Here is a 56,692-nt window from a genome sequence, read left to right as displayed (position 1 = left end):
GCGGAACAGCGGGTCGCCACGAAGGTCATCTCGGGCGACAACGCGGTCTCGGTCGGCGCGGTCGCCGGGAAGCTGGGCCTGCCGGGCGCCGAGCACACCCTGGACGCCCGCCGGCTGCCCACCGACCCCGACGAGATGGCCACGGCCATGGAGGAGAACGCGGTCTTCGGCCGGGTCACCCCGCAACAGAAGCGGGACATGGTCGCCGCCCTCCAGTCCCGCGGCCACACCGTCGCCATGACCGGCGACGGCGTCAACGACGTGCTGGCGCTGAAGGACGCCGACATCGGCGTCTCCATGGGTTCGGGCTCCGAGGCGACCCGGGCCGTCGCCCAGATCGTGCTGCTGAACAACAGCTTCGCGACGCTGCCGTCCGTCGTCGCCGAGGGCCGCCGGGTGATCGGCAACATCACCCGGGTCGCCACCCTGTTCCTGACCAAGACCGTCTACTCGGTGCTGCTGGCGATCCTGGTGGTCTGCACCCAGGTCGACTACCCGTTCCTGCCGCGCCACCTGACCCTGCTGTCGACGCTGACGATCGGCGTCCCGGCGTTCTTCCTGGCCCTCGCCCCGAACAAGGAACGGGCGCATCCGCACTTCGTGCGCCGGGTCATGCGGTACGCGATCCCCTCGGGCGTCGTCGCGGCGGCCGCCACCTTCACGACGTACCTGATCGCCCGGAGCCACTACACCGGTGCCGGCGCCCTGGAGGCGGAGACCAGCGCGGCCACGCTCACGCTGTTCCTGGTCTCGATGTGGGTCCTGGCGATCATCGCCCGCCCGTACACCTGGTGGCGGATCTGTCTGGTGGCGGCGATGGGGCTGGCGTTCCTGATCGTGCTGGCGGTGCCGTGGCTGCAGGAGTTCTTCGCGCTGAAGCTGGTGGGGACGACGATGCCGTGGGCGGCGGTGGGGATCTCGGTGGTGGCCGCGGTCGTCCTGGAGTACACCTGGCGCCTGGTCGGCAGGCGCTTCCCGGCCTGACGCCGGTACGGGGACGAGCGGGGCGGCGCCCGGGGCGCCGCCCCCTCGTTGTCACTTCACGTCGACGAAGTCGCCCGCGGTGGTGACGGCCGGGGTGGTGGACGTACCGGCGAAGCCGTAGCGCCAGTAACCGTCGACCGAGGCCTTGACCGTGGTCTTCAGGTTGCCGGTGCTGTTCGTCCTGATCGTCTTGACGGTGCTGTACGTCGAGCTGTTCTTCTTGCGGAACTGCAGCTTCACCGCCTGGCCGGTGTAGCCGTGGTACTTGTGGTCCTCCCAGTTGGCCCGCGAGAGCTTGCCGGTGACCGTGATCGTCCTGCCCTTCTTCACCGGCTCCGGCGCGGCGTCGACCGTCAGCTTCGACAGCCGCTGCACCCTCGCCGTGGTGAAGAAGTCACTGGAGGTCAGGGAGCCGTCCTTCGCCCGCGCGCCCGCGAGGACGTGCCAGGTGCCCGCCAGCGAGTTCTTCGGCAGGTCGACCCGGGGGTCGACCGTGATCGTGAGGGAGCAGGTGCTGGTGGTGGCGCTCGCGGCCCGGCAGGTCGCCGCGTCCTCGTTCGGCAGCAGTACGGCCTCCAGCCCCTCCTCCTGGTCCTTGCCGTGCCACAGCATCAGCCAGCCGGTCCCGATGCCGGAGGGGTGCGAGGCGGTGACCGAGACGGTGACGGTCCTCGGCGCCGTCGTCCCCAGGACGATGTCCTTGCCGCCGTTGACGACGACCTCGGAGACGACCGGACCGGGCCCGCCCGGATCGGCGGCTTCGGGACCGGCCGTCGCCGCCCACGCAGCCGGAACGGCGAGGGCGGACAGGATCAGGGCGCCGGAGACCGCGACGGCGGTGGTAGTGGCGATGACAGGTATGCGCATGGGCTTCTCCGTGAAGAAGGCCCCGGGGAGGGGCCGGACGGGAACGCACGGGGCCGGACGGGGACACGTGGGGACTCACGGGAACGCAGGGGAACGCAGGGGAACGCAGGGGAACGCAGGGGCTGAGGCGCGAACAGCGGGGCCCCGGCAGGGACCCCGCTGTTCACATGTGGCCACGGAGGCGGCCGGTCGGCCCCGCTCCGGAGCGTGGGACTACTTCACGTCGACGAAGTCGCCCGCGGTGGTGACGGCCGGGGTGGTGGACGTACCGGCGAAGCTGTAGCGCCAGTAACCGTCGACCGAGGCCTTGACCGTGGTCTTCAGGTTGCCGGTGCTGTTCGTCTTGATCGTCTTGACGGTGCTGTACGTCGAGCTGTTCTTCTTGCGGAACTGCAGCTTCACCGCCTGGCCGGTGTAGCCGTGGTACTTGTGGTCCTCCCAGTTGGCCCGCGAGAGCTTGCCGGTGACCGTGATCGTCTTGCCCTTCTTCACCGGCTCCGGCGCGGCGTTGACCGTCAGCTTCGACAGCCGCTGCACCCTCGCCTTGCCGTAGTAGTCGGTGAAGGCGACGTCGCTCTGGTTACCGGCGAGCGCGCCCGCGGCGACGCGCCAGGTGCCGGCCAGCGAGTTCTTGTACAGGTCGTAGCGCGGGTCGATCGTGAACGTCATCTTGCAGGTCGAGGTGGTCGCGTTGACCTTGGTGCACTTCGCCACCTCCTCGTTCGGCAGGATGGCGCCGTCGATGGTGTCCACGGAGCTCAGGTCCGTGCCGTGCCACAGGACGGCGTAGGTGTCGATGACACCGGTCGCGTGCGAGGCCGTGACCGAGACGGAGACCGTCTTCGTGGCGGTGGTGCCCAGGACGATGTCCTTGCCGCCGTTGACGACGACCTTGGAGATGACGGGTTCCGCGGTGGCGGCGGCGGTGGCCGCGGCGGCCTTCGCGGCGCCCCGGGCGGTGATGCCGAAGGCCTCGGCACCCGAGGTCGGCTTGTTCGAGATCGACGTGGAGTGGTCGCCCGCCTGGGCAACCGGAACAGCCAGAGCAGACAGGGCCAGCGCGCCGGAAACGGCAGCGACAGTGGCGCGAATACGCATGTATTTCCCCAGTGGAGAAAGAGCTCCGCGGGCACGTGAAGTGCTCCGGGCGGAGCTGGTTCGGTCTGTGAGTCTGCTGACTCGACAGACCAGACCAGCAACACATGTGAAGGGTTGTACACCGAGTTGAATTTCTTGCGAAGATCAGACCATCGGTGCTCCGGCCTCCGTGACCGGCCGTCAACAGAAGCTGCCCGGACGTCAGTCGAACCAGCGGTCCCGGGCCAGTTCCTCCGTGCGGGACGGGTCCTCCAGCAGCGCCGCCACCTCGAAGCGGCGCGGCCACTGTCCCGCCGCCCAGGCCAGCCCCGCCGCGACGCCCTCCAGCGTGGCGGCGTGCACGACCCCGTCGGGGGTGCGGTGCCAGTCCAGTTCGACCCCGCCCGCGCGCAGCTCGCCGTGCTCGACGTACACGTCCGGCGTGCCCGCCCCGAGCAGGACCCGCACCGATTCCGGTACGCGGTGCTCCTCGCCCTCCGTCGTCACCTCCGCCTCGACGCTGTCGCCGAGCCGCCGCACCTGGAACAGCTCGGCGAGTTCGGCCGCGCGCGTCGGGGCGACCGGCAGGAGCGGGAGCCCGGCGGCGAGCGGCAGCAGGTCGGGGGCGTCCGCGATCACGGCGTCCGCCGCGTCCACGACCCGCACATCGCCGTCCACCACGGCCCGCAACTCGTCGGGCAGCGTGACCTGTTCGGGGTCGAGATCGGCCAGGGCCGTGTACAGGGAGTGCAGTTGCCCGGGGTCGACCGGGCGCTCCTCGTCCGCGAGCCGGCCCAGGAGTTCGGCGGCGCCGCCCGGCTCGTCGAGCAGCGCGGCCACGGACGTCCGCACCCCGAGGGCGCGCAGCACCTGGGCGTCGTCGAAGCCGGTCGCGTCGGCGGAGTCGTACAGCCCGGCCAGCCGCGGGTCGCCGCCCGCGGCGCGCAGCCCGGCGGGGCGCCGGCCGTCGAGCACCGGGTGGTCGCGCAGCCACCAGGCGGTGTACGGGCGCACGGACCGGGTGGTGCCGTCGGGGAGCAGCACCCGCACCGGCTGGGTCAGGGCGTCCCGCAGCGGCGGCTGCGCGAGCAGGGCGAGCGCCTGCGGCCAGGCGTCGTCGTCGACGAGATCGAGGTCGCGGACGGCGACGATTTCGGTGGCGACCGGCGGTACGGGCGTGTCGGGCAGCTGGTCGAGGACGTCCTCGCACCACACGTCGACGGCGTCGAGCAGACCGGCGTCGTCGGGTTCGGCGAAGTCGCCGTCGCGCGGCTCCAGTTCGTCCGGGTCCAGGACGACGTCGGTGGCCCGCACGAGGGCGAACGTGGCCAGCACGCCGCAGGCGGTGAGCGGCTGCTCGCCCCAGCGGTCGGCCAACTCCCGGTCGACCAAGGCCAGTTCGCCCTCCCGCATGACGGACGCGAAGGGGCTGTCCGGCAGCACGAGTTCCCCGGCCGGGGCCGGTTCGCCGTCCTCGTCGGGCAGGGCGAGCGCGCCGAGCCAGGGCTCGTCGCCGGGGGCCAGTTCGGCGGCCCGTACGAGGGTGAGGACGGTCTCGGCGAGTTCGTCGGCGTCCAGCGCGTCCTCGTCCCAGATCTCGCCCGCGTCCAGTGATCCGGCGACGGCGGCCCGCACCTGCGGGGTCGTCAGCACGGCGCGCGGGGTGGCGGGCAGGGCGCCCAGCTTCTCCAGCAGCGGGTGGGCGGCGTCCGGGTGGGCGACCTTCAGCCCGAGCCGGGCGAGGCGTTCCAGGACCGGGCCCGTGAGCGCGTCCGGGAGCGGGAGGAGGACCTGGCGGGGGCCGATCGTGGTGCGGGGCACGGGCACGGGACCGGCCTCCGCCGCCCCGCCCGTCCCGGTCTCCGCCGCCTCGTCCGTCTCCGGCGCCTCGGCTTCCGCCTCCCCGGGGGTTCCGGCCAGCGGTACGGGCAGGCCGGAGAGGCGGTCCGGGTCGATGCCGGACAGGCTGTCGTAGAGCCGCCGCCACCAGCGGGGCCGGCGCTCCAGACCGGCCAGCCGGTCGATCGCCTCGGTCAGCGGGACCCGGGCGATGGAGAGCGTGCGCAGTTCGCTGCGGCGTTCCAGCCCGGCGGGCAGCAGACACGGCAGGACCTCGGCGAGCACCCGTACGGTCTCGGCACCGGCCCCTTCCAGGACCTCGGCCTCGATGGGGCGCAGCGCGGCGGTGGCCGCGGGGTCCTCCACGGCGTCCCCCCGCTCCTCCCAGCCGTCCCAGCGGCCCGCGTCGGCGGTGGGGTCGCGCGGGACGGCGGGGGCCAGGAACGCGACGCGCGGCAGCCGTTCCAGGATCGCGCCGCGCAGGGCGCCGTCCAGTTCGCCCTTGCCGAGCGGTCCCGGTACGAGGTCGATGGTGTCGACGGACACCGGCTGCCAGCCCGCGAGCAGTTCGGCGTACGCGTCGGCGGCGCGCTGCACCAGGAAGTCTGTGAGCGGTCCCGGCGCGAAGTGGCGGCGGCTGGTGTCGAGCGGCAGCGACGCGATGAACAAAGCGGGGATGCCGAGGGGCTCGTCGGTGGGGGTCGGCGCGTGGACGACGGGGGCGGTGCGGGGGCGTGCCGGGGCGCCCTCCGTGTCCACCGGGACCGCCCAGGTCACCGACCAGTGCGGGCGCAGTCGTTCCTCGCGGGGCCGGTCGGCGAGGAGTTCCGGTGCGACGGCGCCGTGGTGGGTGACGGTGCGCCAGCGGGTCGTGCCGTGCGCGGAGTCCTCGACGTGGATGTACGGGCCGTGCTGCGAGCGGCGCAGCGTCCGTACGGTGTCCGGGGTCTCGATCACGATCTCGTCGAGGCCGCGCAGGGTGAGGAGCAGCGCGTCGTCGGCCGCGTCGAGCAGTCTGACGACGAGGTCCTCGGCGCCGCCGTCGCGCAGCGGGAGGACCACGACGGTGTCGTAGCCCTCGGGTGCGGTGCCCTCGGCGGGCAGCGGGAGCCGCAGCAGGGGTACGTGGCCGTCGCGGCGGCGGAGTTCGTCGCCGAGGCCGGGGCTGGCGGCGGCCGCGCGCGCGGCGAGGTCGCGGGCCTCGGCGAGGGACCAGCGGACGCCGCCGTGCCGACCGATCACGGCGGGCTCGTCGCTCACCGCGAGCACGGCGGCGAACCCGACGCCGAACCTGCCGACGGCCCCCTCGTGGCCCTCGCGCTTGGCGGAGGCGCGCAGGGTGGAGAGGGACTCCACGCCGGTGGCGTCGAGGGGCGCGCCGGTGTTGGCGGCGGCGAGGATCGCGGGGGTGTCGGCGGTCGCCGGGTGCAGGGTGAGGCGGAGCCGGCCGGGGACCCGGGCGCGGGCGGCGGCGTCGGCGGCGTTCTGGGCCAGCTCGACGACGAGGCGGTCGCGGTAACCGCCGAGCGCGAGGTCCTCCTCGGCGTTGGCGTCCTCGCGGAACCTGGCGGGGCCGGCGCCCCAGGCGTCGAGCACCCCGCGGCGCAGCCGTGCGGTCCCGAACGGATCGGCCCCTTCGGTCGCATTCATGCTCACGCTCTGACTCCGCTCTTTCCGGTTACGCGTTGCCCGTGCCGCCAAGTGTGCGCCCGAAGGTACCGGGTCCTCTCGTCGGGCGGGTGCCGTCGAACAGCGCATCGGCCGGTTCGGGCCCATGACGGCGAACCGCCGGGCAGGCGGCGGGAACGAACCCGTCCGGCGATCGAGGACGGCAGCCGGTCCACCGGAGCACCCCGCAGCCGCAGGAAACCGCACCGTGGCGAACCGCACCGCAGGAAACCACGCCCTGACAAACCGCGCCGCAGGAAACCGCAGCACGGAAACCACACCATGACAAACCGCGCCGCAGGAAACCGCAGCACGGAAACCACACCATGACGAACCGCACCGCGAGAAACCGCAGCACGGAAAACCGCGCCGTGGCGAACCGTCCCGTGCCGAACCGCGCCGTGGGAAACCCAGTGGGAAGCCCCGCGGGAAGCCGCCCCGCCCCCGGCCACCGCCTACGAGTGGCCGAGGTCCTCCGTCGGCGCGTCCGCCTCGGCCGGGACCGAGCCGGAGTCGCGGGCCGGCCGCAGCGGGTACTCGTCCACCTGCATCGTGTCCAGGGCGTGCGGCGCCGGCTTCGGCGGCTTCGGCATCACCGCCGCCTCCGAGTGCCCGCCGCAGCCGTACGACAGCGACACCACGTGCCCGTCCGCCGGGCCGAACTCGTTCGCGCACACCCCGAACGCCTGCTTCAGCGAACCGGCGAGCGGCACCAGGAACGCGCAGGTCACGCACGAGGCGGGGGCCGCCTGCGCCATCGGCGTCTTCGCCCCGAACGCCTCGTCCCAGCGGTCGGCCGCCGTGTGCAGCCCGTACCGGGACAGCACCCGCGCCCGCCGCATGCCGAGCTCCTCCGCGACCGCGGCGATCGAACCCCGGCTCGGCGTCGCGGGGCGCGTCGTCAGTTCCGCGTCCTCCGCGTCGACGAGGTCCGCCATCTCGTGCGACACCTCGGAGACCACGGAGTTCGGCGGCGGCTCCTCCTCGCCGGTGTAGCCGGGCTCCAGGCGGATGTCGTCCGCCTCGGTGGGCAGCAGGTCCCCGGGCCCCATGTCACCGGGGCGCAGCCGCTCGCTCCACGGCACCCACTCCGGGGCGAGCAGCGCGTCGCCGCCCGGCAGCAGCACCGTTTCGTCGAGGGTGACCTTCTTCGCACGGGAGGCACGGGCGACGGTCACCGCCCAGCGCCAGCCCCGGTAGCCGGGCTCCTTGCACTCGAAGAAGTGCGTGACGACCCGGTCCCCCTCGGAGATCACGCCCACATGCTCGCCGACTACCCCCGGCGCGGCCGCTTCCTCGGCCGCCGCGCGGGCGAGGTCGACCGCCTCGACGCACAGCCGGTCGAGGGCGGGGGTACGGGCCGTACGGCTTCGCGTCGTCGCAGCACTCACAGGTCTCGCTTCTCTCCTACGCCAGTCTCACGAGCGCGCCTGCACATCCATCGGTCCCGGCCATGACGGATGCGGGCGGAGCGGACCTGGGGGCCGCGTCGACGTCCACACCCGTTGCTGCCTGCCCCGGGCGCACCTTCTGCCATCCATTCTGCGGGATCGCCGAGAGGCGCGCGGCCGAGGTCAACCGCCGGTGGCGCGCTACGCACGCTACCCCCTCTCTCGCCCCCCGCCCACCTGCCGTCCCAAACAAGGTCGTATCCGGTGCCGTGTCCGATGCCGCGCTCCGTGCCACGTCCTGCGCCGTGCTCCGGGTCACGACCCGTGCCGCGCCCCGGGGCGCACCCCGTGCGCGGGCCGTTCCGGGGAGGCCCGGAGGCGGCTCCGGGCGGCCCGGGGCAACTTTGGGGATTCGTGATCCGCCGGTGGATCCGGGTCGCGCCGGGCGCGCCCGACCGGCACGGGCCGCTGGCCCGACAGGGCGGAGTGCGCCGCGCCCCGCGCCGATGCCGGTTCGCCGCCACCGGGGCTGGGGCACTATGACGGGGTGGCTGCCGCCAGGTCGCACGAGGGGCCGGGCCCGCTCCGCAGGACGGGCCGGGTGATCGGTCATGCCCTCCACGCGCCGTTCACCGGCACCGCGCGGGGCATCCGGAAGGCGACGCACGCCCACGGCGCGGGCGAGTCCGGGCTCGGCAAACTCATCGAACTGCACGCGGTGAACGGCGCGGGCGACGTGATGATCACGGTCGCGCTCGCCTCCACGGTGTTCTTCGCGGTACCGACGGACGAGGCCCGCGGCCGGGTCGCCCTCTACCTCGCCATCACCATGGCGCCCTTCGTGCTCCTCGCCCCCGTGATCGGCCCGCTCCTGGACCGGCTGCCGCACGGCCGCCGCGCCGCGATGGCGGCCTCGATGCTGACCCGCGCGGTGCTCGCGCTGACCATGTCGGGCGCGGTCGCCACCGGCGGCCTGGAGCTGTATCCGGCCGCGCTGGGCGTACTGGTCTGCTCGAAGGCGTACGGGGTGGTGCGCAGCGCCGTCGTGCCGCGCCTGCTGCCGCCGCGCTTCTCCCTCGTGAAGGCCAACTCCCGGGTCACCCTGGCCGGGCTCCTGGCCACCGGTGTCGCCGCCCCGATCGGGGCGGGGCTCCAGATGGCCGGGCCCGCCTGGCCGCTGTACGGGGCGTGCGCGGTCTTCGTCGGCGGGACCGTCCTCGCCTTCACGCTGCCGCACGAGGTCGACTCCGCGAAGGGCGAGCGGAAGGCCCGGCTGGTGCCGCCGCACGGGGTGGCGGTCTCCCTGAGCACCCCGGGCCTCCCGGGACGGAACGGCGGGAAGGGGGCCGGTGGGAAACGTTCCCGGTGGGCGCGGCGCGGTGAGCGGGGGGAGCGGAACGGGGAGCGGCGGCCGGGGCTGCGGTCCGTGGGGCCGTCCGTGCTGCACGGCCTCCAGGCCAACGCCGCGCACCGCGCGCTCTCCGGCTTCCTGATCTTCTTCCTGGCGTTCCTGCTGCGCGAGCACCCGCTCGCCGGGCAGAGCGCCGCCGTCTCGCTCGGCATCGCGGGCGTGGCGGCCGGGGCCGGGAACGCCCTGGGCACCGTGGTCGGCTCCTGGCTGCGCAGCCGCGGCCCCGAGGTGATCGTCGTGGCGATGCTGTCCCTGGCCCTGGGCATGGCGGTGCTCGCCGCGCTGTTCTTCGGCACGGTCATGGTCGCCGCGCTCAGCGCCACCGCGGGCTTCACCTTGGCCCTGTCGAAGCTGTCGCTGGACGCGATGATCCAGCGCGACGTCCCCGAGGAGGTGCGCGCCTCCGCGTTCGCCCGGTCCGAGACCGCGCTCCAGATGGCCTGGGTGGTCGGCGGCGGCATCGGCATCTCCCTCCCCCTCAACGGCGTACTGGGCATGTCGGTCGCCGCGGGCATCCTCGCCCTCGGCGCCGCCACCTCCGTACGGGGCCTGCTGAGCACCGCACGACGCGGCTCGCCGCACCCCCGCGTGGCGTGAGCCGGGGCGACCGATAGCCTTCGGCTCATGACCGTTGCGTTCTTCTCCGGTAAGGGCCGTCGAATCGGCGTCGCTCTTGGTGCCGTTTCCGCGGGACTCCTCGTCCTCTCCGCATGCGACAAGCCGACGCCGCTCGCGACCGTGACGGTCGGCAGCAACTCGGTGAGTGCCGAGGCCGCCTGCTACAACGACGGCGAGGCCCTCAAGCCCGACGACGTCAAGGGCTGCCTCAACAAGAAGGCGGAGAAGTCCGTCGAGGTCGCGATGGACGACAAGGTCCGCTTCGGCGTCGACCCCGAGATCGCCGAGAACGGCTGGACCCTGTTCATCAACGGCCAGCAGGCCGAGCAGGAGCCGTACAAGAAGACCTACCGGTCGATCCCGGGCAGCGCCTTCTTCTCCAGCCAGACCGGCGAGACCGCGAACAAGACGCAGATCAGCATCGTGGAGACCAAGGGCAAGAAGCTCACGGGCATCTGGCACTTCGAGCTGAAGAAGACCTCCTGACCCCGGGCCGTGCCCGGCACGGCCCACCCCGCCCGCCCTCCCGCCGCTCGCCCCATAAACCCCTCCTGACCTCGGAGGACTCCTTCGTGCACGTGCTCGTCGTGACCGCTGTCCCGGCAGAACGGGACGCGGTCACGCGCGCGTTCGGGGACCGGTCCGGGGCATCGGTGTGCCACGTCCGGGGCGCGGAGATCCATCGCGCGGGCCCCTTCGACGTCCTCGCGGGCGGCGCCGGACCGGCCGCCGCGGCGGCCTCGGCCGCCTTCGGGCTGGCCCCGGGCCGCTACGACCTGGTGATCTCGGCCGGCATCGGCGGCGGGTTCGCCGGGGCCGCACCGGTCGGCTCCCTCGTCGTGGCCGACCGCATCGGCGCGGCCGACCTGGGCGCCGAGACCCCGGAGGGCTTCGTGCCCGTCACCGGGCTCGGCTTCGGCCGGGTCCTGCACTTCCCGCCCCGGTCGCTGGTACGGGCCGTGGCCGCCGCCACCGGTGCGGTCACCGGCGAGATCCTCACCGTCTCCACCGTGACCGGCAGCGCCGAACGCGCCGCCGCCCTGCTCGCCGCGCATCCGGGGGCCGCCGCCGAGGCCATGGAGGGCTTCGGGGTCGCGGAGGCCGCCGAAATGGCCGGCGTGCCCGTCCTGGAGATCAGGGCCGTCTCGAACGCCGTCGGCCCGCGCGACCGGGACGCCTGGCGCATCGGCGACGCGCTGACCGCGCTCACCGACGCGTTCGGGAAGATCGCACCCGTACTGGAAGGTTGGATCCACCATGACCGAAACGATTCCTGACCCGCTGCGGATCGCCTTCTCGCCCTGCCCCAACGACACCTTCGTCTTCGACGCCTGGGCCCACGGCAGGGTCCCCGGCGCGCCCGCCCTCGACGTCACCTTCGCGGACATCGACCTCACCAACGGGATGGCCGAGCGCGGCGAGCTCGACGTCCTCAAGGTCTCGTACGCGGTGCTGCCCTGGGTGCTCGACGAGTACGCGCTGCTGCCGTGCGGCGGGGCGCTCGGCCGGGGCTGCGGGCCGCTCGTCCTCACCCGGGAGGGCGCGGACGGCGACCTGACGGGGAAGACCGTCGCCGTGCCGAGCGAGCGCTCCACCGCGTACCTGCTGTTCCGGCTGTGGGCCGCGGAGAAGGTGCCGGGCGGGGTCGGCGAGATCGTCGTGATGCCGTTCGACGAGATCATGCCCGCCGTGCGCGACGGGAAGGTGGACGCCGGTCTCGTCATCCACGAGGCCCGCTTCACGTACCGGAACTACGGGCTGCACAGCCTCGCGGACATGGGCCGGCACTGGGAGGACACGACCGGTCTGCCGATCCCGCTCGGCGCGATCATCGCCAAGCGGTCGCTGGGCGCCGCCACCCTGAAGCTGCTCGCCGACTCGGTGCGCGCCTCGGTACGGGCGGCCTGGGACGACCCGGAGGCGTCCCGGCCCTACGTGCTGGAGCACGCCCAGGAGATGGACCCGGCCGTGGCGGACCAGCACATCGGGCTGTACGTCAACGAGTTCACGGCCGACCTCGGCGAGGACGGCTACGCGGCGATCCGCGGCCTGCTGACCCGCGCGGCGGCCGAGGGGCTGGTACCGCCCCTCGGCCCGGACGCGCTGTCGTTCGTCTGACACCCGGCCGTCCGACATCCGGCCGCCGGGCGGCCGTCGCCGACCGCCGCTCAGACGTCGAGCCGGTCGGACGCCGAACTGGTCAGACGTCGAGCTGGTCGGCGACCGCACGCAGCAGGCCGCCGATCTTCTTGCCCGCCGCCTTGTCGGGGTAGCGGCCGCGCTCCAGCATCGGCGTGATGTTCTCCAGCAGGGTGGTCAGGTCCTGCACGATGGACGCGAGCTCGTCCGGCTTGCGGCGCTGCGCGGCCGCGACGGACGGGGTCGGGTCCAGGACCGCCACCGAGAGCGCCTGGTCCCCGCGCTGGCCCGCGACGACGCCGAATTCGACGCGCTGGCCCGGCTTGAGGGCATCGACACCGTCGGGCAGCACGGAGGAGTGCACGAAGACGTCGCCGCCGTCGTCGCGGGAGAGGAAGCCGAAGCCCTTCTCGCTGTTGAACCACTTGACCTTGCCAGTCGGCAAAGCACGCACCCCATCTCAACCCGTGTGCCGGAACAAGCCTCAGCAGGTCAGGCTATCCAGTGGTGGTGCTCCCCTGCTGGCAGCAGCCTCCACAGGAGGAGCACCCCTCGTCAAGCCTGGTCATCCGGACTGCTGTCCGGAAACGGCGCCTGCTTCGCGCGCCGGTGGCCCCGGGGTGGTTCGCCGCCCTCGGGAACTACCCTGGCGGGGTGAGTACTACACCTTCTGGCGCGGGCGACCGGCTGGTCCGGATCGGCGCGATCGTCTTCTTCATCGGCGCACTGTCCACACTGGTCACGGTGGCCCCTCTGTTCCTCGGCACCCGCCCGCTGCCGTCCATCGCCTGGTCGCTGTGCATGCTGATGGGCGTCGGCTTCCTGATCGCCGCCGCGGGCGTGATCCGGTCGGCCCGGGCGGGCTCGGCGAAGCGATAGCGCACAGCGCGACATCTCTTTCCCGACCGCAAACACCACCGGCCACCCGCCCCCACAAAGCTCACCCCACCACCCCGGCCAAATGACACCGCGCATCCACCGCAACACACATTCGGCTTGAAATGCGTTGCAACTGCGACGATCCCCTTGATACGGATGAAGATCCTGTCGCCGGTGGCGTGCGTGCTGCCGGGCGCAGTTGACGAAACGTATCGGCCGGGGGACGCAGGGGGTTGGCGTGACGGGGTGGGACATCAGGCCCAGCGGGGTGGAATCCATTCTGTCGTTGGTGGGACTGGCCGCCGAGGACCTGAGCAAGGGCGTCAAGGGTTACGGCGAGAGCGTGGAGGACGCCGCACTGTGGGCGGGGACGATCAGCGGCCCGTACTGCGGCGAGGCACCGGCGGGGCCGGTGGGCGCCGCGGTGGTGAACTTCATCGCCGACACCCAGAAGCAGATCAGGTTCATGACCGCCCGTACGAAGAAGTCGATGGACGGCACGGTCGAGGCCACCACCGAGTACATCGAGGGCGACCTGGCCATGGCCGCCCGGGCCCAGCGCGAGGCGGCGAAGGCCCCGACCCCTGCCGAGATCAGAGCCGTCGGGGAGAAACCCGGCCGCCGGGGCGGGGAGCAGCGGCCGTGATCAAGCCGGGCGGGATACCCCAGTACACGGGCGACTTCGGCCAGTTGGAGAAGGCCGTGTCCGGTCTGCGCACGCCACGGGCATCCGGAGCGGCGGGAAGGACGTCCATGCCCGCTTCCAGGCGACGGCCGCGTACTACAAGGCCCCGGAGGCGGAGCAGCTGTTCTCGTCGACCCGGCCGGTCATGGACACGGCCGAGGAGTTCGCCGGGGACATCGAAGCGCTGGCCGACGCCCTGGACACGTTCATCGTCGAGGCCAAGCCGCACGCCGACCGGCTCAAACAACTGAAGCTGGACGCGATCGATTTCGTCGCCACTGTCCGGGGCGATGACGACTGGACCGAGGACGAGAAGAAGACCGACGCGCACCAGGCGTTGATGGACGGTGTGGAGGCGGCGCGCGCGGGCTTCCAGGAAGCCGAACGCAACGCGGCCAACAAGATCAACGCACTCAGCCCGGGTGTCTGCCGCCCAGCGTGGATCGTGGACGACGGCACCCACGGGCTCGGCATGTACGGCCAGAAGGCAGGCGCGCTCAAGGGGATGAAGGACCTGCCGTGGGGCAGCCCGGAGGGGCGCACCTACGAACGCTGGAGCCTGGAGTGGTGGGCGCACGGGGCCAAGAGCTGGGCGTGGGACGGCTTGGTCAAGGACAGCATCTGGGGCGGCATCGACGGCCTGGGCACCCTGATCGGCTTCCACGGCGGCAAGGCCCGCGACCAGGCCTGGGACGGTCTGCGCCGCACCGCCGTCGGCGGCTACGCCTACGGCATGGACCTGTTCGGGCAGGGCGAGCACCTCTCCGACTGGCAGCGTGACAGCAAGGCGTACGCGAAGGAGTTCGGCAAGCAGTTCATCGCGTACGACATGCAGGAGGAGGACCCGGCCCGCGCCCACGCCACGGTCTCCTTCAACCTGCTCACCCTCGCCGCCGGCCCCCTCGCCGTCGCGTCCAGGCTCGGCAAGGGCGGCACGCTCGCGAAGGCGGCCGGCAGCATGGCGAAGATCGGCGACGCCCTCGACCCGCTCTCCGGCACGTTCAGGGCCGCCAAGGCGCTTTCGGACCTGCCCAAGGTCTCCCAGGTCCTGGCCAACGTCAGCGACCACCTCCAACTGCCGAAGTCCCGGTTCCCCGACAGCACCCTCGACCTCGACCGCCGCTACCGGATCGACAGGGACGGCAACTTCATCCCGCTCAACCGGGACGGCACACCCACCACCGCCCCGGTGCCGCGTGAGCCCGCAGCAGGCGAACGGACAGTTGGCGCCGAACTCAACGACCGCGAGCTGGTTGGTGCGGGTGCCCGGACAGGCGAAGGCGGCGCCCGCACGGCGGAGAACAGCTCGGCAGGAGCCAGCGGCGACACGCGTGGTGGGGGCGAGCGTGATGTCCCGGACGGCGGAACCGCAGCCACGCACGGTGCGGGCGGGGCTGCCTCACCCGACAGGGGACCGACTCAGAGTCACGAGGCTCACTCCGGGGACACGCACGCAGAAGGCCGGGCCGGGCGCGGCTCGGACAGCACTGACGGATCAGGCGAAGCTGATGCGAGCAGCCGTCACGAGTCGGCGCACGAGCATGACAATGCTCGCGAAGACACGCATGAACCGGATGAGCAAGACGGAGAACCGGCTGTCGCCGATTCAGCGCGAGCGTCCCACGATGTGGGGCAACACGGTGGCGGCGAAGCAGTCGGCGAGCCCGACTTCACGCGCCCGGCCCTGCCTCCCGGGGAGGCTCAGCTGTCTCTGCGCCAGCTGCGTGCCCTGCGCGGATGGCGCCACCGCTTCACCATGGCGGAAGAGATAGGCCGAGAGATGTTCGGTGGCGGTCCCGAGCGGCACTACCCCGTTCCGACCCATGATCACCCCTACTATCCTGTAGAGGCCCCGCGTGGCCGTAAAGTAGACGTGCCCGTGGATTTGCCGGATGGCCGCACTTTGGCCGTTGAAATCAAGCACTATCTGGAGTTCCGAACCGTTAGACTCTCTGATGGAACGAGCCAGAGAGTAAAGGGCGCAGTGCCTCTGAAGGGCATGATAGAGCAAATCAATAAAGATCTCACACTGCGACGGATGAACCCGGGTTATGACCCGCGGTGGGTATTCATGGATGCACCTCCATCCGAGGCTCTCCGGAATTATCTCATCCAGGCGCGCATCATTTTTGTCGAATACGGCCCTGCCCCCAAATAGGTGCCAGTTACAGCGGAAGGTGTCAGAAATGGTAAGGGCGGGTACTCCGGAACCTGATCTCGAGCGATGGTCCGAAGAGGGACGCCAGACGGTCATCGATGTCGCTGACATGCTAGGAGTTCCTCCAACCACGTACACCAGGGATCCACTGAGTCTGATTCCAGCCCTGCAGAATTACGTGTCACGCCTCCCTCTCGACCAGTTCGACCAATCGGACTGGGCAACACTGCACAGTGACCTGATGTCATATGTGTCAGATTTCCTGATCCAAAAACACGGCGCCCGCTGGACAGTAGTCGATGACTCAACTACAGCTCGCGGTTATCGCTATGTCATCGAAGCGGAAGATCGCGATGGGGAGAATCGCAAACTCGACCCTGCAGATGTCGTGATGGCCGAGTTCAAAAATCTTCCCATCGAGGTCACGAGGATGCTCGCCAGTGCAGAACTCACGCTGCGTTTGGCATCTCAAGCCAGCGAAGAGGGATGACGCATTCCGGCACTTCAGGAGCAGCACATGACCCAGGACGTCATAGCCCTCACCCCGCAGATGCCGGACACCAGGACGCTGTTGGCCGGGCTGCACGCCGGCGGACCGGATCTGCGGGTGGGGGAGGCGGGCGGTGGGTCCGTCGTTCAGTTGTGCACAGCCGGCGGGCAGGCGTTGGTGTCGGTCGAGGCGCCCCGGTACGTCCAGGTGCCGGGCGAGGTGGCGCGGTTGCTCGGGCCCGACGTGCGCGCGGAGTCGCCCGTGTGGTGGACCGAGGCACGGGCGACCAGCACGGTGGAGGGGGCCGCACGGCTGGCCGGTTCCGTCGCCGGGCGGCTGAACGCCGTGCACGGGGGCACCGTCTGGCCGCCCGAGGCCGGGCACACCGATGTCGTGACCGGTCTCGCCGACGCCGTCGTGGAGGCGACCCCCATGGGCGTCGACCTGCTCACCGACGAGGCCGCCGTCGTCATCCAGGGCCGCCCCGTGATCGCCGCCACGACCTGGCTGACCGACATCGTAAGCAACGCGGCCCGCACCGGGCGCGAGCTGCAGATCGTCACCCCGCCCGGCACCCGGCTCACCTTCCCCGCCCGCACACTGCTGGACGGGCTGCCCTCCCGCTGGGTCGTACACGATCCCGAGTGCGGCTACTACGACGGCCTCTCCGGAGCCGTATTGCACTGGAACGGCGAGCGATTCGCGCCTGCCGTCGGGGACAGCCCCCAGATCGCGGACACCTTCCGGCCCCGACCCGGCACCGAAGGCGAACAGCAGTTGCTGCTCTCCATCCGTACGGTCCACCCCGCCGACGAACACCTCCTCCTGGGCGGCGCCCTGGAGCAGGCCTGGCGCACACTCACCGGAGCCCCGCCCGCCGGATGGTCCACCGCCGAACCCGTCAACGTGCCGTGGTCACCCCGCCAGCTCACCGACCTGTCCCGCACCCGCGCTCAACGGTCCCTGCCCACCTGGACCGTAGCCGTCGGCGCCCCCGACCGCCCCGCGATCGCCACCACGCGCACGGTCCACACCGAGGCCGGTGTCGAGGAGCACATCACGCTGCTCATCGGCCACGACGCCGATGCCGCAGCGGACACCCTCGCCGAGCTGGCCGAGGCACTGTCCGCCCGGCACAACCTCGCCACCATGATCGGCCAACTGCGCACCGCACGCGCCGACCTGGCCGTCCCCGCCCACCACGAGCCGCCCCCGGTCCCCCTCACCTTCACCCTCGGCCCCGACGCCGTCACCGAACTCGGGCTCGACCACGCCCGCAGGGCCCTCTGCGACGCCGCGCCCTCTCGACTCGGTCCGGCCACCCGGCCTGCCCTGCACTACACGCTCGGCGACGGCACCGACCCCGCCACCGCCTGGCAACGCCTGCGGCAGATCAACGACTACGTGAATGGCGCCCGGTAGACGGAACAGGCAGGTGAGTCCGTGGCGCGCACAGGAGCCGCGACGGTTGCCGACTCGACGCCTCTACGTCGAAGGGGCTGACAGTGGGCTTCTGGATGGGAATCACCCGCCACGACAACGCGGAAATCCTGCAACTGCTCGACCACCCGGAAGGGCCGGACGCAGGGAGGGAGCGGGTTCGCGACGAGTGGAATTCCGACGACGACTATCACCGGCCCGGATCCATACTGCGCACGCTCGAGAAGCCCTGGCGAAGGCGTGGACCCGGCACCCGGGCTGGTTCCGCGACTTCGCCCAAATGGAGTCGGGCGCGGTGGCGCTGCACTACTACAGCAACCAGGCGAGCCCCGGCCTGCTCCAGACCGAGGGCTACGCACGCGCCCTGTTCGCCCAGCGGCGCCACTGGTTCAAGAGCAGCTACAGCGACGGCGAGGGCGGCGAGTACATCGAGGTCGCGACCTGCCCCACCGCCGTCCACGTCCGTGACTCCAAGAACGTCCCGGGACCGCACCTCGATGTCGCGCCCGACGCCTGGGCGGCCTTCGTCTCGTACGCACGGCAGGGCTGATCCGGCCCCTGCCCGTGCCCGCCCCGGGTCGCGGTGATCGTCCCGGGGCGGGCACGGGCGGCAATCCGGATGTGTCCCGGCAGCGGATGCGGGGAAACTGCGGGCATGCCGATTGTTGAAGTCTCGCCCGAGGTGTCCATCGCATACGAGACCTTCGGTGACCCCGCCGATCCGCCCGTCCTGCTCGTGGCGGGTTCCGGCGCCCAAATGATCGCCTGGCACAAGGACTTCTGCTGCGCGCTCGCCGGGCGTGGCCGCTACGTGATCCGGTACGACAACCGCGCCTGCGGGCTCTCCACCAAGTTCGACGGTCATCCCGTCGAGACGGGCCAACTCATCGCCGCCGTGAGCTCGGGAGACGTTCCGGCCGCCCTCGCGATGGTTCCCTACACGCTCCAGGACATGGCCGACGACGGTCTCGGCCTGCTCACGGCGCTCGGGATCGAGCGGGCCCATGTGGTCGGGTCCTCGATGGGCGGCATGCTCGCGCAGCTGATGGCCATCGCCCGGCCGGACCAGGTGCTGACCCTGACGTCGATGATGTCCACGACCGGCGAACCCGAGTACGGCCGGTCCAGCCCCGAGGCCCGGGCGGTGATCTCCGGTCCGAAGCCGACGGACCGCGAGGGGTACGTCGCGGCGGCGGAGCAGGACCTGGTCTGGGCCTCCAGGCGCTACGGCGATCCTGCGGCCCTTCGTGAGCTGGCCGCCCAGAGCTACGACCGCGCGTACTGCCCGGCCGGAGCCGGGCGTCAGCTCGGGGCGATGATCCTCAGCGGTTCACGCGCATCCGCGCTCCGGGAGCTCCGGGTTCCGACCCTGGTGATCCACGGCCTGGACGACACGCTGATCGATCCCAGCGGCGGGGAACGCACTGCGGCTCTCGTACCCGGGGCGGAGCTCCTGCTGATCCCCGACATGGGCCACGACCGCCCCCGCGAACTCTGGCCCGTGCTCCACGACGCCATCGAGGCCCACACCGGCCGCGCATGAGCGCCTTCCGGCCGCCCCGCGCCACTGCCAGGACTGGACTGAGCGGGACGGCCGGACGCGGTGAACTCCGCACGAGTCGCACCGTCTGCTGTGCAGGCCCTGAGACGGTGCGGTCACCCGGGACGACGTGCCGCGCCGCCATCCGCGCGTCGGCGCCGTCCCGGGTGGCCCCGCCCCCGTTTCAGCACTTCCAGGTGTGAGAACGCAGGTAGGTGCCCGCACCGGCGAGGTTCTTCTTCTGCCCCTTCCCCAGACAGAACACCTTCGTGCCCCCGAGGCCGGTCTTGGTGTACGCCGAGACCGACTTCCCGGAGTTGCCCGCGTTGAACACGGACTTCACCCTGGTCCCCTTGGCCCACTTGCACACGCTCGAACCGTTCAGCCAGTCGGGATCCTCGTACGTCCACCCGCAGACGCTGCCCGTTCCGTTGGCACCGCTGTAGGCGCAGAACGTCCCGGGCGTGCACTGCCAGGCATCAGGGGCGGCGGATGCCGAGGTGGGCGCGATGAGTGCGGCGGCGAACGCCGTCGCTGTCGCCGCGCCCGCGAGGAGCCTTACCCGCTTGCCGAATTTCCCCATGATTCCTCCTGCTTGATTTCGCGAGCACCGTGGAGGTGTCCGCTCGGCGATCGGCGGAACCTCGAAGGTAGTAACTGACGATCAGTCACGGGAGGGGCGTGTAGGGGCAGTGGGTACGCGCCCGGGGTGGGCCAAGTGAGTCTTCTCGACCTGAACGAGTGAGCCTTCTCCAGCCTCGCGTCGAGGTGCGGTGAAGTGCGGTGCGGTGCGGTGCGGTGCGGTGAAGGACGATGGCAGCCTTCGCGATGCCGGTAATCCGACTCGGGCCGGTGGCCCGGCTTGGCACCGCCGGCGAAACCCGCGACGAGACGCACCCTGCCGGCGGGTCTGCGTCGGCGGGGCTACGCCGCGTACCCCTCCAGCCAGGCCGGGAACTCCGTCAGGGACGACAGGACGACGTCCGCCCCCGCCTCCCGGAGCTCGTCCGCGCCGCACGGGCCCGTGGTGACCGCGACCGACAGGGCGCCGGCCGTGCGGGCGCCGCGTACGTCGCCGGTGTGGTCGCCCACGTAGATGTCGGCCGCGTGCTCGCGCAGCGCGTGGCCCTTGGCCTCGGCCCACAGGCCGCCGATGACCGCGTCGGGTTCGATGCCGAGGTGCTTCATGTGGAGTTCCGCGTTCGGCCGGTGCTTGGCCGTGACAACGATCGCCCGGCCGCCCCGGGCGCGTATCGCCGCAACCGACTCCCGGGCTCCCGGCAGGGCGTGGCTCGGGGTGATGGCGTGTGCGGGGTAGATCTCCCGGTAGCGGTCGGCGGTGGCGGCCACCACGTCGGCCGGGAACCAGTTCCGCAGTTCCTCGTCGACCGGCGGGCCGAGCCTGCTCACCACCAGGTCCGCGTCGATCGGCGTCCCCGTCTCGGCGGAGAGCGCCAGGTAGGCGGCCTTGATTCCGGGCCGGGTGTCGATGAGCGTCATGTCGAGGTCGAAGCCGACCGTCAAGGGGTGCGAAGGCATGGCATCCATTGTCGCGGGGCGGGGGCGGGGACAACGACAGGACGGGGTGGCGTCCGGTTCGGGACGGGGTCGGTGACCGGTTCGGGACGGGGCGGCGTCCGGGCCGGGGTCGGAACGTCGCGTGTATCCCGGGTAGGGGGCTATGGCTCGAAATCGACGGTGCTTAGACTTAGCCAAGCCTAACTTTGCTTCGCTCTCGATTGGGTCCGATGTCAGCCGCCGCACCACGCCGCTCCAGACGCGCACTCGCGACGGCGGCGGCCGTCGCGGCGCTGCTGGTGGCGATACTCCTCAGCCTCGCCGTGGGGGCCCGTTCCATACCCCCGTCCGAGGTGTTCGACGCCCTGCTGAACGGCGGGCACTCCGACAATGCCGAAGTCGTCCGGAACCTACGGGTGCCGCGCACCCTGATCGGGCTGATGGTCGGCGCCGCACTGGCCCTCGCGGGCACGGTGCTCCAGGGCATCACCCGCAACCCCATCGCCGACCCCGGCATCCTCGGCATCAGCCAGGGCGCATCGGTGGGTGTGGTGCTGGCCATCGCGTACGCCGGTGTCCACACCCTGACCGGATACGTGTGGTTCGGGTTCGTGGGGGCGGCGGTCGCCTCCGTCGCCGTGTACGCCATCGCGTCGAGCGGGCGCGGGGGCGCCACCCCCGTGAAGCTCGCCCTGGGCGGCGCCGCGATCAACGCACTGCTGGTCTCGGTGATCTCGGCGGTGCTGACGACCAACGCGTCCGCGCTGGACGAGTTCCGCTTCTGGCAGGTCGGCTCGCTCGGCGGGCGGGAGGCCGACGTCGCCCAGCAGATCTGGCCGTTCATGCTGCTCGGGACGGTCCTCGTACTGTCCGTGGCACGCGGGCTCGACGCGCTGGCGCTCGGCGAGGACCTGGCGAAGGGCCTGGGGCAGAAGGTCGCCACGGTACGGATCGTCGGCGGCATCGGGGCCACGGTGCTGACCGGTGCCGGTGTCGCGGCGGCCGGGCCGATCGCGTTCATCGGGCTCGCCGTCCCGCACATCGCCCGCGCGGTCGTCGGCTCCGACCACCGCTGGGTGCTGCCGATGGCCACGCTGATCGGGCCCGTGATGCTGCTCGTCTCCGATGTCGTCGGCCGCGTCCTGTTCCCGCCGAGCGAGGTGCCGGCGGGCGTGATGACGGCCCTGATCGGCGTTCCGTTCCTGGTCGCCCTGGTACGCCGGAAGGCGGTGCCCGCATGAGTACCGGGACGAAAACGGCCGTAACCTCCGGGGCACAGGCCGTGAAGGCGGCGGTGCGGGTGCGGCCCGCCGGGTACGGGGTCGTACGGATCGGGGCGCGGGGCCGGTTCCTGCTGCACCGCCGGGCGGCCCTGGTCGCCGCCGCCCTGGCCGTCCTGCTGGCCGCGGTCGGTGTCGCGTACCTCTGCGTCGGCGAGAGCTTCGTGGCACCCGGCGAGGTCGTGAAGGTGATCCTGGGGCAGCCGTCCCCGGACGAGCTGGTCGTCGGCACGCTGCGGCTGCCGCGGATGGTCACGGGGCTGCTGGTCGGCATGGCGTTCGGGATCGCCGGTGCGCTGATCCAGACCGTCGCCCGCAACCCCCTCGCGAGCCCCGACATCATCGGCATCAGCCAGGGCGCCGGCGCGCTCACGGTCGGCGCGATGACCTTCGGCATCACCTCGTACACCGTCCTGCCGTACCTGTCCGTCATCGGCGGGGTGGCCGCGGCGGCGCTCGTGTACGTCTTCGCCTGGCGCGGCGGCCTGCACGCGGCCCGCTTCGTCCTCATCGGCATCGGCTTCGCGATCGCGCTGCGGTCGGTCACCACCCTGTTCCTGACGAAGGGCGACTACCTGGTCGCCCAGCAGGCCAAGATCTGGATGACCGGCTCGCTCAACGGCCGGGGCTGGGACCAGGCCGTGCCGCTCGCCTGGACGCTGCTGCTCCTGCTGCCCGCCGTGCTGTGGGCCGCCCGCGCGCAGCGCACCGTCTCGCTGGACGACGACACCGCGACCGCGCTCGGGGTGCGGCTCGGGCAGGTGCGGCTCGGGCTCGTCGCCATCGGTGTGGTCCTGGCGTCCGTGGCGACCGGCACGGCCGGGCCGGTCGACTTCGTGGCGCTGCTCGCCCCGCAGATCGCCCGCCGGATGACCCGCACCGCGCAGATCCCGCTGCTGTGCTCGGCACTGCTCGGCGCGGTGATCGTGGTGCTCGCGGACCTGCTCGCGCGCAAGCTCTTCTCGCCCACCGAACTGCCGGTGGGCGTCCTGACGGCGGCGGTCGGCGCCCCGTACCTGATCTGGCTGATCGTCCGCGGACGGGGCGGCGGTCGCGGCAATGGAGGCACCGCATGAGTTCGACCCGTACGTCCGGCACCACGTCCGATGGCGTGTCCGGCAGCACGTCCGATGACACGTCCAATGGCACGTCCAGCGGCCCGACCGGCCGGCTCGCCGCGCGGGGGCTGACGCTCTCGTACGAGGACCGCACCGTCGTCCACGAGCTGGACCTCACCGTGCCGGACGGGCGGGTCACCGTCATCGTCGGCCCGAACGCCTGCGGCAAGTCGACCACCCTGCGCGCGCTGGGCCGGCTGCTCAAGCCGCGCGGCGGGTCGGTGCTCCTCGACGGCACCGAGCTGTCGAAGATCCCCACGCGGAAGATCGCCCAGTCGATCGGGCTGCTGCCGCAGACCCCGGTGGCGCCGGAGGCGATCACCGTCTCCGACCTCGTCGCCCGCGGCCGGCAGCCGCACCAGCACTGGTGGCAGCAGTGGTCGGACGAGGACGAGCGGGCGGTGACGGAGGCGATGGAGCGCACGAACGTCTCCGCGCTCGGCGACCGGTCGGTGGACGAGCTGTCCGGCGGGCAGCGCCAACGGGTCTGGATCGCGATGGCGCTCGCCCAGGAGACCGATCTGCTGCTGCTCGACGAGCCGACCACGTACCTCGACATCGCGCACCAGGTGGAGGTCCTGGACCTGGTGCGCCGGCTCACCGCCCCGGCGGCGGACGGCACCCGCGGCCGGACCGTCGTCACCGTGCTCCACGACCTCAACCAGGCCGCCCGTTACGCGGACCACCTGGTCGCCATGAAGGCGGGCCGGATCGTCGCCGAGGGCCGTCCGGAGGACATCGTCACGGCCGACCTCGTGCACGAGGTCTTCGGCCTGGACGCGGTGATCGTCCCGGACCCGGTGACGGGGTCGCCGCTGGTGGTGCCGGGGGCTCCCTGGCAGGCCGAACCGGCGCCGGAACCAGCACCGACGCCGACCCCGACGTCATGAGCCCGCGCACCCGCGGCCGGCATCCCCACGCACCAACATCCTGAGCCCGCGCATCCGCGACCGGCATTCCGTCCCCGACGAAAGGCACCCCATGCCCACCTCCATCCGCCGCCGCGGCCTCGTCCTCGGCGCCCTCACCCTGACCGGCGCGCTCACGCTCGGCGCCTGCGGTTCCTCGGACTCCGACAGCGGCGACGGCGCCGGCTCCGGGGCGGCCAAGAAGCACACCATCAAGACGGTCATGGGCGACATCGAGGTCCCCGTGGCCCCGAAGCGCGTCGTGGTCCTCGACACCGGCGAGCTGGACTCCGCGCTCAGCCTCGGCGTGCAGCCCGTCGGCGGGACGCACTCGGCGACGGAGGAGAGCTTCCCGTCCTACCTGCCCGAGAGCCGGACGAAGGACATCAAGGAGGTCGGCGAGATCGCCAACCCCAACCTGGAGACCGTCGCCTCGCTGAAGCCGGACCTGATCCTCACCAGCAAGGTCCGTGACGGCGACCGCTACGAGCAGCTCAGCAAGATCGCCCCCACCGTGATGACGGAGTCCACCGGAACGGCCTGGAAGGACAACTTCCAGCTGCACGCGGAGGCGCTCGGCAAGCAGGCCGAGGCGAAGAAGGTCCTCGCCGAGTACGACGCCCACGTCGCGAAGGTGACCGAGGCGATCGGCGGGAAGGAGAAGGCCGCCAAGACGGAGGTCAACTTCGTCCGCTTCGTCGAGGGCGCCGACATCCGCATCTACGGCAAGCAGAACTACATCGGCTCGATCCTCGCCGACCTGGGCCTGGGCCGCCCCGCGATCACCGACAAGGCCAAGGACGGCTTCTCGTACGACGTGTCCCCCGAGAAGATCGACCTCGCGGACGCGGACGTCGTCTTCACCTCCACCTACGGCGACCCGGGCAAGGCGGGCACGACCAAGACGATGAACAGCGGCCTGTGGAAGGGGCTGAAGGCCTCCAAGAACGACAAGGTCTTCAAGGTCGACGACCGGCTGTGGATCGCGGGCATCGGCTACACGGCCGCGGACAAGATCCTCGACGAGCTCCAGGGCTACCTGACGAAGTAGAGGTAGAAGTAGAAGCAGGAGAAGCAGGAGAAGCAGGAGAAGCAGGAGCAGCAGGAGCAGGCAGGGGGTGAGGGGCGGCCGGGTCCGGTTCGCCCCCACCCCTTCCTCCTCTACTCCACGCGCCGCCGCGCCCGCCACACCAGGAACGCCGCCGAGGCCAGCGCGGCCGTGCGGACCACCACCGGCCACACCCCGCCCAGCGCGTCCCCCAGTCCACCTTGCGGGACGGGTTCGCCCCAGCGGCCCTCGGTGCGGCCCCAGAGCCAGATGACGGCGCCCGCCACGACCACGCCCGGCAGCCCCATCGCGGCCCACTTCGCCTCCGCGCGGGACAGGGTGCGCGAGCTGTACGCGATCAGCCAGCCGCCCGCCAGGGCGAGCCAGTTGCCCAGGGCCGCGCCGACGACCAGCAGCACGGCGGCGAGCAGCAGCAGGGGGTGGGAGAAGCCGCGACCGCTCGTCCCTTCCTCGCGGGGGGCGTCACGGGTCCGACGGCGGAGCCCGGGGAGGCGGCGGCGCTTCGGGGGTGCCTCACCCACGTCGGGCGCCTCGTCCCCGTCCGGCGCCCCCTCGTCGTCCGGCGCGTCGTCCGCGCCCGCGCGCGGGTCCGGCACCGCCTCCTTCGGCGAGGGCGGCCTCAGCATGGCCGGGATCTCGACCCCGCCGACGAACCCCGGCACGTCGACGCCGTCGCCGAACGGGCTCGACTCGATCCGCCACCAGTCGGGTTCGCTCCCGGACGGCCCCAGCTCGTCCGTACCGGCCCGGTGCGGCGGCGAGTGCACCGGCCCGGTCGCCGAGCCGATGGCGGATTCGGCGTCGGGCCCCGGCCCGGGGTCGGGCTCCTTCGCCCGGGACCGCGGCACGGCCCTCCCCGAACCGGCCTTCCGGAGCGCTTCCTTGAACGACGCGCGCGGGTTGAACGACGTGCGCGGGCTGAGTGACGTGCGTGAGGTGGGGGATGTGCGGGGGTTGAGGGACGCAGGTGAGTTGAGGGACGTACGCGGGCGGGGCACGGCGGGACCTGTCCCCGTCTCCCCCGCCTCTCTCATCTCCCCCGTCTCTCCCGTCTCTCGCGTCTCCTCCGTCGGTTCCTCGTCCCGTCCCGGGCCCGCCGCGCCCGCCGTGTCCGCCGTGCCCGTCGCATCCGTCGCGCTCACCGGGTCCGACGCGCCCGCCGGACTCGCCGGGCCTGCCATGTCCGCCATATCCGCCGTGTCCGTGCCGTCCGCCGACGCGGCCGCCGCGGCGACCAGTTCGTCCGGCGTGCCGAGCTTCCCGATGATGCGGCGGACCGCCGCCGGGGAGTCCGCGGACTGCTTTCCGCGCTGCCGGTCGATCTCGCCCCGGAGCTCGGAGACGAGCCTCATCCGGGCGCCCGAGGACAGCTGTTGCTGCTGGGCCAGGTCCCCGACCCGGCTCAGGTAGTCGTAGACCAGCTGGTCGCTCTCGATCCCCACGCGTCGATTCCCCTCTGCCGCCCTGCACCGAAGGTAGCGTCCCGACCCCGTCCCGAACGACTGCCGTGGCGTCGGCCCTGGCGTCCGTCAGGGCATCCGCCGGGGCACGGGCGGTGCCGGACAGCCGTCCGTCCCGGAGCGGATGGCGACCTTCCCGGGGCGGATGGGGGCTACCGTGGGACGGATGGGGATGACCACACCACCGCGGACGCTCGCCGAAGCCCTCCGCGCCCGGGACGACGAGTCGTTGGCCGGGCTGCTGCGTGCCCGTCCCGACCTCCTCAACCCCGTGCCGGGCGACATCACCCAGCTCGCGACGAGAGCCGGCACCCGCGCCTCCGTCGTACGCGCGCTGGAACACCTCGACAAGTTCGCCCTGCAGACCGCCGAGGCCCTGGCGGTGGCGCCCGACCCCGCCCCGTACGAAACGCTGCTCGGCCTGTTCACCGGCGACGGGGACGGCGGCGACGGCCGGAGCGACGAGAGCCGGAGCGGGGACGGCGCTGCCCCGGACGCGGTGCTCACGGACGCGCTGCCCGGCGCCCTGGCCACCCTGCGCGAGCAGGCCCTCGTCTGGGGGGAGGACGACCGGCTGCGCCTGGTGCGCACCGCGCGCGAACTCCTCGCCCCGTCCCCGCAGCACCCCTCCCCCACCGGCCTCGGGCCGACCGTCGCCGAGGCGACCTCGGGGATGTCCCCCGGCCGCCTCCAGGAGATCCTGGCCGCCGCCGGGCTGCCCGCCACCCACGACCCGGTCTCCGCCGTGGCGTCCCTGGCCGGGCTGTTCACCGACCGGGGCCGGATGGCCGAGCTGCTGGACACCGCCCCCGCCGAGGCCCTGTCCGTACTGGACCGGCTGGTGTGGGGGCCGCCGTACGGGGAGATCACCCCGAACCCCACGCCGCCCGTGCGGTGGCTGCGCGACCGGGGGCTGCTGCTGCCCGTGTCGACCCGCACCGTGGTGCTGCCCCGCGAGGCCGCCCTGCACCTGCGGGCCGGCCGCGCCCACCGCGTACCGGAGCCGCGGCCCCCGGCCGTGGAGGCGGTCGCCCGGCGCGATCCACAGGCTGTGGACAGTGCCGCGGCCGGCCAGGCGTTCCTGGCCGTGAGCACCGTCGAGGAGCTGCTGAAGAACTGGAACGGCGGCGGCCCCCCGATACTGCGCGCCGGCGGGCTCAGCGTCCGGGACCTGAAGCGGACGGCCACCGCCCTCGAAGTCCCCGAGCCGGTCGCCGCGTTCTGGGTCGAGACCGCCTACGCGGCCGGGCTGCTGGCCTCCGACGGGGAGGCCGACGAGCGGTACGCCCCGACGCCCGCGTACGACGACTGGGCCGAACTCCCCGCCCAGGAACGGTGGGTGGCCCTCGCCGCCGCCTGGCTCGCCGCCACCCGCACCCCCGGGCTGGTCGGCGGCCAGGACGCCAAGGGCCGGGCCCTGTCCGCACTCGGACCCGAACTCGACCGCTCCGCCGCCCCCGAGGTGCGCCACCGGGTCCTCGCGCTCCTCGCCGCCCTCGAACCGGGCACCGCCCCCGACCCGGAGACCGTGCTCGCCCGGCTCCGCTGGGAGCGCCCCCTGCGCGGCGCCGCGCCCACCCCCTCGGGAGGGCCGTCGGAAGGGGGCTCGGACCTGCGGTCGCGCATCGCGCTGTGGACGCTCAACGAGTCCGAACTCCTCGGCATCACCGGTCGCGGGGCGCTCGCCTCGCACACCCGCGCCCTGCTCGGCTCCGGGCCCGCCGAGGCCGCCGCGCTGCTCGCGCCCCTGATCCCGGAGCCGCTGGACCACGTCCTGCTCCAGGCCGACCTCACGGCCGTCGCCCCCGGCCCGCTGGAACGCCCCCTGGCCGACATGCTCTCCGCCCTCGCGGACATCGAGTCGAAGGGCGGCGCGACGGTCTACCGGTTCACCCCGGCGTCCGTGCGCCGTGCCCTGGACGCCGGGCAGTCGGCGGCCGACCTGCACGCGTTCCTCGCCGCCCACAGCCGCACACCCGTCCCGCAGCCGCTCAGCTACCTCATCGACGACGTCGCCCGCCGCCACGGCCACCTGCGGATCGGCGCCGCCTCCTCGTACGTGCGCTGCGACGACGAGGCCGTGCTGAACGAGATCCTCGCCGACCGGCGTTCGGCCACCCTGCGCCTGCGCCGTCTCGCGCCGACGGTGCTGGCCGCCCAGGTCGACCCCGCGTCCCTGCTCGACGGGCTGCGCGAGATGGGGTACGCCCCGGCCGCCGAGTCCGCCGACGGCGACGTCCTGATCACCCGCGCGGGGGCCCGCCGCACCCCGCCCCGCACACCCCCCGTCCCCGTCCCCGAGGGCCCGCCGGTGCCGGACGGCACGCTGCTCGGCGCGGCGGTCCGGGCGATCCGCGCCGGGGACACCGCCGCCACGGTGGCCCGCAAGGACACCGCCACAACCTCCGACGCCCCCGCTGCCCCGCCCGGCTCGCTGCCCCGCACGACCTCCGCCGAGACCCTCGCCACCGTCCAGGCCGCGGCCATGACCGGCTCGGCGCTCTGGATCGGCTACGTCAACGCGGACGGCGCGGCCAGCCAGCGCGTCATCGCCCCGGTCCGGGTCGAGGGCGGCTTCGTCACGGCGTACGACCACACGGCGGACGAGATCCGCACGTACCCCCTGCACCGGATCACCGGCGTCGCCGAACTCGCCGACGACACCACGGCCTGAGCGACGGTCCCGGGCCCCGGCCCGGCCCCCGGGACCGGCCGGCGGCTGTCGAGGGCGCCGAGGGGCGCGACGGCCGCCGGCCGGTCCCGTGCGCGACGACACACGCGCCATGTCCCCTTCATGCGGCACACTGGACGTTTGGCCGTTGCCGGTCGTCCCGGCTGTTCCCGGCCGCCCCCGCAGCAGAAAGGGCCACGCGTGACCGGACCTCTCATCGTCCAGAGCGACAAGACACTGCTTCTCGAAGTCGATCACGACCAGGCCGACGCCTGCCGCCGTGCCATCGCGCCCTTCGCCGAACTGGAGCGCGCGCCCGAGCACATCCACACCTACCGGCTGACCCCGCTCGGCCTGTGGAACGCACGGGCCGCCGGGCACGACGCCGAGCAGGTGGTCGACGCGCTCGTGCAGTACTCGCGGTACCCCGTTCCGCACGCGCTGCTCGTCGACATCGCCGAGACGATGGCCAGGTACGGCCGCCTCACGCTCTCCAAGCATCCCGTACACGGCCTGGTGCTGACCTCCACCGACCGGCCCGTGCTGGAGGAGGTCCTGCGCTCGAAGAAGGTGCAGCCGCTGGTCGGGGCGCGCATCGACCCGGACACCGTGGCCGTGCACCCGTCCGAGCGCGGGCAGATCAAGCAGACCCTGCTGAAGCTGGGCTGGCCCGCCGAGGACCTCGCCGGTTACGTGGACGGCGAGGCGCACCGCATCGACCTCGTCGAGGACGGCTGGGCGCTGCGCCCGTACCAGAAGCAGGCCGTCGAGGGGTTCTGGCACGGCGGTTCGGGTGTGGTCGTGCTGCCCTGCGGGGCGGGCAAGACGCTGGTCGGGGCCGGTGCGATGGACCGGGCCAAGGCGACCACGCTGATCCTGGTGACCAACACCGTCTCGGCCCGGCAGTGGAAGCACGAGCTGGTGAAGCGGACCTCGCTGACCGAGGACGAGATCGGCGAGTACAGCGGCACCCGCAAGGAGATCCGGCCGGTCACCATCGCCACGTACCAGGTGCTGACGACCCGCCGGAAGGGCGTCTACCCGCACCTGGAGCTGTTCGACTCGCGGGACTGGGGGCTGGTGATCTACGACGAGGTGCACCTGCTGCCCGCGCCCGTCTTCAAGTTCACCGCCGACCTCCAGGCCCGGCGGCGGCTCGGCCTCACCGCGACGCTGGTGCGCGAGGACGGCCGGGAGTCGGACGTCTTCTCCCTGATCGGGCCCAAGCGGTTCGACGCCCCGTGGAAGGAGATCGAGGCGCAGGGCTACATCGCGCCGGCCGACTGCGTCGAGGTGCGGGTCAATCTGACGGACTCGGAACGTCTCGCGTACGCGACCGCCGAGGCCGAGGAGAAGTACCGGTTCTGTGCGACGACCGCGACGAAGCGGAAGGTGACGGAGGCCCTGGTGCGCAGGCACCGCGGCGAACAGACCCTGGTCATCGGGCAGTACATCGACCAGCTCGACGAGCTGGGCGAGCACCTGGACGCCCCGGTGATCAAGGGGGAGACCAGCAACGCCCAGCGCGAGAAGCTCTTCGACGCCTTCCGGCGGGGCGAGCTCGACGTCCTGGTGGTGTCGAAGGTCGCGAACTTCTCCATCGACCTGCCGGAGGCGACCGTCGCCATCCAGGTCTCGGGGACGTTCGGCTCGCGCCAGGAGGAGGCGCAGCGGCTCGGCCGGGTGCTGCGGCCGAAGGCCGACGGGCACGAGGCGCGGTTCTACTCGGTGGTCGCCCGCGACACGATCGACCAGGACTTCGCGGCGCACCGCCAGCGGTTCCTGGCCGAGCAGGGGTACGCGTACCGGATTGTCGACGCGGACGAGCTGCTGTCGGGGAGCTGAGCCGGGGACCGGCGTACGGAGGGCGGGGCGGTGACCGGCGCACGGAGGCGGGCCGGGGCGGGCGCGGTGGCGTGGAGCGTCCGTCCCAGTCCGGGGAAACGGGACGCGTGCGGAAAGTACGGGAAACGGTCGGCGTGCGGGAAACGGGCCGCGTGCGGCAGCAGTGCAGCAGTGCGAAGGCCGCGGCAGCACCCGGGCGTCGGGACGGTACTCAGCGGGACCGGCGCCGTATGCCCGCCTCCTCGGCGTACTCGCCGAGCACGACCACACCGAACGCGGCGCGGACGAAGACCTTGACGGCACGCACCGCGTCGCCGAAGTGGTGCGTGCGGGGGTGACCGGTGGCCGCGCTCATGTCGTGCGCGGGGCCGGTGCTGCTGGGGTTCAGGGTGACGGTGCTCATGTGTTCCATGGTCCTGCGCCGGACCCCCGCGGGCATCGGCCCCCGGGTTGAACCGGCGCACAGCACGAGTAGACCTCCGGTTGCATGCCGTCCCCTACGGGATGGACCCACAGGTGGGCAGGGGGGTGCCCGGCGGACCATGCAGAATGCCGACCCGCGGGGGCGGCCGAGCCCGTAGGGGACGGCCTGGGGCAGTCGGGGAGGCCGGAAGGGCCGAGTCCCGTTCGACCGGCGCGGGGACGGTGGATACAATCGCCGGTCTGCCCGCCTCCCGCACCGTGGTACCGGCGGCCCGTGAGGGGCCGTGCCGGCAGCCGGGGGAGCGCCGCCGACCGGACGGAAACCGGTCGGCAGCGTGCGCACACCCGCTGTGCGCACCCGTGATCGATTCCCGAGCGGACCGCATCACACCGTTCCCGAGCGACGCCCGGGGCCGGGGTGCGGTCCGCCGTCCTGCGTCGAAAAGCCGGAGGCAACACCGTGCCCGCGCACGAACACGAACACGACACCACCGAGCCCCTGGCTCGCGAACGCGCCCATCTCGCCGCGTCCCGCTCCGCGCTGCGCGCCATGCGCGAGGACGCCCAGGCCCTCGACATCCGCGACGTCACCGCGAACTGGGTCAACGCGGCCGTCCTGCAGGCCCAGATCGACGAGCGCATCAAGTCGCTCGCCGACCTCTCCCACACGCCGCTCTTCTTCGGGCGCCTGGACTATCTGCACCGGGTCGGGGGCGAGCTGGCCGAAGGTGCGGAGGGGGAGCAGTTCTACATCGGGCGGCGCCACGTCCACGACGCCGACGGCGACCCGATGGTCATCGACTGGCGCGCGCCGGTCTCGCAGCCGTTCTACCGGGCCTCCCGGAAGGACCCGCAGGACGTCGGGCAGCGCCGCCGCTTCGGCTACACCGGCGGTGAGCTGACCGCGTACGAGGACGAGCACCTCAGCGACCCCGCGGAGGCCGAGCAGACCAGCAAGCTCCTCCAGGCCGAGATCGAACGTCCGCGCGTCGGCCCGATGCGGGACATCGTCGCGACGATCCAGCCCGAGCAGGACGAGATCGTCCGCAGCGGGCTCGGCGGGACGGTGTGCGTGCAGGGCGGTCCCGGTACCGGGAAGACGGCCGTCGGCCTGCACCGGGTCGCGTACCTGCTGTACGCGCACCGCGAGCGGCTGGCCCGCACCGGCACGCTGGTCATCGGGCCGAACCGGTCGTTCCTGCACTACATCGAGCAGGTGCTGCCCGCGCTCGGCGAGCTGGAGGTGAAGCAGGCGACCGTCGACGACCTGGTGACGAGGGCGGGCGTCGAGGTGCGCGGCACGGACCCGGCGGACGCCGCCGTCGTCAAGGGCGACGCCAGGATGGCCGAGGTGCTGCGGCGGGCGGTCCGTTCGCACGTGACGCCGCCGACGGAGCCGGTCGTGGTCGTGCGCGGCTCGCGGCGCTGGCGGATTCCGGCGTACGAGCTGGCGGAGATCGTGACCGAGCTCCTGGCCCGCGACATGCGCTACGGGGCCGCCCACGAGGCGCTTCCGCAGCGCATCGCGCACGCCGTCCTGGTCCGGATGGAGGAGGCCGGCGAGGCCCCCGACGACCGGGTGCAGAACGCGGTGGCCCGCAACCCCGCGGTGAAGGCGGCCGTGAAGGCGATCTGGCCGGTCGTCGACCCCGCCAAGCTGGTGCTGCGGCTGCTGTCGGACGCGGAGTTCCTGGCCGCCCACGCGGAGGGGCTGCTCGACGAGGACGAGCAGAAGGCGATCCTGTGGACGAAGCCCGCCCGGAGCGTGAAGTCCGCGAAGTGGTCGGCGGCGGACGCGGTGCTGATCGACGAGGCGAGCGACCTGGTGGCGCGCACGCACTCGCTCGGGCACGTCGTGCTCGACGAGGCGCAGGACCTGTCCCCCATGCAGTACCGGGCGGTGGGCCGGCGCTGCACGACCGGTTCGGCGACGGTGCTCGGCGACCTCGCGCAGGGCACCACGCCGTGGTCGACGGAGAGCTGGGCGCAGGCGCTGCACCACCTCGGCAAGCCGGACGCGGTGGTGGAGGAGCTGACGGCGGGCTTCCGCGTGCCGCGCGAGGTGATCGCGTACGCGTCGCGGCTGCTGCCGGTGATCTCGCCGGGCCTGGCGGCGGTGGAGTCGGTGCGTGAGTCGCCGGGTTCGCTGGAGGTGCGGCGGGTGGCCGGTCCGGCGGAGCTGGACGCGGCGGTGCTCGCGGAGTGCGAGGCGTCGCTGACCCGGGAGGGGTCGATCGGCCTGATCGCGGCCGACGCCCGGATTCCGGTGCTGGCCGAAGCCCTGACCGCGGCGGGGCACGCGTATCTCTCCCCGGGCGAGGAGACGAGCGCCGAGTCCCGGCTGACGCTGGTGCCGGCCTCGCTCGCGAAGGGCCTGGAGTACGACTACGTGGTGCTGGACGAGCCGGCCGCGGTGGTGGACGGGGAGCCGGACGAACGCACGGGGCTGCGCCGGCTGTACGTGGCACTGACGCGTGCGGTGTCGGGGCTGACCGTGGTGCATGCGGCGGAGCTGCCGGACCGGCTGGCGGCACCGGGGGCCTGAGAGGGACCGGGCCGAAAATCCCAGGGCCTCGGGGCCGGGGCGCGGGAGCCGGGGAGCTGAGAGGTACGGGGCCGGGGCTGCTGCTCTCGGCCCCGGCCCCACCGGGGCCACGCCCCCGGCCCGGCCCGTCACGCGTCCGGCACCGTTACTCGTCTGCTCGTCCGGCGCCGTTACGCACCCGGCCCCGTCACGCGTCCAGCACCGTGCGCCACTCCCGTACCGCCGCCGCGTCCACCGGGCCGGACCAGCCGTGCGGGCGGGCCGCGCCGCCGATGTGCACGGCGTCGATGCCCGCGGCCAGCAGCTCCGGCAGGTGCTCCAGACGCAGGCCGCCGCCCACCAGGATCTGCGGCTCGTACCCGGCCTCGCCCTGGCGTGCCGCCTCGGCCAGCAGGGTCGGGATGCCGTCGTCGACGCCCTTCGCCGAACCGGCGGTGAGGTAGGTGTCCAGGCCGGGCAGGTCGGCCAGCTGCTTGCGCAGGGCGTCCCGGTCGGCGGCCCGGTCGATCGCCCGGTGGAAGGTCCACCGGCAGCCGTCCAGTTCGGCGACCAGGCGCTCGACGGCGACCAGGTCCGGGTTCCCCTCCTCGTCGAGGAAGCCGAACACGAACTCCTCGGCGCCCGCCTCCCGCAGCTCGCGGGCCCTGGCCACCAGCTCCTCGATGTCACCGGCCGCGAAGCCGTCCGCCAGTCTGAGCATCACCCGCAGCGGGATGTCCACCGCCGCCCGGATCTCCGCGAAGGTCGCACGGGACGGGGTCAGGCCGTCCGCCGCCATGTCGGTGACCAGCTCCAGCCGGTCCGCACCACCCGACTGGGCCGCGACCGCGTCCTCCGCGTCGAGAGCGATCACCTCCAGGACTGCACGGTTGCTCATGGGATCCCAATCCTCCAGGAAGCGACAATAGGTCTAGTCCAATGACCAGCCTACGGGCCGGTACGCCGGCTGTGCAGCCCAACGCCACGCGAAGATACGTGAGGTCAGCCGCACACCGGGCGGCCAGACGCGCACACTCCGGGCCCCGGCGGCATTTCCACCCTTGCAATTCATAGGGGTGGGGGGTATACATGAGTCAGCAATGCATACCCCCTAGGGGTATCAAGTCTCCGCCAGGGAGGACATCGTGTCCGCGCACACCGCCACACCCGGCCCCGGTACCGGCACCGGGACAGCCACCGGCACCACCGCAGAGGTCGAGCTCGCGATCGGCGGCATGACGTGCGCCTCCTGCGCGGCTCGCATCGAGAAGAAGCTCAACCGGATGGACGGTGTCGAGGCCACCGTCAATTACGCCACGGAGAAGGCGAAGGTCAGCTACCGGGGCGAGGACATCTCCGTACAGGACCTGATCGCCACCGTCGAGAAGACCGGTTACACCGCGCACGAGCCCGCGCCGCCGGCCCGCGCCGGGGACGACGCCCCGGGGACCGCCGCCGCCGGGGACGACGGGGCCGAGGAGCTGCGCCCGCTGCGGCAGCGGCTGCTCACCGCCGTCGCGCTCGCCGTGCCGGTGATCGCGATGTCGATGATCCCGGCGCTCCAGTTCGACTACTGGCAGTGGCTCTCGCTGACCCTGACGGCCCCGGTCGTCACGTACGCCGCGTGGCCGTTCCACAAGGCCGCGTTCACCAACGCCCGGCACGGCGCGGCGACGATGGACACGCTGATCTCGGTCGGCACCACGGCCGCGTTCCTCTGGTCGCTGTGGGCGCTGTTCTTCGGCACCGCGGGCATGGTCGGCATGACGCACCCCTTCGAGCTGACCATCGGCCGGAGCGACGGCGCGGGCAACATCTACCTGGAGGCCGCCGCCGGCGTCACCGCCTTCATCCTGGCCGGCCGTTACTTCGAGGCCCGTTCCAAGCGGAAGGCGGGCGCGGCCCTGAAGGCGCTGCTCGAACTCGGCGCCAAGGAGGTCACCGTGCTGCGCGGGGGCCGCGAGGTGACCGTGCCGACGGCCGAACTCCAGGTCGGCGACCGGTTCCTGGTCCGTCCCGGCGAGAAGATCGCCACCGACGGCACCGTCGTCGAGGGCGCCTCGGCCGTGGACGCGTCGATGCTGACCGGTGAGTCCGTGCCCGTGGAGGTCGGCGTCGGGGACTCCGTCACCGGGGCGACCCTCAACGCGGGCGGCCGGCTCGTCGTGGAGGCCACCCGGGTCGGTGCCGACACCCAGCTGGCCCGGATGGCGAAGCTGGTCGAGGACGCCCAGAACGGCAAGGCCGCCGCCCAGCGCCTCGCCGACCGGATCTCCGCCGTCTTCGTCCCCGTGGTCATCGCGCTCGCACTCGGCACGCTCGGCTTCTGGCTCGGCAACGGTTCGGGTCTGACCGCGGCGTTCACGGCGGCCGTGGCCGTACTGATCATCGCCTGCCCCTGCGCCCTGGGCCTGGCCACCCCCACCGCCCTCATGGTCGGCACCGGACGCGGCGCCCAGCTCGGCATCCTCATCAAGGGCCCCGAGGTCCTGGAGACCACCCGCCGCGTCGACACCATCGTCCTCGACAAGACCGGCACCGTCACCACCGGCCGCATGACCCTCCTCACCGTCCACACCACCGACACCACCACCGAGAACGACGTCCTGCGCCTCGCCGGCGCCCTCGAGCACGCCTCCGAGCACCCCATCGCCCAGGCCGTCGCCGCCGGAGCCGCCGAACGCACCGGCACCGCCCTCCCCACCCCCGAGGACTTCGCCAACATCGCCGGACTCGGCGTCCAGGGCGTCGTCGAGGGCCACGCCGTCCTCGTCGGCCGCGAACAGCTCCTCGCCGAGTGGGAGATCCGCCTCCCGGCGGAGCTGGCCCGCCGGAAGGCCGAGGCGGAGGCCGCGGGCCGGACGGCCATCGCGGTCGCCTGGGACGGCGAGGCACGCGCGGTCCTGGAGGTGGCCGACGCGGTGAAGGACACCAGCGCGGAGGCCATCACCCGGCTGCGGGCCCTCGGGCTCACCCCGATCCTGCTCACCGGTGACAACCGGGCGGTGGCCGAGGCGGTCGCGGCCGAGGTCGGCATCGACGAGGTGTACGCGGAGGTCATGCCGGAGGACAAGGTCGACGTCGTCAAGCGCCTCCAGGCCGAGGGCCGTTCGGTCGCCATGGTCGGCGACGGGGTCAACGACGCGGCCGCGCTCGCCCAGGCCGACCTGGGCCTGGCGATGGGCACCGGCACGGACGCCGCGATCGAGGCCGGCGACCTGACGCTGGTGCGGGGGGACCTGCGGGCCGCCGCGGACGCCATCCGGCTGTCGCGGAAGACCCTGGGCACCATCCGTACGAACCTGTTCTGGGCCTTCGCCTACAACGTGGCCGCCCTGCCGCTCGCCGCGGCCGGACTGCTCAACCCGATGATCGCGGGGGCCGCGATGGCCTTCTCCTCGGTCTTCGTGGTCGGCAACTCGCTGCGGCTGAGGGGGTTCCGGGCCGCGTCGTAACCCCAGCCGCCACACCGAAGGAACCACATCGACCACACCGACCACACCGACAACGCGAGTTGCCGGGAGGCCCGTTGGCCTCCCGGCAACTCGCGTTGTCGGTGGCGGCGGTCGTTGTCAGTGGGGGTGCCTAAAGTCTTCGGCATGACGAGCTGGATGCACGGTTCCTTTCCCGGCCACGAGGTGAACATCGTCTTCTCCCGCGGCCTGTCGCTCGACGCGCTCACCACCGGCCTGCGCGAGCTGCGGCGCGAACCGCTCGCCCACGGCGAGGCGGACGGGTGGGCCTGGGCGGTGCACGACATGCTCAACGGCGAGATCGAGGACTACGACGGCGTCGACTACCGGCGGATATGCACGCAGGGCACGGAGCTCGTGGTCTTCGTGACCGAGCCGTGCAGCGCGAAGGCGCACGGGCCCGCGTTCGACTACTACCGCGACGGCCGGCTGACCCTCGGCTTCAGCTTCGAGGACGTCGGGCAGCGGGTCGGCGAGAATCCCGACCACCTGTCCGCCGAACTGCTCACCGCCGGGCTCATCGGCCCCGAGGCGTACTGCGAGTCCGCGGACACGGACGACGACCACGACTGCTTCGACCACCACCACGACGACGAGGACCGGCTCGTGCGGACGATCGCCGACGCCTTCGGTCTCCCCTCGCCCCCGCTCGCCCGGGAGGTGGTGCGGGAGGCGGGCGCACCGATCGCCCCCGGCACCTTCGTCACCTACGCCAAGGGCCTGGACCTGCCCACACTGGCCACCGTCCTCGCCGAGGCGGGGTACCCCGCCCGCACCCAGGGCGAATCGGCCGGCTGGTCCTGGGCGACGCACGACGCGGCCGCCCTGCCGGGGCGGGGAACGGCCGTGGCGGACCTGGCGCGCGACATCACCGGGTTCCGCTACGAGGAACGCTTCGGCGGACCCGGCCGGGTGGAGACGGTGTTCCTGGCCACCACGCCCGCGTGCGAGTGCCCGCACGGGCAGCACTACATGGTCCCGCACTGCCCCGAGCACCCCTTCCAGTTCCTGCACTGCCGGGGCGGGTTCGAGGAGTCGTACTTCAACGTCGGCCGGCGTCGCGAGTCACGGCGCAGCGGCGACCTGCTGCTGCGGGAACTGCTGAACGCGGGGATAGTCGGCCGGAACACCCCGGCGTACGACGCCGACCCCGGCTTCAACGCCGACGGCGCCGTGACGAGGCGGATCATCATGGACCACTTCGGGCTGCCCGCCCCCTCGTGACGGCTGTGGCCTTCCCGGCCGCGCACCGCACGAACGCACCGGGCACGAACCGCACCCGGGTCCCGGGCACGGCCTGTGCCGCGCCCGCGAGCGCGGCTTCGTCCACGACGCCGACGACCGGGTAACCGCCGGTCGTCGGATGGTCGTTGAGGAACACCACCGGGCGCCCGTCCGGCGGCACCTGGACGGCGCCGAGCACCATCCCCTCGCTGGGCAGTTCGCCCGGGCGGGCCCGCTCCAGGGCCGGGCCCTCCGTGCGCAGCCCGATCCGGTTGCTGTGCGGCGAGACCCGGTACACGGCCGTGGTGAGCGTGCGCAGCGCGTCGTCGGTGAACCAGGTGTGGCGGGGGCCGAGGGACAGTGGCAGGACGAGTTCGGCGGGCGCGGCCGGCCAGGGCACGGCGTCGGCGGCCCGGGGACCCGCCGGGGCCCGGCCCAGGGGGAGCACGTCGCCGTCGCGCAGGGGGGCCGGGCCCAGCCCGGAGAGCAGGTCCGCCGACCTGCTGCCCAGCACGGGTTCCGGCAACAGGCCGCCGCCGAACGCCAGATAGCCGCGCAGGCCCTGCGTCGCGGGGCCCGCTTCGAGCACCGCGCCCGCCGGTACGCGCACGGGCGCGCCCCAGGCCGCGGGCCGCCCGTCGACCGTGACCCGGCAGGGCGCCCCGCCGACGACGACGAGCACGGGCCGGTCCGGGCGGACCGCGCAGCCGTCGGCGGTCGTCTCCAGCAGGGCCGCGTCCGGCCCGTTCCCGGCGAGCCGGTTGGCGAGGCGGGCGGCGGGGGCGTCCAGGGCGCCGGAACGCGGCACCCCGAGATGTGCCCGGCCGACGCGGCCGGTGTCCTGAACGGTGGTCAGGGCCCCGGCCCGGACCACCCGGACGGTGCCGACGGGACCGCCCCGGTCCGGTCCTGCGACGCCCGCCCGTCCCGGTCCCACGGGCCCGCCCGGGTCCGGTCCTGCGGCCCCGGTCACGGCCGTGCCTCCGTCGCGACGAACCGCACCCGGGCCCCGGGACTCAGCAGCGCGGCCGGTTCCCTGGCCGGGTCCCACAGCGCGCCCGGCCCGTGCATCCGCCCGACGATCTGCCAGCCGCCGGGCGAGGGGCGCGGGTACACGCCGGTGTACGCCCCCGCGAGGGCCAGCGCACCGGCCGGGACCCGGGTGCGCGGGGTGGCGCGACGCGGCACGTGCAACCGCTCGGGGAGCCCCGTGAGGTAGCCGAAGCCGGGGGCGAACCCGCAGAAGGCCACCCGGAATTCGGTCCCCGCGTGGATCCGGGGCACGTCGGCGACGGCGACGCCCCAGGCCGCCGCGACGTCCGCGAGGTCCGGGCCGTCGTAGACGACGGGTATCTCGACGAGCGCGCCGGTGTCGCGGCGCGGCGGGGGCGTCCGCCAGGAGAGGAGTTCCCGGACGAGCCGCGCGCGGCCGGCCGGGGTGCGGTCGGCGATGCCGTCGAGGAGAACGGTGCGGGCGCCGGGCACGATCTCGCGCACGGCGGGCAGTTCACCGAGCGCCCGGCGCCGCAGCAGTTCGGCGTGGAACGCCTCGGCGTGCTCGCCGGACGACAGCTCGACGAGCAGCGCCCCGGGCCCGGCGGGAAGGACCTCGACGCCCGGGACGACGTCCGTACCCGTGCCGACGTCCGTACCCGTACCAATGTCTGTACCCGTACCAATGTCTGTACCCGTACCGACGTCCCTAGCCGTACCGACATCTGCGGGCGTGCCGGTGTCCGCGGTCATGTGAACGCCCGTACGGCCACGCCCGCCGCCTCCAGCGCCGCCCTGACCCGGCGCGCCAGCGCCGCCGCGCCGGGGGTGTCGCCGTGCACGCACAGCGAGCGCGCCGCGACCGGTACCCGGCTGCCGTCCGCCCCGATGACGCCCCCGTCCACCGCCATGCCGACGCTGCGCCGTACGACCTCGTCCTCGTCGTGCACCACCGCGCCGGGCTCGCCGCGCGGGACCAGCGTTCCCCGGGGCGTGTACGCGCGGTCGGCGAAGGCCTCCTCGACGGCGGTGAGACCCGCGTCCCGGGCACGGTCGAGCAGGCGCGACCCCGGGAGCCCGAGGACCGCCAGGCCGCCGCCGGCCAGCCGGACGCCCTCGATCACGGCCGCGGCCTGGTCGTCGTCCCACACGGCGCGGTTGTAGAGGGCGCCGTGCGGTTTGACGTACGAGACCGTGGACCCGGCCGCTTCGGCGAAGACCCGCAGGGCGCCGATCTGGTAGGCGACCTCCGCGGCCAGTTCGGCGGGCGGCACGTCCATCGAGCGGCGCCCGAACCCCGCCAGGTCCCGGTACGCGACCTGGGCGCCGATCCGCACTCCCCCGGCCGCCGCCCGGTCGCAGACCCGCCGCATCACGGAGGCGTCGCCCGCGTGGAACCCGCAGGCCACATTGGCGCTGGTGACGCAGTCGAGCAACGCGTCGTCGTCGGTGAGAGTCCAGTGCCCGAACCCTTCGCCGAGATCCGCGTTGAGATCCATCGGAGCCCCCGCCGGAGCCGCCGCCGGGGCCGGGGCCACCATCGGCGCCCGGGCCGAGGCCGGGATCGGGGCCGAGGCCGGGATCGGGGCCGGAGCCGTCCGGTTCGCCGGGTTCGTCAGATCCGTCACGGGCGCACGCTAGCGACTGCCCCACGGTCCGACAAGACCCGGCCCGGGGAGTGGGACGCCGGTACGCCCCGGGGGTCGGATCACCGCCGGGCGGCCCGGCGTTCGCCGATAGGGTCGACCGCATGAGCGACAGTGCGCGTGCAGGCGATGCCCACGGGACCGACCGTGTCCACGGCTCCCTCCGGGAGCGCTGGCGGGAGGTGCTCGTCCGTACTCGGAGCGGGGCCGCCGCGCCCGATCCCGCGCCGTACGCCGACAACCTGCTGGCGCGCTGGGCCGAGCCGCAGCGGCGGTACCACACCACCGCGCACCTGGTCGCGGTGCTCGACCACGTCGACACCCTCGCCGAGTACGCGGCCGACCCGGACGCCGTACGCCTCGCCGCCTGGTTCCACGACGCGGTGTACCGGCCCGACCGGTCCGAGAACGAGGAACGCAGCGCGGCCCTCGCCGAACGCGCGCTCCCGGAGGCCGGGGTGCCCGACGCCGTCACGGCCGAGGTGGCCCGCCTCGTACGCCTCACCGTCACCCACGACCCGGCGGCCGGTGACACCGACGGCGAGGTGCTGTGCGACGCTGACCTGGCAATCCTGGCGGCGGACCCGCGGCACTACGCGGCCTACACGGCACAGGTCCGCGAGGAGTACGGCTTCGTGCCCGACGACGCGTTCCGGGAGGGCCGGGCGACGGTGCTGCGCCAGCTGCTCGGACTGCCCCGGCTGTTCCGCACCCCGTACGGGGCGGACCGGTGGGAGCAGCGGGCCCGGCGGAACCTGCTGACCGAGCTGGAGCTGCTCAGCCACTGACGGACGCGCGTCAGCAGCGAAAGGCTCCAGCGGAAACGCCAGCGGGAACGCCGACGGAAACGTGAGCCGAAACGTCAGCGGGAAACAGCGGCGCAACGTTGCCGATACGTCATGGATACGTCGGGAATGCGGCGGCATACGATCGCTGTTGGCAGCTGTCATGCCCGACTCCGCCGTCATCCGCTCCCGCCGCATGCCTCTCGCCGTGTACGTCCTGGGACTCTCGGTCTTCGCCCTGGGGACCAGTGAATTCATGCTCTCCGGACTGCTGCCGCCCATCGCCGACGACATGGACGTGTCGATACCCCGCGCCGGGCTCCTCATATCCGCCTTCGCGATCGGCATGGTGATCGGCGCCCCGCTGCTCGCCGTGGCCACGCTCCGACTGCCGCGCCGCACCACGCTGATCGCCCTGATCTCCGTCTTCGGCCTCGGCCAGATCGCGGGCGCGCTCGCCCCGACGTACGAGGTGCTCTTCGTGTCCCGGGTGGTGAGCGCGTTCGCCTGTGCCGGGTTCTGGGCGGTGGGGGCGGCGGTCGCCATCGCGATGGTGCCGGTGAACGCGCGGGCCCGCGCCATGGCCGTGATGATCGGCGGACTGTCGATCGCCAACGTGCTGGGGGTACCTCTGGGGGCGTTCCTCGGCGAGAACTTCGGCTGGCGGTCGGCGTTCTGGGCCGTGGGCGCGGCGTCCGCCGTGGCCCTGGTCGGGGTGACGACCCTGATCCCGCGCATTCCGCTGCCGGAGCGGCGCCCCCGGATCAGGCAGGAGCTGGGCATCTACCGCGACCGGCAGGTGTGGCTGTCGATCGTGGTCACGGCACTCGCCGCGGGCGGTGTCTTCTGCGCGTTCAGCTACCTGGCCCCGCTGCTGACCGATGTCGCCGGGCTGGACTCGGGCTGGGTGCCGACGGTGCTCGCGCTGTTCGGGATCGGGGCGCTGATCGGTACGACGATCGGCGGCCGGGTCGCGGACGCGCACCTCTTCGGGGTGCTGATGAGCGGCATCGCGGCCTCGACGGTCCTCCTGGTCGCGCTGGCGCTGTTCGCCTCGTACCAGGTCGCCGCGGTCGGGCTCTCGTTCCTGCTGGGCCTGTCGTCGTTCTACACCGCCCCGGCGCTGAACGCCCGGATGTTCAACGTCGCGGGTGCCGCGCCGACGCTGGCCGGTGCGACGACCACCGCCGCGTTCAACCTGGGCAACACGGGCGGCCCCTGGCTGGGCGGCGCGGTGATCGACGCGGACTTCGGTTTCGCGGCGACCGCGTGGGCCGGTGCGGCGATGACGGTGGTGGCGCTGGCGGCCGTGGTGCTCTCGCTGCGGTTGCAGGGCGGCGGCAGGTCGCGCCGGGTGGCGGGGGCGGGGGCGCCCACCGCGGCGTCGTCGGACGCGCCGGACGCGCCGGTGAGGGCGTGCGCGGACGCGAAGCCCTCGACCGCCTGACCGGTCCGCCCGACCGAGTGCCCCTCTCTCCCTCTCCCGCCCCCGGACCGCCGTCAGGCGCCGGGGGCGGGGCGTCCCTTGGGGCGGCGCAGCCCCGCCTCCGTGAGCCGGCGGACGAGTTCCTTCGGGCCGATCTCCTTCGCCCCGCCCCGCACCGCGTCCATGTACCGCTCTTCCGGTATGTCGTAGTGGTCCCGCTCGAACGCGCGCGGCGGGCAGCCGATGGACGCCGCGAAGACGTGCAGCTCGTCGAAGGACACGTCGCTGACCAGGTGCGACCACAGCCGCCCGTGTCCCGGCCACTGAGGCGGGTCGATATAGATCGTCACCGACGCAGTATGCCGTCGAGCGAACCGACCGGCGCCACGGCCACGGCCGCCTTGGTGCACACCCAGTGCGGGTCCGGGCCCAGTTCCGGTTCGACGTCGAGGGCGTGCGGGTCGCCCGCGTCGCAGACCGGGCAGAGCGGCCACCGCCCGTACCGTTCGAGCAGCGCGTCCTGTACGTCCTGGGCGACGAGCCCGACCACGAACGAGGCCCCGTCGGGCCACTGTTCGACCCACCAGCGGCGGTGGGTCACCGCGTCCTCGACCAACGAGACGATCCCGGCCTCGGCGACGTCACCTGCGGCGAGATCGGCCATGACCAGTGCACGGGCCGTGTGCAACGCCTGTTCCAAGGGGTTCATCTCCATGGCCCCATTGTCACTCCGCCCGCGAAAGGCCCCACGCGCCCGCCCCCGCCGTTTCCGCGCTGTCCGAAGCGGGAGCCCCTCCCGGGACCACCTTCGAAGCACCCCTGAAGCGCCCCCGAAGCGCCCTTGGGGCGCGCCCCTGTGACCCCGCCGGATCGCCGCCGACGGGGCACAGGCTCAAAAGGGGGGTTGACGGGCAACCCGCATGAAAATATCTTTCAAATGTGACCAACGACTTGAAGGAAAGTTTCAGCTCCGACTCCCCGCCCGCCCCGGCGGCCCTCGCGGCCAAGGTGCGCACCCTCGCGCCGTCCATGACCCGCTCCATGCAGCGCGTCGCCGAGGCCGTCGCCGGTGACCCCGCGGGCTGCGCCGCCCTCACGGTCACCGGTCTCGCCGAACTCACCGGCACCAGCGAGGCGACCGTGGTCCGCACGGCCCGCCTCCTCGGCTATCCCGGCTACCGCGATCTGCGGCTGGCCCTCGCCGGGCTCGCCGCGCACCAGCAGTCGGGGCGCGCCCCCTCCGTCACCGCGGACATAGCGGTCGACGACCCGATCGCCGACGTGGTCGCCAAGCTGGCCTACGACGAGCAGCAGACCCTCGCCGACACGGCCGCCGGGCTCGACACCGTCCAGCTCGGTGCCGCCGTGGCCGCCGCCGCCACCGCCCGGCGGATCGACATCTACGGTGTGGGCGCCTCCTCCCTCGTCGGCCAGGACCTCGCGCAGAAGCTGGCCCGCATCGGACTGATCGCGCACGCCCACACGGACCCGCACCTGGCGGTGACCAACGCCGTGCAGCTCCGCTCCGGCGACGTGGCCATCGCGATCACCCACTCCGGCTCCACCGTCGACGTCATCGAGCCGCTGCGGGTCGCCTTCGACCGCGGTGCGACGACGGTCGCGATCACCGGTCGCCCCGACGGCCCGGTCACGCAGTACGCCGACCACGTACTGACCACGTCCACCGCCCGGGAGAGCGAGCTGCGCCCCGCCGCCATGTCGAGCCGCACGAGCCAACTCCTCGTCGTCGACTGCCTGTTCATAGGCGTGGCACAGCGTACGTACGAGACGGCCGCCCCGGCCCTCTCCGCCTCCTACGAGGCACTGGCCCACCGCCACACGCCCCGCCCCCGCTGACCCGTCCCCCGCTCCCCCTGCTCCCCGTCCCCAGCTCCCTGTATCACGCACCCCCGTCCCCGACCTCCCCGAACCCCGCACTCGCACCCCCGAACGCGGACCCGTTCACCCCGAACCCCCCATCCGCAGAACCGTACGAGCCCGAGACCGAAAAGGCAGAGTCACCCTCCATGACCTCCATCGCCGACCTCACCCCCGCCGGCCCCGACGACCACGGGGATCTGCGCGCCCAGCTCGAAACGCTCACCACCGAGGCGTTCCGGCCCGAGCTCGCCGAGATCGACCGGCTGAGCACCCTTGAGACAGCCCGCATCATGAACGGCGAGGACCGGTCCGTCCCGGACGCCGTCGGCGCCCGACTGCCCGAGATAGCGGCCGCGATCGACGGCATCGCGGAGCGCATGGCGCGCGGCGGGCGCCTGATCTACGCGGGCGCGGGCACGGCGGGCCGGCTCGGCGTGCTGGACGCCAGCGAGTGCCCGCCCACCTTCAACACCGACCCGTCCCAGGTCGTCGGACTGATTGCGGGCGGCCCCACCGCCATGGTCCAGGCCGTCGAGGGCGCCGAGGACAGCAAGGAGCTGGCCGCCGCCGACCTCGACGCCCTGGACCTCACCGCCGACGACACCGTGGTCGGCATCTCCGCCTCCGGCCGCACGCCGTACGCGATCGGCGCCGTCGAACACGCCCGCCGCAAGGGCGCCCTGACGCTCGGGCTGTCCTGCAACGCGAACTCCGCGCTGGGGGCGGCGGCCGAGCACGGCATCGAGGTCGTCGTCGGCCCGGAGCTGCTCACCGGCTCCACCCGGCTCAAGGCGGGCACGGCCCAGAAGCTCGTCCTCAACATGATCTCGACGATCACGATGATCCGGCTCGGCAAGACGTACGGGAACCTGATGGTCGACGTCCGCGCCTCCAACGAGAAGCTGCGCGCCCGGTCCCGCCGGATCGTCTCGCTGGCCACCGGGGCGTCCGACGAGGAGATCGAGGCCGCGCTCGCCGCGACCGACGGCGAGGTGAAGAACGCCATCCTCACCATCCTCGGCCAGGTCGACGGCCCCACCGCCGCCGCCCTGCTGGCCTCCTCCGACGGCCACCTCCGTACCGCCCTGGCCGCCGCTCCCCGCACCACCTGACCCACCGGCTCCACCCCGCGCCTCCCCCCACAGCAAGGCCCGTGCACCATGGCAACACAGGACAAGAACCGCGCCACCGCCGCCGCGATCCTCCCCCTCGTCGGTGGCGCCGCGAATGTCGGCTCCATCGCCCACTGCATGACCCGGCTCCGGCTGGGCCTGCACGACCGCTCGCTCGTCGACGACGAGGCCCTGAAGGCGTTACCCGCCGTCATGGGGGTGGTCGAGGACGACACGTACCAGATCGTCCTCGGCCCGGGCACGGTCGCCCGGGTCACGCCGGAGTTCGAGCGGCTGGTGGCGGAGGCCGGGGCGTCCGGACCCGGCCCCGCCGCCCCGCCCGACGCCCCACCGGCCACCGAGATCCCACCGGCCACCGGCGCCCCACCGGCCGAGGCCCCTCCGACCGCCGCCCCACCAACCGGAACCCCTTCCCCCGCCGCTCCCTCCGCCTCGGCGGAGGAGCCGGCCGCCCGGGGCGCCGCGATGAAGGCGGCGCGGAAGGCGAAGAACGCCACCCCGTTCAAGCTGCTCCTGCGCAGGATCGCGAATATCTTCGTCCCGCTGATCCCGGCGCTCATCGGCTGCGGCATCATCGCCGGCCTCAACGGCCTGCTGGTGAACCTGGGTTGGCTGACCTCCGTCACGCCCGCCCTGGCCGCGATGGCGTCCGGCTTCATGGCGCTGATCGCCGTGTTCGTCGGTTTCAACACGGCGAAGGAGTTCGGCGGGACACCGGTCCTGGGCGGTGCGGTCGCCGCGATCATCGTGTTCCCGGGCGTCTCCGACATCGAGGCGTTCGGCCGGAAGCTCTCCCCCGGCCAGGGCGGTGTGCTCGGCGCACTCGGCGCGGCGGTGCTCGCGGTGTACGTGGAGAAGTGGTGCCGCCGCCGGGTTCCCGAGGCACTGGACGTACTGGTCACCCCGACGCTCACGGTCCTGGTTCCCGGCCTGGTGACGGTCTTCGGCCTGATGTACGTGGCCGGTGGGATCTCCACCGCCATCGGCACGTTCGCCGACCGGCTGCTCTCCAACGGCGGGGCGGGCGCGGGCTTCGTGCTCGGCGGGCTCTTCCTGCCCCTGGTGATGCTGGGCCTGCACCAGGCGCTCATCCCGATCCACACCACCCTGATCGAGCAGCAGGGCCACACCGTCCTGCTCCCGATCCTCGCCATGGCGGGCGCCGGCCAGGTCGGCGCGGCGGTCGCGATCCACTTCCGCCTCCCCCACAACGAGTCGATCCGCCGCACCATCAGGTCCGCCCTGCCCGCAGGTCTGCTGGGTGTGGGCGAGCCCCTGATCTACGGCGTCAGCCTCCCGCTCGGCCGCCCGTTCGTCACGGCGTGCGTGGGCGGCGCGTTCGGCGGCGGCTTCGTCGGACTGTTCAACCAGCTCGGCGACAAGATCGGTTCCACCGCCATCGGCCCGTCCGGCTGGGCCCTGTTCCCCCTCCTCGACGGCAACCACGGCCTCGGCACCACGGTCGCGATCTACGCGGGCGGCCTGCTGGTCGGCTACCTCACCGGGTTCCTCGCCACGTACTTCTTCGGCTTCGGCAAGGACCTGCGGGCTGAGTTCGACGTCTCCCGGGAACCGGCGGCCTCCCCCGTCACGGCGACGGGCTCCCCGGCGTCTCCGGCATCCCCGACCACCGGCCCCGACAACCCGCCGAAGGAACCGGCCGGGATCTGACCTCCGGCACCCGGCCACCCACGGATGAGGGGTGGTACCGGGCCAACCGGGCACCACCCCTCATCCACGCACGCCCACGCCCACCCGTTCAGACCGGGAACTCCTCCGTGAGGATCGTCGTGCCGAACGGCTCCGGCAGGGTGAGCGGCTTCCCGAACGGCACCCGGTCGGAGCGCTTGTACGTCCCGTCCTCGTTCGGCTCCGTGAACAGCGTGGCCATCGCACCGTGCGTGTCGAACCGGTCGATCAGCAGGTACATCGGCACACCCGCACGCGTGTAGGCCCGGTACTTCTTCGTCCGGTCGTCCCGGGCGTTGCCCTTCGAGGTGATCTCGACGACGAGCAGCGCTTCCGACGCATCCATCGGATCGCTGGCCTCAGGGTCGGCACCGTCGACGAACTCCGAAGGCATGACCACCAGATCCGGCACATAGAGCTTGTCGAGCGGGGCCACGTGGACGCCGAGGGCCTGGTAGACCTCCAATTCCTCGGGCAAGTCCCGGTAGAGCCTGCGCTGCACTTTGGCGGCAATGCTGTTGTGGTGCGCATGCGGCGGCGGTACCAAGGCGATCTGCCCTTCGTCGATCTCGGCGCGCCATCCCTCGGGCACGTCCAGTTCACGCCACGTCTGGAGCAGGTAGTCCCACGGGCGGCCTTCAGAGGCATGGTCGTTCTCGACCATCGCGGCAGTCATCGCGGGTCCCTTCTTCTGCGGCCTGTCAGAGGAGTGTGGGTCGACGGTTGCGCGGCGGTACGCCGTTCCCACCAGCGTCCCACGATCATGTGGTCCACGCAGTGACCCCACCGCCGTCATGGCAATCGCCCCTCCCGGTTGACCTCCCTCACCCGGGCCCGCAGCACCTCGCCCAGCGGCGCGGCGCGCACCGAGTCCGGCGGGCAGTCCCACTCGGGCCCGCCGCCCGGCGCCCGCAGCTGCACGTACGGACCGACGCGTCCCATCACGCGCCCCACCCGGCCGTCCCGGGTGTCCACCGCGAACGACCCCGGCTCCGGCGCGCACCCCTCGCCCCCCTCACCGCTCATGGCCGGCCATTCCCCGCGCCTCCAGCACCGCGCTCAGCCGCAGCGCCGTGTCGAGATTGCACCGCCCGAGGTCCACCAAGGGCGCCTCCGGCTCGGTCCCCGCGCACGTCACCGGGTCGATCCGCAGCGAGGGCAAGGTGATCCCGACCCCCGAGAAACTCTCCTTCAGCCGCGCCACCGCGTCCTCCGCCGCCCGCACTCTGCTCTCCGTCGCCTTGCGGCGTTCGATCATCACCATGATCCATTCCTTTCCACGCTGAGTAATGGGAATGCATACCCAGCGTGTCCAACGCGGCGATGGCCTGGAAGAGGCGCAGTCCCAACAACCGCACATGCGTCACAGGGAGTTGTCATGCCGGGGCCCAAAAACTCGGTCCCTCCTCCTCGCCGCGTGCCCTGCTCGGCGCCGAACTCCGTCACCGCAGGGAAAAGGCGGGCCTCTCGCAGGACCAGCTGGGTCTCGAACTGTTCGTGAGCGGCTCTTTCATCGGCCAGCTGGAGTCCGGCACCCGCCGCATGCAGGAGGACCAGGCCCGGCGGCTCGACGAAGTCCTGAAAACGGACACGTTCTTCGTACGCAACTGCGCCGCCCTGAAGAAGTCGAAGTACCCGGACCACTTCGCCGAAGCGGCGGAGACTGCCTCGAAGTCGCGACCTGGCGGAAGTCCACGTACAGCGGGGGCAGGGGCGGGGACTGCCTCGAAGTTTCCGACGACCACCCCGGCATCGTCCCGGTGCGCGACTCCAAGGTGGGCGAGGGGCCGACACTGGTGTTCCGGGCCGCCGCCTGGACCTCGTTCGTCGCCGACCTCAAGAACGCCTAGCACGGCGGTCCCCGTCGGCCGAGGCGGCGGGGGCGGAGCCGGCCCATCAGACCCGTGCGTCGGCACCGGGGCACCCACCGGCCACAAGTCGCGGTCGGACGGGTCCGGGTCGCTTCATTAGCAGTCATCGGGCAGCCGATTGCTCCGCATGACCGTTGCCCACCCGATCGAGTGGACGTTCCGGCCCGTATATGTGGTCCGGGCACCAAACTCCTTCGCCGAACGCAATCATTCGGCCGTGATTCCAACACTCCGGACAACACACCGTCCCAAGTCACTGCTCCCGGCCGGGCTCGCCGCACTCGCCACGCTGTCCCTGCTCCCGGCACTCCCGGCCGCCGCCGCCCCGGCGGGGGATCCCGCGCCGCGGCCCGTCGCGCAGGCCGCGCACCGACCGGTGACCCCGGCCGAACGCAGGACCTCCGCTCACCTGGACTCGCTCCGGAACAGGCCGGAGCGGCTGAAGGAGTTCTTCACCGCCCTGCCCAAGGGGGGTGACCTGCACAATCACCTCTCGGGTGCCGTCACGACGGAGTACCTGATCGAGCTCGCGGCCGAGCAGGGGCTGTGCATCGACGCGTCGATGAAGGCCGTCGCGCCGCCGTGCGGACCCGGCAAACGGCCCGCCTCGGAAGCCAGGACCGATGCCGCGTTCCGGCAGCAGATCATCCGGGCCTGGTCCATGCAGGACTTCCCGCCGGGCGAGTCCGGGCACGACCACTTCTTCGACACCTTCGACAAGTTCGGCATGGCGACCTGGTACACCCGCGGCAAGATGCTCGCGAACGTGGCCGACACCGTCGTCAAGAACAACCAGTTCTACTTGGAAACGCTGGTCACACCCGCGTCGGAGAGCGCGAACGCGCTGGCCGCACAGGTGGGTTACGACGCCGACCTGGCGGCCTTCCACCGCAAGCTCGTGGCCGACGGGAAGCTCGACCGGGTGGTGGACGAGGCCATCCAGGAGGCCGACGACACGGACGTGCAGTTCCGGGAGGCCGCACACTGCGACACCTCCCGCCCCGCCCCGGGCTGCCGGCTGCCCGTCAAGTGGATCTCCCAGGTGTCCCGGGGCAGCACCCCGGCCCGGGTGTTCACGCAGATGGCGGTCGGCATGCGGCTGGCCGAGCGCGACCCGCGTTTCGTCGCGGTCAACCTCGTCCAGCCCGAGGACTGGCAGAGCTCGCTGGACAACTACAGCCTCCAGATGCGGATGCTGAAGTACCTGCGCGGCCAGTACCCGGAATCCCACCTCACCCTGCACGCCGGTGAGCTGGCGCCCGGGCTGGTCAAGCCGGAGGACCTGACCTTCCACATCCGGGAGGCCGTCCTCGTCGCCGGGGCCGAACGCATCGGGCACGGCGTGGATCTGGTCCACGAGGACAACTGGCAGCAGCTCGCGCGGACGATGGCGCGGCGCAACGTCGCGGTCGAGGTGCCGTTCAGCAGCAACAAGCAGATCCTCGGCATCGCGGGCGACGACCACCCGTTCAACGCCTACCGCAGCTACGGCGTCCCGGTGGTCCTGGCCACCGACGATCCGGGGGTCTCGCGGATCGACATCAGCCACGAGTACCAGTACGCGGCCCGGACGTACGACCTGGCCTACACCGAGCTGAAGGACCTGGCCCGCGCCTCCTTGGAGTACGCGTTCAACGACGGCCGCAGCCTGTGGACCGCCGAGCGCGCCCGGTCCGAGTACCGCCCGGTCCCCGTGTGCCGAGGCAGCCGCCCCGGCGACGCCCGCCCGAGCCCGCGGTGCGCCCATTACCTCGCGGAGAACCCCAAGGCGGCGGCCCAATGGCGCCAGGAGGCGGCCTTCGCCGCCTTCGAGCGCGAGCACCGCTGAGCGGGGCCGACAACCCACCGGAGTCACGGGGCGGCACGGCACGGAGCCGGGCCGCCCCTTCCTGTTGTACCGTCCCCGCCCGGCCGTCCCTCACGCCGTGCCGTCCCCGGCTCCGTCCCCGTGCTCGGGTGCAGGCGCGGACCAGAGGTGGTCGAGCGTGCCGAGCACGAGCCGGCAGACGTCGTCCGGATCGGCGCCGGCGAGCGGCTCGCGGGCAACGACCGTCCGCATCAGGCCGATGCCGAGCAGCCAGGCCACGGCGAGATCCGCGCGCAGGGCGCCGTCCTCGGTGCCGGACAGCCCGGCCAGGGCGCTCTGGTACTCCTCGCCCAGCTCCCGCAGGGTTCCGGCCGCCTCGTTGCCCCGGCCCACGGAACGCAGGTAGACCTCCAGGGAGCGGTCCTCCGTACCGCCCGCGCTGCGGGTCAGCATCGAGCGCAGGGCCGTCTCGAAGAGCTCCTCGGGCGGGGTCGCGCGCAACCGTTCGAGGTCCCCCTGCGCGACGACTTCCGTGAGCAAACCCTGTTTCGAGCCGAAGTAGCGGAAGAGCAGGGCCTGGTTCACCCCGGCGCGCTCGGCGATGCTCCGTACCGTCGTCGCTTCGTAGCCCCGCTCCGCGAACAGGTCGCGAGCGGCTTCCAGCAGCCGCCGGCGGGTGGCCGCGGAGTCCCGGCGACGCTCTCCGGAGGGCGGTGCGGGGACGGGCGTCATGGTGGATTTCCTCTCGAACGGTCCGTCAGGATAACGGCCGTAAAGCATCGTTGACTGCCCGGAAGGATCGCTCCTACGTTTGTAAGCAGCTGCTTACATAGCCGTTCGCGCGGCCGTCCGCACAGCCATTTGCACGGCTGCTTGTACGGCTGCTTGCACGGCTGTCCACGCAGCCGCCTGCACGACTGTTCACCCCTGGGAGACCCGCAGTGACCACAGCAGATGCCGCACCCCTCGCCTACCCCTTCAACACCGCCGAGGGACTCCTGCTCGCCGAGGAGTACGAGCGCGTACGCGACCGGCCGGGACTGTTACGGGTCCAGATGCCGTACGGCGAACCGGCCTGGCTCGTCACCCGTTACGCCGACGCCCGGCTCGTCCTCGGCGACCAGCGCTTCAGCCGGGCCCTCGCCGCCTCGCACGACGAGCCCCGGCAGTCCGAGGGCCGGCTCGAGGGCGGGATCCTCGGCATGGACCCGCCGGACCACACCCGGCTGCGCTCCCTGGTCGCGAAGGCGTTCACGGTCCGGCAGGTCGAGAAGCTGCGCCCCCAGGTGCGGGAGCTGACCGCGAGCCTCCTCGACGACATGGAGGCGGCCGGGCAGCCGGCGGACCTGGTGGACCTGTTCGCGCTGCCGCTGCCGGTGGCGGTGATCTGCCGGATGCTGGGCGTGCCCACCGAGGACCGGCCGCGCTTCCGGGTGTGGAGCGACGACGCGCTGTCGACCAGTTCCCTCACGGCGGAGGAGTTCGAGGCCAGCCGCGCCGAACTGCGCGCCTACATGGCCGGGTTGATCGAGCGGCACCGCCGCGAGCCGCAGGACGACCTGATGACGGCCCTGATCGAGGCCCGCGACGGCGGCGACCGGCTCTCCGAGCTCGAACTCGTCGACCTGTGCACCGGCATCCTCGTGGCGGGACACGAGACCACCGCCTCCCAGATCCCCAACTTCGTCCTCACCCTGCTCGACCACCCGGAGCAGCTGGCCCGGCTCAGGGCCGAACCCGAACTCGTCCCGAACGCGGTGGAGGAGCTGCTGCGCTTCGTGCCGCTGGGCAGCGGGGCCGGCCAGCCCCGTTACGCCGTCGAGGACGTCGAGGTGGGCGGAACCCTCGTCCGGGCGGGCAGCCCGGTCCTGGTCGCCGTTGGCGCGGCCAACCGCGACGCGCTGCGGTTCACGGCCCCGGGCGTGCTCGACATCACCCGCGAGGGCAACCAGCACCTCGGCTTCGGCCACGGCGTCCATCACTGCCTGGGCGCCCCGCTGGCCCGGCTGGAACTCCAGGAGGCGCTGTCCGCGCTCATCACCCGCTTCCCCGGCCTGCACCTGGCCGCCGACGTGACGTGGAAGTCCGAGATGCTGGTGCGCGGGCCGCGCGTCATGCCGATCGGGTGGTGAGACGACGATGAGCTGGAACGTACGCGTCGACCGGGGGCTGTGCCAGGGATCGGGCATGTGCGCGGGAACCGTCCCCGAGGTGTTCGCCCTGGACGACGAGCGCGCCCGGGCCCGGACCGACGGGATCGAGCCGGACGAACGGGTTCTGGACGCCGCCGACATCTGTCCGGCCCTGGCGATCACCGTGCACGAGGGCGACACCGTCATCGGCCCCCGCCGCGACTGAGTCCCCACCGCACCCGAGTCCCCGCCCCGGCTGAACACCCACCACAGCTGAACACCCGCCACAGCTGAACACCCGCCGCGACCGAGCCACCGTCGCAACCGAGCCGCCGATCACCCCCCACCCCCACCGCCGGGCGTGCCGGAAAAGGGCCGGGTCTCCCGTCCCCTCCGGCACGCCCGGCGACAACTCCCCAGCCCCTCTCCGCTCCCTTCCCCCTCTCCCCTCCCCCTCCTCGGCATCCCTCCCCATGGCTCAAACCGGCTCCCACCTGGGGGTGGTTTGAACCGCTTCCCCGACCGGATCGCCACCCTGCGTGCTCCGCTTTGCACGTGTTGTGACGAACCAGCCCAAAGGGGAACGACCCATGTCCGAACCGTCCCACGAGCAGATCGCCTCGGGGCTCCAGAACAGGCCCCCCATCGCCCTGGTCCCCGGCCCCCGCCTCGACGCCGAACCGCACAGTTCCCTCCCCCTGCGGCCCAGTGCCGTGTGGGATCTGCCGGGTGGTTCCGCCCGGGTCTACCTCGGCGAGGGGAACAAGGCGCTCGTACGGCCCGTGCTGGTCGCCGACGGCTTCGGCACGGGGCCCAGCGAGCTGGTGTCCGCCTGGGAGACCATGGAGTTCGGCGACTACCCGCTCATCAGCGAGCTGCGCCGCCGCGGCCGGGACGTCGTCCTCCTCGGCTTCCGCGAACGCGGCGCGCCGATTCCGGACAACTCCACGACCGCGCAGGCCGCGATCCTGCGCACCGCCGCGGAACGGCGGGGCCGCACCCCGCTGGCCGTCGGCGGGTTCGGCACGGGCGGGCTGATCACCCGGCACGCGCTGGCCGCGATGGAGAGCCGGGACGTCGACCACCGGACCGGGCTGTACTTCTCGTACGACAGCCCGCACCGCGGCGCCTGGATTCCGCTCGCGCTCCAGGCGTTCGCGCACTACATCAAAAACCTCGACAGCCGGTTCTCCGACCAGATCAACAGCCCGGCCGCCCGTCAGCTGCTGTGGCGGCACATCGGGGAGTGGGACGGCGCACCGGAGCGGAGCGCGGCGCGCACCGCGTTCCTCGCCGAGATGCGGGCGGTCGGCGAATGGCCGCGCAGACCGCGGCTGATCGGGGTCGCCAACGGGGCGGCCGACGGCATCGGCACCGATGTGCGGGCGGGCGAACTGGCCCTGGAGGGCAGGGGGGCGGCGATCGCGGGCACCAGGCTCTACACCCAGTCCCCCGGCGACGACGAACGCGTCGCGCGGCTGCGGGTGGTGACGGAGCGGACCCATGAGGTCCGTACGGCGGGGCTGCCGCCCATCGACGGGGCGCCCGGCGGCTCACTGGAAGGGTTCGGCATCCTCGCCGACGGGCTCAACGCGCTCGCCGCCCCGCTCGGCCTCAAGACCGACGTGCGCATCCGCTCGCACTGCTTCGTGCCGTCCGTCAGCGCGGTGGACGTCGGCGACCTGGACACGGACGACGAGCTGTACCGGGACATCTCCCGGCTCCCGTACGAGAGCAGCGGGCTGGACGAGTTCCGGCTCGCCTCCCGCAACGAGGGCCACGCCCTCGTGACGGAGGAACTGTCCACCTGGCTGCTCGACCGGCTCCCCTAGCGCTGTGACCGGGATGGTTCACCGTGATCGGAAGGCGGCTCATGGGACGAGCACACACGAAACGGCTGGTATTACTGGGGTATGCATGAAGAGACCGCACGCTCCGCGATCGACATGTTCATCTCCGCGTTCAACGCCTCGGACGACAGCTACGTGACCGCCCTGCTCTCCCAGGCCCTGACCTCGGACGTGGTCTTCTGGGGACCGTTGGGTCGCAGCGAAGGAATCGCGGAGGTCGAGCGGTTCGTGCTGGACATCCGGCGCCACCCGGCGGGGACCGGCACGATGGTGCGCTGCTCAGCGGTGGACATGCCCGGCGAATGGGCCCGGTACCAGTGGGTCTTCACCACGCCTGATGGAGGCCCCCGCCTGGCGGGAACGGACGTCGTCCACCTGCGACGGAGCCTCATCGACCAGGTCATCGTCTTCGCGGGGGAGATCGAGCCGACCGCCTCCTGAGCCGGCGGACCGGACGAGTCCGAGCTCGCCTCCCGCAACGAGGGCCACGCCCTCGTGACGGAGGAACTCTCCACCCGGCCGCTCGACCGGCTCCCGTAACGGACGGGCGGCTCTTCGAGCGGGCGGACGCCGCGGACGGAAGCGCCGGGGAACCGGGAACGGCGTCGGCCCCCGGACCAGGGGTCCGGGGGCCGACGCGGCACAGCTGTGCGAGAACTGCCGATCCGTCAGGATCAGAAGTCCATGTCACCGCCCGGCATGCCGCCCGGAGCGGCCGCGGCGGCCTTCTCCGGCTTGTCGGCGATGACGGCCTCGGTGGTGAGGAACAGCGCGGCGATG

At 72.6% G+C, this 56,692-nt stretch carries 52 protein-coding genes and 2 pseudogenes (2 of these 54 running past the window's edge); 34 read left to right on the top strand and 20 right to left on the bottom strand.

Going from position 1 to position 56,692, the window contains the following annotated elements:
- A protein-coding gene (locus tag OCT49_RS19580) for a cation-translocating P-type ATPase (RefSeq protein WP_391724427.1) crosses the window boundary here: on the top strand, positions 1-984 show its 3' portion. 1,419 nt of this gene lie to the left of the window's left edge; the window shows 984 of its 2,403 coding nt (coding positions 1,420-2,403); the start codon falls outside the window, past its left edge; it ends in the stop codon at positions 982-984.
- 51 nt (positions 985-1,035) lie between these two features.
- Here the strand turns inward: OCT49_RS19580 and OCT49_RS19575 are convergent, their stop codons facing one another.
- The 4 genes from OCT49_RS19575 to OCT49_RS19560 form a co-directional block, all read right to left on the bottom strand.
- Positions 1,036-1,851, bottom strand: coding sequence for a DUF5707 domain-containing protein (locus OCT49_RS19575; RefSeq protein WP_283853150.1), 816 nt, complete (start codon positions 1,849-1,851; stop codon positions 1,036-1,038).
- A 213-nt stretch (positions 1,852-2,064) separates the two neighbouring features.
- Positions 2,065-2,949: a calcium-binding protein gene (locus OCT49_RS19570; protein ID WP_283853149.1), complete on the bottom strand. Its 885-nt coding sequence runs from the start codon at positions 2,947-2,949 to the stop codon at positions 2,065-2,067.
- A gap of 201 nt (positions 2,950-3,150) precedes the next feature.
- A complete protein-coding gene (locus OCT49_RS19565) occupies positions 3,151-6,417 on the bottom strand; it encodes a sacsin N-terminal ATP-binding-like domain-containing protein (RefSeq protein WP_283855860.1) in 3,267 nt (1,088 codons plus the stop codon).
- Between the two features lie 473 nt (positions 6,418-6,890).
- On the bottom strand, positions 6,891-7,826 hold the full coding sequence (locus OCT49_RS19560) for a DUF3027 domain-containing protein (protein WP_283853148.1): 936 nt from the start codon (positions 7,824-7,826) through the stop codon (positions 6,891-6,893).
- A gap of 547 nt (positions 7,827-8,373) precedes the next feature.
- On the opposite strand from OCT49_RS19560, the gene OCT49_RS19555 reads away from it, so the two are divergent.
- The 4 genes from OCT49_RS19555 (at position 8,374) to OCT49_RS19540 (ending at position 11,973) form a co-directional block, all read left to right on the top strand.
- On the top strand, positions 8,374-9,834 hold the full coding sequence (locus OCT49_RS19555) for an MFS transporter (RefSeq protein WP_283853147.1): 1,461 nt from the start codon (positions 8,374-8,376) through the stop codon (positions 9,832-9,834).
- Between the two features lie 27 nt (positions 9,835-9,861).
- Positions 9,862-10,341, top strand: coding sequence for a DUF2771 domain-containing protein (locus tag OCT49_RS19550; protein WP_283853146.1), 480 nt, complete (start codon positions 9,862-9,864; stop codon positions 10,339-10,341).
- Between the two features lie 86 nt (positions 10,342-10,427).
- Positions 10,428-11,132 carry a futalosine hydrolase gene (locus tag OCT49_RS19545; protein ID WP_283853145.1) on the top strand — a complete coding sequence of 235 codons (705 nt, stop codon included), beginning with the start codon at positions 10,428-10,430 and terminating at the stop codon, positions 11,130-11,132.
- Positions 11,113-11,973: a 1,4-dihydroxy-6-naphtoate synthase gene (locus tag OCT49_RS19540; RefSeq protein ID WP_283853144.1), complete on the top strand. Its 861-nt coding sequence runs from the start codon at positions 11,113-11,115 to the stop codon at positions 11,971-11,973. Before OCT49_RS19545 ends, OCT49_RS19540 begins: the two co-directional genes overlap by 20 nt.
- A gap of 82 nt (positions 11,974-12,055) precedes the next feature.
- On the opposite strand, the gene OCT49_RS19535 is transcribed toward OCT49_RS19540, so the two are convergent.
- Complete coding sequence (locus tag OCT49_RS19535; protein WP_093540351.1) at positions 12,056-12,439, bottom strand: cold-shock protein; 384 nt, start codon at positions 12,437-12,439, stop codon at positions 12,056-12,058.
- 209 nt (positions 12,440-12,648) lie between these two features.
- On the opposite strand from OCT49_RS19535, the gene OCT49_RS19530 reads away from it, so the two are divergent.
- The 8 genes and pseudogenes from OCT49_RS19530 (at position 12,649) to OCT49_RS19500 (ending at position 19,189) form a co-directional block, all read left to right on the top strand.
- Positions 12,649-12,873, top strand: coding sequence for a hypothetical protein (locus OCT49_RS19530; protein ID WP_283853143.1), 225 nt, complete (start codon positions 12,649-12,651; stop codon positions 12,871-12,873).
- Positions 12,874-13,111: 238 nt separating this feature from the next.
- Positions 13,112-13,519, top strand: coding sequence for a DUF6507 family protein (locus OCT49_RS19525; protein WP_283853142.1), 408 nt, complete (start codon positions 13,112-13,114; stop codon positions 13,517-13,519).
- Between the two features lie 184 nt (positions 13,520-13,703).
- The gene (locus OCT49_RS19520) at positions 13,704-15,716 is read left to right on the top strand and encodes a hypothetical protein (protein WP_283853141.1); all 2,013 of its coding nucleotides are present in this window, start codon (positions 13,704-13,706) and stop codon (positions 15,714-15,716) included.
- Between the two features lie 241 nt (positions 15,717-15,957).
- Positions 15,958-16,206: a hypothetical protein gene (locus OCT49_RS19515; RefSeq protein WP_283853140.1), complete on the top strand. Its 249-nt coding sequence runs from the start codon at positions 15,958-15,960 to the stop codon at positions 16,204-16,206.
- 27 nt (positions 16,207-16,233) lie between these two features.
- Positions 16,234-17,628, top strand: a complete 1,395-nt coding sequence (locus tag OCT49_RS19510; RefSeq protein ID WP_283853139.1) for a DUF6177 family protein — start codon at positions 16,234-16,236, stop codon at positions 17,626-17,628.
- A pseudogene (locus OCT49_RS40125) lies at positions 17,615-18,019 on the top strand (Scr1 family TA system antitoxin-like transcriptional regulator); the annotation flags it as partial. The gene OCT49_RS19510 and the pseudogene OCT49_RS40125, both read left to right, overlap by 14 nt.
- The gene (locus tag OCT49_RS19505; protein ID WP_283855859.1) at positions 18,011-18,196 is read left to right on the top strand and encodes a DUF397 domain-containing protein; all 186 of its coding nucleotides are present in this window, start codon (positions 18,011-18,013) and stop codon (positions 18,194-18,196) included. The pseudogene OCT49_RS40125 and the gene OCT49_RS19505, both read left to right, overlap by 9 nt.
- 105 nt (positions 18,197-18,301) lie before the next feature.
- Positions 18,302-19,189 (top strand): alpha/beta fold hydrolase, encoded by an 888-nt coding sequence (locus tag OCT49_RS19500; RefSeq protein ID WP_283853138.1) that lies wholly within the window; start codon positions 18,302-18,304, stop codon positions 19,187-19,189.
- A gap of 181 nt (positions 19,190-19,370) precedes the next feature.
- Here the strand turns inward: OCT49_RS19500 and OCT49_RS19495 are convergent, their stop codons facing one another.
- Both OCT49_RS19495 and OCT49_RS19490 read right to left on the bottom strand, forming a co-directional pair.
- Positions 19,371-19,769 carry a peptidase inhibitor family I36 protein gene (locus tag OCT49_RS19495; protein WP_283853137.1) on the bottom strand — a complete coding sequence of 133 codons (399 nt, stop codon included), beginning with the start codon at positions 19,767-19,769 and terminating at the stop codon, positions 19,371-19,373.
- Between the two features lie 341 nt (positions 19,770-20,110).
- Positions 20,111-20,734 (bottom strand): HAD family hydrolase, encoded by a 624-nt coding sequence (locus OCT49_RS19490; protein WP_283853136.1) that lies wholly within the window; start codon positions 20,732-20,734, stop codon positions 20,111-20,113.
- A gap of 200 nt (positions 20,735-20,934) precedes the next feature.
- On the opposite strand from OCT49_RS19490, the gene OCT49_RS19485 reads away from it, so the two are divergent.
- The 4 genes from OCT49_RS19485 (at position 20,935) to OCT49_RS19470 (ending at position 25,061) form a co-directional block, all read left to right on the top strand.
- Positions 20,935-21,945 (top strand): FecCD family ABC transporter permease, encoded by a 1,011-nt coding sequence (locus OCT49_RS19485; RefSeq protein ID WP_283853135.1) that lies wholly within the window; start codon positions 20,935-20,937, stop codon positions 21,943-21,945.
- The gene (locus OCT49_RS19480; RefSeq protein WP_283853134.1) at positions 21,942-23,060 is read left to right on the top strand and encodes a FecCD family ABC transporter permease; all 1,119 of its coding nucleotides are present in this window, start codon (positions 21,942-21,944) and stop codon (positions 23,058-23,060) included. Before OCT49_RS19485 ends, OCT49_RS19480 begins: the two co-directional genes overlap by 4 nt.
- On the top strand, positions 23,057-23,992 hold the full coding sequence (locus tag OCT49_RS19475) for an ABC transporter ATP-binding protein (protein ID WP_283853133.1): 936 nt from the start codon (positions 23,057-23,059) through the stop codon (positions 23,990-23,992). Before OCT49_RS19480 ends, OCT49_RS19475 begins: the two co-directional genes overlap by 4 nt.
- Before the next feature lie 91 nt (positions 23,993-24,083).
- Positions 24,084-25,061 carry an ABC transporter substrate-binding protein gene (locus OCT49_RS19470; protein WP_283853132.1) on the top strand — a complete coding sequence of 326 codons (978 nt, stop codon included), beginning with the start codon at positions 24,084-24,086 and terminating at the stop codon, positions 25,059-25,061.
- 110 nt (positions 25,062-25,171) lie between these two features.
- Here the strand turns inward: OCT49_RS19470 and OCT49_RS19465 are convergent, their stop codons facing one another.
- Entirely contained in the window at positions 25,172-26,521 is a 1,350-nt protein-coding gene (locus tag OCT49_RS19465) for a hypothetical protein (RefSeq protein WP_283853131.1), read from the bottom strand.
- Positions 26,522-26,705: 184 nt separating this feature from the next.
- Between OCT49_RS19465 and OCT49_RS19460 the strand changes: the two genes are divergently transcribed.
- On the top strand, positions 26,706-29,213 hold the full coding sequence (locus tag OCT49_RS19460; RefSeq protein ID WP_283853130.1) for a helicase C-terminal domain-containing protein: 2,508 nt from the start codon (positions 26,706-26,708) through the stop codon (positions 29,211-29,213).
- Between the two features lie 198 nt (positions 29,214-29,411).
- Positions 29,412-31,055 carry a DNA repair helicase XPB gene (locus tag OCT49_RS19455; protein WP_283853129.1) on the top strand — a complete coding sequence of 548 codons (1,644 nt, stop codon included), beginning with the start codon at positions 29,412-29,414 and terminating at the stop codon, positions 31,053-31,055.
- Between the two features lie 211 nt (positions 31,056-31,266).
- On the opposite strand, the gene OCT49_RS19450 is transcribed toward OCT49_RS19455, so the two are convergent.
- A complete protein-coding gene (locus OCT49_RS19450; RefSeq protein ID WP_283853128.1) occupies positions 31,267-31,458 on the bottom strand; it encodes a hypothetical protein in 192 nt (63 codons plus the stop codon).
- 480 nt (positions 31,459-31,938) lie between these two features.
- Here OCT49_RS19450 and OCT49_RS19445 point away from each other — a divergent pair, with 480 nt between their 5' ends.
- A complete protein-coding gene (locus OCT49_RS19445) occupies positions 31,939-34,023 on the top strand; it encodes a HelD family protein (protein ID WP_283853127.1) in 2,085 nt (694 codons plus the stop codon).
- A gap of 187 nt (positions 34,024-34,210) precedes the next feature.
- On the opposite strand, the gene OCT49_RS19440 is transcribed toward OCT49_RS19445, so the two are convergent.
- Entirely contained in the window at positions 34,211-34,900 is a 690-nt protein-coding gene (locus OCT49_RS19440; protein ID WP_283853126.1) for a copper homeostasis protein CutC, read from the bottom strand.
- Between the two features lie 247 nt (positions 34,901-35,147).
- Here OCT49_RS19440 and OCT49_RS19435 point away from each other — a divergent pair, with 247 nt between their 5' ends.
- Together OCT49_RS19435 and OCT49_RS19430 are read left to right on the top strand one after the other, a co-directional pair.
- Positions 35,148-37,457 carry a heavy metal translocating P-type ATPase gene (locus tag OCT49_RS19435; protein WP_283853125.1) on the top strand — a complete coding sequence of 770 codons (2,310 nt, stop codon included), beginning with the start codon at positions 35,148-35,150 and terminating at the stop codon, positions 37,455-37,457.
- A 144-nt stretch (positions 37,458-37,601) separates the two neighbouring features.
- A complete protein-coding gene (locus OCT49_RS19430) occupies positions 37,602-38,699 on the top strand; it encodes a hypothetical protein (RefSeq protein WP_283853124.1) in 1,098 nt (365 codons plus the stop codon).
- Here OCT49_RS19430 and OCT49_RS19425 read toward each other — a convergent pair.
- The 3 genes from OCT49_RS19425 to OCT49_RS19415 are packed head-to-tail and all read right to left on the bottom strand — an operon-like array spanning position 38,665 to position 41,191.
- Positions 38,665-39,636: a 5-oxoprolinase subunit C family protein gene (locus OCT49_RS19425; protein WP_283855858.1), complete on the bottom strand. Its 972-nt coding sequence runs from the start codon at positions 39,634-39,636 to the stop codon at positions 38,665-38,667. The two genes, OCT49_RS19430 and OCT49_RS19425, sit on opposite strands and share 35 nt — an antisense overlap.
- A gap of 32 nt (positions 39,637-39,668) precedes the next feature.
- Entirely contained in the window at positions 39,669-40,445 is a 777-nt protein-coding gene (locus OCT49_RS19420; protein ID WP_283853123.1) for a 5-oxoprolinase subunit B family protein, read from the bottom strand.
- Positions 40,442-41,191, bottom strand: a complete 750-nt coding sequence (locus OCT49_RS19415; protein ID WP_283855857.1) for a LamB/YcsF family protein — start codon at positions 41,189-41,191, stop codon at positions 40,442-40,444. The genes OCT49_RS19420 and OCT49_RS19415 overlap by 4 nt, the downstream gene beginning before the upstream one ends.
- A gap of 251 nt (positions 41,192-41,442) precedes the next feature.
- On the opposite strand from OCT49_RS19415, the gene OCT49_RS19410 reads away from it, so the two are divergent.
- Positions 41,443-42,126, top strand: a complete 684-nt coding sequence (locus OCT49_RS19410; protein WP_283853122.1) for an HD domain-containing protein — start codon at positions 41,443-41,445, stop codon at positions 42,124-42,126.
- 193 nt (positions 42,127-42,319) lie between these two features.
- Positions 42,320-43,570 carry a Cmx/CmrA family chloramphenicol efflux MFS transporter gene (locus OCT49_RS19405; protein ID WP_283855856.1) on the top strand — a complete coding sequence of 417 codons (1,251 nt, stop codon included), beginning with the start codon at positions 42,320-42,322 and terminating at the stop codon, positions 43,568-43,570.
- A 53-nt stretch (positions 43,571-43,623) separates the two neighbouring features.
- On the opposite strand, the gene OCT49_RS19400 is transcribed toward OCT49_RS19405, so the two are convergent.
- Entirely contained in the window at positions 43,624-43,899 is a 276-nt protein-coding gene (locus OCT49_RS19400) for a DUF4031 domain-containing protein (RefSeq protein WP_283853121.1), read from the bottom strand.
- Positions 43,896-44,264: a DUF8819 family protein gene (locus tag OCT49_RS19395; RefSeq protein ID WP_283853120.1), complete on the bottom strand. Its 369-nt coding sequence runs from the start codon at positions 44,262-44,264 to the stop codon at positions 43,896-43,898. The genes OCT49_RS19400 and OCT49_RS19395 overlap by 4 nt, the downstream gene beginning before the upstream one ends.
- 224 nt (positions 44,265-44,488) lie before the next feature.
- On the opposite strand from OCT49_RS19395, the gene OCT49_RS19390 reads away from it, so the two are divergent.
- The 3 genes from OCT49_RS19390 (at position 44,489) to OCT49_RS19380 (ending at position 48,234) form a co-directional block, all read left to right on the top strand.
- Positions 44,489-45,406, top strand: a complete 918-nt coding sequence (locus OCT49_RS19390; protein WP_283853119.1) for a MurR/RpiR family transcriptional regulator — start codon at positions 44,489-44,491, stop codon at positions 45,404-45,406.
- Between the two features lie 170 nt (positions 45,407-45,576).
- Positions 45,577-46,542 (top strand): N-acetylmuramic acid 6-phosphate etherase, encoded by a 966-nt coding sequence (gene murQ / locus OCT49_RS19385; RefSeq protein ID WP_283853118.1) that lies wholly within the window; start codon positions 45,577-45,579, stop codon positions 46,540-46,542.
- A 48-nt stretch (positions 46,543-46,590) separates the two neighbouring features.
- The gene (locus tag OCT49_RS19380; RefSeq protein WP_283853117.1) at positions 46,591-48,234 is read left to right on the top strand and encodes a PTS transporter subunit EIIC; all 1,644 of its coding nucleotides are present in this window, start codon (positions 46,591-46,593) and stop codon (positions 48,232-48,234) included.
- Between the two features lie 88 nt (positions 48,235-48,322).
- Here OCT49_RS19380 and OCT49_RS19375 read toward each other — a convergent pair whose 3' ends face one another.
- The 3 genes from OCT49_RS19375 to OCT49_RS19365 form a co-directional block, all read right to left on the bottom strand.
- A complete protein-coding gene (locus OCT49_RS19375) occupies positions 48,323-48,928 on the bottom strand; it encodes a Uma2 family endonuclease (RefSeq protein WP_283853116.1) in 606 nt (201 codons plus the stop codon).
- 116 nt (positions 48,929-49,044) lie between these two features.
- Positions 49,045-49,278, bottom strand: coding sequence for a hypothetical protein (locus OCT49_RS19370; protein ID WP_283853115.1), 234 nt, complete (start codon positions 49,276-49,278; stop codon positions 49,045-49,047).
- On the bottom strand, positions 49,268-49,516 hold the full coding sequence (locus OCT49_RS19365; RefSeq protein WP_283853114.1) for a hypothetical protein: 249 nt from the start codon (positions 49,514-49,516) through the stop codon (positions 49,268-49,270). Before OCT49_RS19365 ends, OCT49_RS19370 begins: the two co-directional genes overlap by 11 nt.
- A gap of 59 nt (positions 49,517-49,575) precedes the next feature.
- On the opposite strand from OCT49_RS19365, the pseudogene OCT49_RS19360 reads away from it, so the two are divergent.
- The 3 genes and pseudogenes from OCT49_RS19360 to OCT49_RS19350 form a co-directional block, all read left to right on the top strand.
- A pseudogene (locus OCT49_RS19360) lies at positions 49,576-49,929 on the top strand (helix-turn-helix domain-containing protein); the annotation flags it as partial.
- On the top strand, positions 49,860-50,102 hold the full coding sequence (locus tag OCT49_RS19355) for a DUF397 domain-containing protein (protein ID WP_283855855.1): 243 nt from the start codon (positions 49,860-49,862) through the stop codon (positions 50,100-50,102). The pseudogene OCT49_RS19360 and the gene OCT49_RS19355, both read left to right, overlap by 70 nt.
- A gap of 238 nt (positions 50,103-50,340) precedes the next feature.
- Positions 50,341-51,951, top strand: coding sequence for an adenosine deaminase family protein (locus OCT49_RS19350; protein WP_283853113.1), 1,611 nt, complete (start codon positions 50,341-50,343; stop codon positions 51,949-51,951).
- A gap of 90 nt (positions 51,952-52,041) precedes the next feature.
- On the opposite strand, the gene OCT49_RS19345 is transcribed toward OCT49_RS19350, so the two are convergent.
- Positions 52,042-52,662 (bottom strand): TetR/AcrR family transcriptional regulator, encoded by a 621-nt coding sequence (locus OCT49_RS19345; protein ID WP_283853112.1) that lies wholly within the window; start codon positions 52,660-52,662, stop codon positions 52,042-52,044.
- A 209-nt stretch (positions 52,663-52,871) separates the two neighbouring features.
- On the opposite strand from OCT49_RS19345, the gene OCT49_RS19340 reads away from it, so the two are divergent.
- From OCT49_RS19340 to OCT49_RS19325, 4 genes are all read left to right on the top strand, one after another.
- Entirely contained in the window at positions 52,872-54,062 is a 1,191-nt protein-coding gene (locus OCT49_RS19340; RefSeq protein WP_283853111.1) for a cytochrome P450, read from the top strand.
- Between the two features lie 7 nt (positions 54,063-54,069).
- On the top strand, positions 54,070-54,288 hold the full coding sequence (locus OCT49_RS19335; RefSeq protein WP_283853110.1) for a ferredoxin: 219 nt from the start codon (positions 54,070-54,072) through the stop codon (positions 54,286-54,288).
- Positions 54,289-54,652: 364 nt separating this feature from the next.
- A complete protein-coding gene (locus OCT49_RS19330) occupies positions 54,653-55,894 on the top strand; it encodes a hypothetical protein (RefSeq protein ID WP_283853109.1) in 1,242 nt (413 codons plus the stop codon).
- An 81-nt stretch (positions 55,895-55,975) separates the two neighbouring features.
- Complete coding sequence (locus OCT49_RS19325) at positions 55,976-56,353, top strand: nuclear transport factor 2 family protein (RefSeq protein WP_283853108.1); 378 nt, start codon at positions 55,976-55,978, stop codon at positions 56,351-56,353.
- A 233-nt stretch (positions 56,354-56,586) separates the two neighbouring features.
- Here the strand turns inward: OCT49_RS19325 and groL are convergent, their stop codons facing one another.
- A protein-coding gene (gene groL, locus OCT49_RS19320; protein WP_072487928.1) for a chaperonin GroEL crosses the window boundary here: on the bottom strand, positions 56,587-56,692 show its 3' portion. The gene runs 1,517 nt beyond the window's last position; only the last 106 of its 1,623 coding nucleotides appear in the window; the start codon falls outside the window, past its right edge; its stop codon occupies positions 56,587-56,589.

The sequence above is a fragment of the Streptomyces sp. ML-6 genome (assembly GCF_030116705.1).
Lineage (GTDB): Bacteria > Actinomycetota > Actinomycetes > Streptomycetales > Streptomycetaceae > Streptomyces.
The sequence above is the reverse complement of the archived record's forward strand: the minus strand, read 5'-3'. Positions and strand labels throughout refer to the sequence as shown.

Bases quoted from the DNA above. Each gene is read 5' to 3' on its own strand.
- OCT49_RS19575 (WP_283853150.1), bottom strand. From the start codon at position 1,851: ATGCGCATACCTGTCATCGCCACTACCACCGCCGTCGCGGTCTCCGGC.
- OCT49_RS19570 (WP_283853149.1), bottom strand. From the start codon at position 2,949: ATGCGTATTCGCGCCACTGTCGCTGCCGTTTCCGGCGCGCTGGCCCTG.
- OCT49_RS19565 (WP_283855860.1), bottom strand. From the start codon at position 6,417: ATGAATGCGACCGAAGGGGCCGATCCGTTCGGGACCGCACGGCTGCGC.
- OCT49_RS19550 (WP_283853146.1), top strand. From the start codon at position 9,862: ATGACCGTTGCGTTCTTCTCCGGTAAGGGCCGTCGAATCGGCGTCGCT.
- OCT49_RS19540 (WP_283853144.1), top strand. From the start codon at position 11,113: ATGACCGAAACGATTCCTGACCCGCTGCGGATCGCCTTCTCGCCCTGC.
- OCT49_RS19520 (WP_283853141.1), top strand. From the start codon at position 13,704: ATGGACACGGCCGAGGAGTTCGCCGGGGACATCGAAGCGCTGGCCGAC.
- OCT49_RS19515 (WP_283853140.1), top strand. From the start codon at position 15,958: ATGTCATATGTGTCAGATTTCCTGATCCAAAAACACGGCGCCCGCTGG.
- OCT49_RS19510 (WP_283853139.1), top strand. From the start codon at position 16,234: ATGACCCAGGACGTCATAGCCCTCACCCCGCAGATGCCGGACACCAGG.
- OCT49_RS19500 (WP_283853138.1), top strand. From the start codon at position 18,302: ATGCCGATTGTTGAAGTCTCGCCCGAGGTGTCCATCGCATACGAGACC.
- OCT49_RS19495 (WP_283853137.1), bottom strand. From the start codon at position 19,769: ATGGGGAAATTCGGCAAGCGGGTAAGGCTCCTCGCGGGCGCGGCGACA.
- OCT49_RS19490 (WP_283853136.1), bottom strand. From the start codon at position 20,734: ATGGATGCCATGCCTTCGCACCCCTTGACGGTCGGCTTCGACCTCGAC.
- OCT49_RS19485 (WP_283853135.1), top strand. From the start codon at position 20,935: ATGTCAGCCGCCGCACCACGCCGCTCCAGACGCGCACTCGCGACGGCG.
- OCT49_RS19480 (WP_283853134.1), top strand. From the start codon at position 21,942: ATGAGTACCGGGACGAAAACGGCCGTAACCTCCGGGGCACAGGCCGTG.
- OCT49_RS19475 (WP_283853133.1), top strand. From the start codon at position 23,057: ATGAGTTCGACCCGTACGTCCGGCACCACGTCCGATGGCGTGTCCGGC.
- OCT49_RS19470 (WP_283853132.1), top strand. From the start codon at position 24,084: ATGCCCACCTCCATCCGCCGCCGCGGCCTCGTCCTCGGCGCCCTCACC.
- OCT49_RS19460 (WP_283853130.1), top strand. From the start codon at position 26,706: ATGGGGATGACCACACCACCGCGGACGCTCGCCGAAGCCCTCCGCGCC.
- OCT49_RS19450 (WP_283853128.1), bottom strand. From the start codon at position 31,458: ATGAGCACCGTCACCCTGAACCCCAGCAGCACCGGCCCCGCGCACGAC.
- OCT49_RS19440 (WP_283853126.1), bottom strand. From the start codon at position 34,900: ATGAGCAACCGTGCAGTCCTGGAGGTGATCGCTCTCGACGCGGAGGAC.
- OCT49_RS19430 (WP_283853124.1), top strand. From the start codon at position 37,602: ATGACGAGCTGGATGCACGGTTCCTTTCCCGGCCACGAGGTGAACATC.
- OCT49_RS19420 (WP_283853123.1), bottom strand. From the start codon at position 40,445: ATGACCGCGGACACCGGCACGCCCGCAGATGTCGGTACGGCTAGGGAC.
- OCT49_RS19415 (WP_283855857.1), bottom strand. From the start codon at position 41,191: ATGGATCTCAACGCGGATCTCGGCGAAGGGTTCGGGCACTGGACTCTC.
- OCT49_RS19410 (WP_283853122.1), top strand. From the start codon at position 41,443: ATGAGCGACAGTGCGCGTGCAGGCGATGCCCACGGGACCGACCGTGTC.
- OCT49_RS19405 (WP_283855856.1), top strand. From the start codon at position 42,320: ATGCCTCTCGCCGTGTACGTCCTGGGACTCTCGGTCTTCGCCCTGGGG.
- OCT49_RS19395 (WP_283853120.1), bottom strand. From the start codon at position 44,264: ATGGAGATGAACCCCTTGGAACAGGCGTTGCACACGGCCCGTGCACTG.
- murQ (WP_283853118.1), top strand. From the start codon at position 45,577: ATGACCTCCATCGCCGACCTCACCCCCGCCGGCCCCGACGACCACGGG.
- OCT49_RS19380 (WP_283853117.1), top strand. From the start codon at position 46,591: ATGGCAACACAGGACAAGAACCGCGCCACCGCCGCCGCGATCCTCCCC.
- OCT49_RS19375 (WP_283853116.1), bottom strand. From the start codon at position 48,928: ATGACTGCCGCGATGGTCGAGAACGACCATGCCTCTGAAGGCCGCCCG.
- OCT49_RS19370 (WP_283853115.1), bottom strand. From the start codon at position 49,278: ATGAGCGGTGAGGGGGGCGAGGGGTGCGCGCCGGAGCCGGGGTCGTTC.
- OCT49_RS19365 (WP_283853114.1), bottom strand. From the start codon at position 49,516: ATGGTGATGATCGAACGCCGCAAGGCGACGGAGAGCAGAGTGCGGGCG.
- OCT49_RS19345 (WP_283853112.1), bottom strand. From the start codon at position 52,662: ATGACGCCCGTCCCCGCACCGCCCTCCGGAGAGCGTCGCCGGGACTCC.
- OCT49_RS19335 (WP_283853110.1), top strand. From the start codon at position 54,070: ATGAGCTGGAACGTACGCGTCGACCGGGGGCTGTGCCAGGGATCGGGC.
- OCT49_RS19330 (WP_283853109.1), top strand. From the start codon at position 54,653: ATGTCCGAACCGTCCCACGAGCAGATCGCCTCGGGGCTCCAGAACAGG.
- OCT49_RS19325 (WP_283853108.1), top strand. From the start codon at position 55,976: ATGCATGAAGAGACCGCACGCTCCGCGATCGACATGTTCATCTCCGCG.